The sequence below is a fragment of the Cupriavidus sp. P-10 genome (assembly GCF_003402535.2).
In the GTDB taxonomy this organism is placed as follows: domain Bacteria; phylum Pseudomonadota; class Gammaproteobacteria; order Burkholderiales; family Burkholderiaceae; genus Cupriavidus.
Genome location: NZ_AP025170.1, coordinates 1,580,415 through 1,636,532 on the forward strand (window position 1 = coordinate 1,580,415; position 56,118 = coordinate 1,636,532).

Consider the following 56,118-nt stretch of genomic DNA (forward strand, 5'->3'; position numbering starts at 1 on the left):
TGCTCAGAAAGCCATGTGAGGGCAACATGCGGCATATCAATGTCGGCTCCGAGGCCGGATAGCGGTTTTAGCTTAGGCTACCCGGCTAAAATCAGGGGCGCGGCACAAGTTCGTGCCGCGTCGACAAAGGCCCCCGAATGCCCATGAACCCGAGAACGATCACGATGGTGCTCTTGCTGGCCGCATGCAGCATCCCGGCCTACGCGAGCCTGGCGTCGGACGCGCGCGCGTTCAAGCAAAACGTCAAGGCGGCGGGCAAGCAAGGCGGCCACGCGGTGCGCGATGCGGCGCATGCCGTCGGCCGCGGTGCCAAGGAAGCCGGCCATGCCGTCGGCGGTGCGACGAAGCAGGGCTGGCATGCGACGAAAAAGGCAGTAAAGGGCAGCGACTAACCAGTGCAGGCCGTCCCTTTACGCCCCGGCATGAACGCTGCCCTTGCCCAGGACTGGCTGGTCTTCAGTGCGCCAGTGGCCGCCGCGCGGGCCGCGGGCCGTCCCGTGGTCGCGCTTGAATCGACCATCATCGCGCACGGCATGCCTTACCCGGAGAACGTGCGCACCGCCCGCGAGGTGGAGGCGTTGATCCGCGGCCTCGGCGCCGAGCCGGCGACGGTCGCGGTAATCGGCGGGCGCATCCGCATCGGCCTGTCCGACGACGAGCTGGAACTGCTGGGCCGCTCCGGGCAGGCGCACAAGGTCAGCCGGCGCGACCTGCCGGCGGTGCTGGCCAGCGGCGAACTCGGCGCCACCACCGTGGCGGGGACGATGATCTGCGCCGCGCTCGCGGGTATCGAGGTCTTCGTCACCGGCGGCATCGGCGGCGTGCACCGCGGCGCGCAGGAAACCTTCGACATTTCGGCCGACCTGCAGGAACTGGCCAGGACCTCGGTGGCGGTGGTCTGCGCCGGCGCGAAATCGGTGCTGGATATCGGCCTGACGCTGGAATACCTGGAGACGCATGGCGTGCCGGTGCTCAGCTGCGGGCAGGACAACGTCGCGGCGTTCTACAAGCGCGACAGTGGCTTCCGCGCGGATTACCGGCTGGACGACCCGGCGCAGCAGGCGCGCTTTATCCGCGCCAAGTGGGACCTGGGCCTGGCGGGCGGCGTGGTGCTGAGCACGCCGGTGCCCGAAGCGGCCGCCATGGCCTCGGCGGAGATCGATGACCTGACCACACAGGCGCTCGCCGAAGCCGCCGCGCAGGGCATCGCCGGCAAGGCCGTGACGCCGTTCCTGCTGGCCCGCATCAAGGCGCTGACGGGCGGCCGCAGCCTGGCGACAAATATCGCGCTGGTCAAACACAACGCCGAAGTGGGCGCGCGGCTGGCCCTGGCGCTGGCGGCTACCGGAGCGCTGGCCGGTCCGGACACCTCGCCGGGCACGCCATGAACACCAATGCCCCCGCACCGCTGAATTCCGACGACCTGGCCTGCTTTGTCTGCGTGGCCGGCACGGGCAGCATCTCGCGCGCGGCGCTGGAGCAGGGCGCGGACCAGTCCACGGTCAGCCGGCAGATCGCGCGCCTGGAAGCCAGCCTGGATACCCGGCTGTTCCATCGCACCGGGCGCGGCATGATCCTGACCGAGGCGGGCCAGACCCTGCTCGGTTATGCGCGGCAGGTCTCGGCCACGCTGGCCGACGCGCGCGAGGCGATCCGGGCCTCGACCGCGCAAGGTCCGGCGCAGCTGATCATCGCGGCGCAGCCGACCATCGCCAACACCGCGTTCGCCAGCATCGGCACGGCCGTCAGGCAGCGCTTCCCGGCGACCCGGCTGCGCTTTGTCGAAGGGCTGGCCAGCCCGTTGCTGGCCTGGCTGGCGGAAGGCGAAGTCGATGTCGCGCTGCTCTACCTGCCCGACCAGCATGGCGCGCTCAAGGTGGACGTGCTGCTGGAAGAAGACCTGACACTGGTCACGCCGACCTCGTGGAGCCATATCGGGCCGACTTTCCCTTGCGGCAGCCTGGACGAGGTGCCGCTGATCCTGCCCAGCACCGGCCACGGGCTGCGCGTGCTGGCAGAGAACCTGGTGGCGCGCGCCGGCAAGCCGCTGCAGCTGGCGATGGAGTGCGATGCGTCGAATACCGTGTCGATGCGGCTGGTGGAGGATGGCTGCGGTGCCACGCTGCTGCCGTTCGCCGCGGTGGCGGACCGCGTGGCGCAGGGGCGGCTGCGCTGCGCCCGGCTGGTCGAGCCGGTGGTGACGCGGCAGGTCGCGCTGGCCACCGCGCGCAACCGGCCGCCGGTGCCGGAGCTGTGGGACATCATGCAGGCCGTGCGCCAGTCGGTGCGCAATACCGTGATGTCGGGCGCGTGGCCGGGCGCCCGGCTGGTCTGATCACCTCATTCCACCTCAGCCCGCGCCCGCTACCCTCAGTCGGCAAAGCGGTCGCGCAGCGCCTGCGTGGCCTGGCGCAGCAGCACGTGGTCCAGTCCCACCGCAACGAAGCTGGCGCCCATGTCGAGGTAGCGGCGCGCGTCGGCCTCGACCGGCGTCAGCGTGCCGACGGCCTTGCCGGCCTGCCGGGCCGCCCGGAAGATGCGCTCGACCTCGGCCTGCACCTCGGGGTGGTTGGGGTTGCCGAGATGGCCGCAAGCGGCCGCCAGGTCATTGGGGCCGATGAAGATGCCGTCGACGCCTTCCACCGCGCAGATCTCCTCCGCAGCATCCACGCCTTTCCGGCTCTCGATCTGCACCAGCACGCACAGGTTGTCGTTGATCTGCTCGAAATAGCCCGGCATGGTGCCGTAGCGGTTGCTACGCTGCGTCATCGCCACGCCGCGCGTGCCCAGCGGCGGATAGCGGGTTGCCGAAACCGCCTGGCGCGCCTGCTCGGCGCTTTCCACGAACGGGATCAGGAAGTTGTGGAAGCCCAGGTCGAGCAGGCGCTTGAGCAGGATCGGGTCGTTCCACGCGGGCCGCACCACGGGGGCGCTGACGCTGTCCTTCAGCGCCATCAGCTGCGGCAGCAGTGTCAGCGGGTCGTTGGGAGCATGCTCGGTATCGAGCAGCAGCCAGTCGAAACCGGCCACGCCGACGATCTCGGTGGTCACCGGGCTGGCCAGCGAGCACCAGCAGCCGATCTGGCGCTGCTGGCCGAGCACGGCGGCACGGAAGGTGTTGGGCAGCGGCGAATACGGGGCGCGGGTTTGGTTAGCCGAGGGCATGCGGTCTGCTTCCTTGTTGTCGGGGGGGTGAAGTAATGCTCAGGCCGCCAGCCGCGACAGCGGCCCGGGCGAAATGCCGCGGACCGACTGCACGCGCGCGGCGGCGTCGTCAAGCTGGGCCAGCGTGCCGCTGTCCACCGGGATGGCTTCGGCGCGTTCGCGCCGGCGTTGCCGTTCGGGTTCGCCGGGCAGGGCGATGCCGGCATGCCCGGCCTGATGGCGCGACGAGCGGACCCAGTCGGCGAAGGCCTGGACTTCGCCGCCGAAGCTGGTGCTGGTGCCCAGCCGCTGCGGGTCGAATACGATCGCCAGCATGTTGTTCCATACCGCGTGGCGGTGCGTCAGTGTCTCGGGCCGGATGGTGTGGCCGCCGGTCACCGCGGCGCCCAGCAGTTCGCACATCACCGCCAGCACATAGCCCTTGTGCTCGCCGAATGCCTGCAGCGCGCCCTGTGCGGCGCCGTCAGTGGGGAACATCACCTCGGGCCGCGTGGTCGGCACGCCGTCCGCATCGATCAGGCAGCCGGCCGGCACCTCGACCCCCTTGTTGTGGGCCACGCGCACCTTGCCGAGCGCGATCGCGCTGGTGGCGAAGTCGAGCACCAGCGGCTCCGCGCCCGCCACCGGCAGGCCGATCGTGAAGGGATTGGTGCCGAAGCGCGCTTCGCTGCCGCCGTGCGGGGCGACGAGCGGCTTGGACAGCACGTTGACGAAGTGGATCGAGATCATGCCCGCCGCGCACGCCTGCTCGGCCCAGTGCCCGACGCGGCCGAGATGGTGCGACTGGCGCAGTCCCATCACGCAGACGCCATGCTCCCTGGCGCGGCCGATTGCCAGCGCCATGGCTTCCTCGGTCACCGCCTGCCCCATGCCGCGGTTGCCGTCCAGGCTCAGCATGCTGCCGCCGTCGTGCAGCACGCTGACGTTGCGGTTGAGCTGCAGCTCGTCGGCCTGCCACGACAGCACGTACTTGGGAATCATGCCGACGCCGTGCGAATCGTGCCCGCTCAGGTTGGCGCCGACCAGGTGGTCCGCGGTGAGGCGCGCCTCGCGCGTGTCGGAGCCCGCCGCCAGCCAGAGATCGGTGACCCATTGGTGCAGGGCAGGCGTGGAAATTTGGTGTTCGCTCATGTCTGTCTCGAATTGTTCTTGGATGGGGCGCCTTCCCGTTGGCAAGGCGCGGGCCCGGCGAGCGGACATTCTGGCAGCAATCTACCTGCCGGCGGCCACCCCGGCCTTGCATTTTCTGCATAGCAGGCATGCAGGAAGACGCGTGCGGATGTGGCAGGCCCGAGGCAACAATCGACGCCGTGCCTTCCCCGAACCCTGATGAGACGCCATGCCTGCCGATTCCGCCCTGACTGATGCCCGAGAGACCGACGCTGCCAGGATTGCCGCGCCAGGCCGCCGCACCGGTGGCCGCGCGCTGGTCGACGCCTTGCGCCTGCACGGCGCGGACCGCGTCTTCTGCGTGCCGGGCGAAAGCTTTCTCGACGTGCTGGATGCGCTGCACGACCAGCCCGCCATCGAACTGGTGGTTTGCAAGCATGAGGGTGCCGCGGCGAACATGGCCGAGGCCGACGGCAAGCTGACCGGCCGCCCGGGCATCTGCTTCGTGACGCGCGGGCCGGGCGCCACCCATGCCAGCATTGGCGTGCATATCGCGGCGCAGGATTCGACGCCGATGATCCTGTTCATCGGCCAGATCGCGCGCGAGCACATGGGGCGCGAGGCGTTCCAGGAAGTCGACTACACCGCGATGTTCGGCGGCATGGCCAAGTGGGTGGCACAGATCGACGCTCCCGAGCGCATCCCGGAACTGGTCGCGCGGGCGTTCCAGTGCGCAACCTCCGGGCGGCCCGGCCCGGTGGTGCTTGCGCTGCCGGAGGACGTGCTGGACGGCCTGTGCGAGTGCGCCGATGCCGCGCCGTACCGCCCGGTCGTGGCCGCGCCGTCGCAGGACGATGCCGAGGCGCTGCGTGCCGCGCTGGGCGCCGCCGAGCGCCCGCTGGTGATCGCCGGCGGCGCCAACTGGAGCGCCGCTGCCGCGGCGGACTTCGCCGCCTTCGTCAAGGCCTGGGACCTGCCGGTGGCGTGCGCCTTCCGTCGCCAGGACGTCATTGACAACCGCGATGCGCACTATGCCGGCCACCTGAGCCTGGGCATGAACCCGCGCCTGGCGCAGCGCGTGCGCGACGCCGACCTGATCCTGGCCTTCGGCACCCGCCTGGGCGATATCGCCACCGACAGTTACCAGCTATTGACGCCGCCGCGGCCGCGCCAGCGGCTGGTGCACGTGCATGCCGACAGCGCCGAACTGGGACGCGTCTACCAGGCGGAACTGGCGATCCAGGCCGGCATCGGGCCGGGGGCACGCATGCTGGCTGCACTGGCCCCGCCGTCCTCATCGTCCTCGCTGCGCTGGTCGGAATGGACCTGCGCCGCGCGCGCCGACCACGTCGCCTTCTCGGCCCCGGTGGCGCCGAACGCGCAGGCGCGTGGCGTCGACCTGTGCCAGGTGATGCAGCACCTCGACCAGGCACTGCCGGACGACGCCATCCTGAGCAATGGCGCCGGCAACTACACGGTCTGGCTGCACCGCTTCTTTGCCTACCGGCAGCCGCGCACCGAACTGGCTCCCACCTGCGGCGCCATGGGCTACGGCCTGCCGGCGGCCATCGCGGCCAAGCTGCGCGCGCCGCAGCGGACCGTGGTCTGCTTTGCCGGCGACGGCTGCTTCCAGATGTATCCGCAGGAACTGGCCACCGCGGCGGAGGCGGGCGCCAACGTGATCGTCGTGCTGGTCAACAACGGCATGTACGGGACCATCCGCATGCACCAGGCCAGGCGCTATCCGGGGCGCGTCAGCGGCACCGGCATCCGCAACCCGGACTTTGTCGCCTTGGCGCGCGCCTGTGGCGCGTGGGCCGAGCGGGTCGAGCATGCCGACGGGTTTGCCGCTGCCTTCGAACGCGCCCGCGCCGCCGGCACGCCGGCCGTGATCGAGCTGATGACCGATCCGCGCCAGATCACCCCGGCAATGTGGGTGGAGGAATGAGATGCGGCGAAACAGGCGGTGAAACAGGTGCGGTGAAGCGCGGTGCCGTCAGCGGAAATAGTCGGTGAAGCGCCCGCGGATCTCGTCGATATTGGCCAGCGTGCCCGACAGGTGGGCGCGCAGCGCGCCTTCGGCACGCGCCGGATCGCCGGCCGCGATCGCGTCGACAATGGCGTCATGGTCGCGCAGCACCGCCGTCGCCTTGCCGGGAATCGGCAGGTGCAGGCGGCGCAGCCGGTCGAGGTGGCCGCTTTGCCGGCGCACCAGCGTCCACAGGTCGGGCACCCGGGCCGCTTCGTAGAGTTCGCGATGGAAGGCCTGGTCGTTGACGTTGAATTCGTCGAAGTCCTGCAGCTCAAGCATCAGGCGCTGCCGCGCGACCGTGGCGCGCAGGCGCTCGACCAGCACGGGATCGGCCTGCAGCGCCAGCGTGCGCACGATTTCCAGCTCGACCGAGCGGCGCAGGAAGTGCGCCTGCGTCACCAGGGCGACGTCGATCGGGCTGACCACGGTGGCGTGCTGCGGAAAGATGTCGACCAGGCCTTCTTCGCCCAGCCGGATCAGGGCGTCGCGCACCGGGGTCTGGCTGATGCCATACAGGTCGGCCAGCTCGGGGCGCGACAGCACGGTGCCCGGGGGCAGGGCCATCGAGATGATCTGGTCGCGCATGTGCTCGAACACCTGCGGCGCTGCGTGGCGCGTGCGGTCGAACTGGAACTTGGCGGCGGTAGGAACGGTTGCGGATGGCATGGGAAGGCTCGGCGCATGCCTGGAGCGCCACACCGGTGGCGCCGAGGCGTTGCTGATGCGCTGGATTCTAAGGGATTTCACCCGGATTCTCTTACATTGACGTACTAATATATTAGTGCTTTAATGTTTTCGAACGACGCCAGGCGGCACGATCGCCTGGCACCAGACAACAAGGTGGAAGAGACACATGACGGCTCGCAAGAAAACGCCGGACGCGCTGCGCAGCGCGCGCTGGTTCGCACCCGATGACCTGCGTTCGTCGGGCCATCGGTCCCGGATCATGCAGATGGGCTACTCGCCGGGCGAGTGGATGGGCAAGCCGGTCATCGCCATCATCAATACGTGGTCGGACATCAATCCCTGCCACGCCCACTTCAAGCAGCGCGTCGACGACGTCAAGCGCGGCATCCTGCAGGCCGGCGGCTTCCCGATCGAACTGCCGGCGATCTCGCTGTCGGAAAGCTCGGTCAAGCCGACCACCATGCTCTATCGCAATTTCCTCGCGATGGAGGCGGAAGAGCTGATCCGCTCGCACCCGATCGACGGCGCCGTGCTGATGGGCGGCTGCGACAAGACCACGCCGGGCCTGCTGATGGGCGCCACCAGCGCCGGCGTACCGGCGATCTTCGTTCCCGCCGGACCGATGCTGCGTGGCAACTACAAGGGCAACGTGCTGGGTTCCGGCTCGGACGCGTGGAAATACTGGGACGAGCGCCGCGCCGGCAATATCACCGACGCGCAGTGGACCGGCATCGAGGCCGGCATCGCCCGCAGCCACGGCACCTGCATGACCATGGGCACGGCCAGCACGATGACGGCCATCGCCGAAGCCATCGGCATGACGCTGCCCGGCGCTTCGTCGATCCCGGCGGCCGACGCCAACCATATCCGCATGTGCTCCGAGGCCGGCCGCCGCATCGTCGACATGGTGTGGGAAGACCTGACGCCGCAGCGCATCCAGACGCACCAGGCCTATGAAAACGCAATCGCGGTGGCGATGGCGATGGGTTGCTCGACCAACGCGATCATCCACCTCATCGCCATGGCCCGGCGCGCCGGCCATGACATCGGCCTCGAAGACTTCGATGCTGCCAGCCGGCGCGTGCCGGTGATCGCCAATATCCGGCCCAGCGGCGACAAATACCTGATGGAGGATTTCTTCTACGCGGGCGGGCTGCCTGCGCTGATGCAGCGCATCAGCGACCGCCTGCACCTGGACGCGCTCACCATTACCGGCCGCCCGCTGGGCGAAACCATCGCCCATGCCGAGGTCTACAACGACGACGTGATCCGCACGCCGGAGAACGCGCTGTACCAGGAGGGTGCGCTGGCGGTGCTGAAGGGCAACATCGCGCCGGACGGCTGCGTGATCAAGCCCAGCGCGTGCGAGAAACGGTTCTTCCGCCACACCGGCCCGGCGCTGGTGTTCGACGACTATCCGTCGATGAAGGAGGCGGTGGAGCGCGATGACCTCGACGTCACCGCCGACCACGTGCTGATCCTGCGCAACGCCGGCCCGCAGGGCGGCCCCGGCATGCCGGAGTGGGGCATGCTGCCGATCCCGAAGAAGCTGGTGAAGCAGGGCGTGCGCGACATGCTGCGCATGTCAGACGCGCGCATGAGCGGCACCAGCTACGGCGCCTGCATCCTCCATGTCTCGCCCGAATCGTATGTCGGCGGACCGTTCGCACTGGTGCGCACCGGCGACCTGATCTCGGTCGATATCGAACGGCGCAGCATCCACCTGGAAGTCTCCGATGAAGAACTGGCGCGCCGCCGTGCGGAGTGGACGCCGCCGCCGCCGCGTTTCGAGCGCGGCTATGGCTGGATGTTCTCCCGGCATATCCGCCAGGCCAACGAAGGCTGCGACTTCGATTTCCTGCAAACCGACTTCGGCGCGCCGACCGGCGAACCGAGCATCTACTGACGCCACCACACCGGCAAGGATCACCATGACCCGACTCAGCCCCGCGGTACGGGACCAGCTCAAGACCGTCAGCACCGCCACGCTGTGCACCGCGCTGTTCAAGCGCGGCCTGCGCAACCAGTTCATCCAGGATGTACGCCCGCTGAACCCGGAAGGCGGCACCATGGTGGGCGAGGCCTTCACGCTGCGCTATATCCCGGCGCGCGAAGACCTCAACCCCATCACCGTGTTCCAGGACCCCGCGCATCCGCAGCGGCAGGCGATCGAGCAATGTCCGCCGGGCGCGGTGCTGGTGATCGACAGCCGCAAGGATGCGCGCGCGGCCTCGGCCGGCTCGATCCTGGTCACGCGGCTGATGCAGCGCGGCGGCGCCGGCATCGTCACCGACGGCGGCTTCCGCGATTCGCCCGAGATCGCGCGGATGGCGATGCCGGCCTACCATCACCGGCCTTCTGCGCCGACCAACCTGACGCTGCACCAGGCGCTGGAGTTCAACGTGCCGATCGGCTGCGGCGATGTCGCGGTGTTTCCGGGCGACGTGATGGTCGGCGACGGCGAGGGCGTGATCGTGATCCCGGCGCACCTGGCCGAAGAGATCGCCGCCGAGGCCGTGGAGATGACTGCGTTCGAGGACTTTGTCACCGAGGAAGTGAGCAAGGGCCGCTCGATCATCGGGCTCTACCCGCCGACGAGCGAGCAGGCACGCGAGGACTTCGCGGCCTGGCGCAAGGCCAACGGCCGCTAGCCGCCTGGCCCCGCCGAACACGCCAACGACGAAAAACACAGGCCGGCGCGACCGGCCAAGGCAGGAGACAACATGCAGCAAGGCATTGCAGCCGCAAGGCGCGGCGCCCGCACGCTGGCCGCGTGCGTGGCTTTTGGCATCGGCGCGCTGAGCGCGCCGGTGCAGGCGCAGGACAAATGGCCGTCGCGGCCGATCACGTGGGTGGTGCCCTTTGCGGCCGGCGGCTCGACCGATATCGTCGCGCGCACCATTGGCCAGGAAGTGTCGCGTGCCCTCGGCCAGCCGGTGGTGGTGGAGAACCGGCCCGGCGCCGCGGGCGCGGTCGGTGCGGGCTATGTGGCGCGCGCCAAGGCGGACGGCTACACGCTGTTCGGCGGCACCATCAGCACCCACGCCATCAACGCCAGCCTGTACAAGAACCTGTCGTATGACCCGGTCAAGGACTTCGAGCCGGTCAGCCTGGTCGGCTATGTGCCGAACGTGCTGATGGTGAACGCGGAGCTGCCCGTCAGCAACGTGCAGGAACTGATCGCCTACGCGAAAAAGAAAAACGGCCTCAGTTTCGCCTCGTCCGGCGCGGGCACGTCGACCCATCTCGCCGGCGAGCTGTTCGCCGACCTGGTCCACGTGCCGATGACCCACGTGCCATACAAGGGCAGCCCGCAGGCCGTGCAGGACGTGGCGGCGGGGCTGGTGCCGTTCCTGTTCGACCAGCTTACCGCGGGCGAGGCCATGATCAAGGCCGGCAAGCTGCGCGCGCTGGCCGTGACTTCGCCGAAGCGCTCGGCGCTGCTGCCCAAGGTGCCGACCATGGCCGAGGCTGGCGTCAGCGGGTTTGAGATGGTGTCGTGGCAGGCGCTGTATGCCCCGCGTGGCACGCCGACGGAAATCGTCCAGCGCCTCAACGCCGAAGTCGTTCGTGCGCTGAAGCAGCCCGCGGTGCAGCAGCGGCTGAACCAGCAGCTGGGCATGGAGATCGTGGGCAGCACGCCCGCGGAGCTGGCCGGGCTGATGGACAAGGAGATTCCGCGCTGGGCGGCGTTGGTGAAGAAGTCGGGGGCGAGGGCGGAATAAGCGGCCGTCGCCACATCAAACGCTGAATCGCAGCGCGAGCCGTCGTGGACGCGTCCCTCTCCCGCAAGCGGCAGAGGGGAGAAACCGACAGCTCCGATTCATGAACAATCAGGCAGGAGACACCATGAACTTCAAGCCCCGCTTCCCCCGTTCCCCCCGCATCGCCGCCGCACTCGCCGCGGCAGCGCTCTGCATCGCCTTCGCCCCCACCAGCGCCCGCGCCCAGAGTTATCCCACCAAGCCCATCACCATCGTCGTGCCGGCATCGCCCGGCGGCGCCATCGACCTTGTCGCGCGCCTGGTCGGCCAGAAGCTGACCGAGGCCTGGGGCCAGTCGGTCGTGGTCGACAACCGCAGCGGCGCCACCGGCATCGTCGGCACCGACCTGGTGGCAAAGGCCGCCCCGGACGGCTACACGCTGGCATTGGTGGCAAGCAGCCACGCCATCAATCCAAGCATGGTGCGCAAGCTGCCGTTCGACACCGTCAAGAGCTTCGAGCCGGTCGCGCTGACGCATGTGGTGCCGCTGATGCTGGTGGTGTCGCCCTCGATCCCGGCGAAGTCGGTCAAGGAACTGATCGCCTACGGCAAGGCGCATCCCGGCCAGCTGTCGTTTGCATCGAGCGGCTCGGGCGGCGCCCCGCATTTTTCCGGCGAACTGTTCAAGAGCATGGCTGGCCTCGACATGGTCCACATCCCGTACAAGGGCAGCACGCTGGCGCATCCCGACCTGACCAGCGGGCGCGTCTCGCTGATGTTTGACACCGTGGCCGCGATCAACCCGCAGGTCAAGGCCGGCAAGGTGAGGGCGCTGGCAGTCACCACCACCAAGCACGCGGCCATCGCGCCGCAACTGCCGACCATGGCCGAAGCCGGCTTGCCGGGCTACGACACCAGCACCTGGGGCGGCGTGCTCGCGCCCGCCGGCACGCCCAAGGCGGTGATCGACAAGCTCAACGCCGGCATCAACCAGGCGCTGGCCGCGCCGGACGTGCGCGAACGCCTGCTCGCGGCAGGCATCGAGCCCGCCGGCGGCAGCCCCGCGCAGTTCTCGGGCTTTATCCAGACCGAGATGGTCAAGTGGGCCAAGGTGGCCAGGAACGCCGGCATCCAGCCGGAATGACACGACGCGCACGACGACGCGCATCCCGACAACGCTCATCCCGACAACGCTCATCCCGACCACGCCAATCGAACGAGACAGCCATGCCTGACCGCACTCCCTCCACCGGCCGGCGCCGCGCGCTGCTGGCCCTGTGCCTCGCCGCCGCACCGCTGCTGGCACCGGCCGCCCATGCGCAAGCCAACTGGCCGACACGGCCGGTCACGATCATCCTGCCGTTCACGCCCGGCGGCGGCACCGACATTGCCACGCGGCTGGTAGCACAGCGCCTGTCGCAGCTGTGGGGCCAGTCGGTGCTGGTGGACAACCGGCCCGGCGCCGCTGGCAACGTCGGCCTGGAACTGGCGTCGCGCGCCAAGCCGGACGGCTATACGCTGGTGGCGGGCAATGTCGGTACGCAGTCGATCAATCCCACGCTGTACAACAAGCTGTCTTACGATCCCAACCGCCTGGTCCCCATCACCGAGATGGCCGAACTGCCGTTCGTGCTGGTGGTGACGCCCAAGCTGTCCGCCAGGACTGCAAAGGATCTGGTCGCGCTGGCCAAGGCACAGCCGGGCAAGCTGTCGTTCGCCAGTTCCGGCACGGGCGGCTCGCCGCACCTGTCCGGCGAGATCTTCAAGGCCGCTACCGGCACCGACATGCTGCACGTGCCCTACAAGGGCGGCGGCGCTGCCATGAGCGACCTGATGGCGGGCAACGTCGACATGCTGTTTGCTTCGGTGCTGGAGACTGCCTCGCACGTCAAGGCGGGCAAGCTGCGCGCGCTGGCGGTCACCGGCACGGTGCGCTCGCCCGCGCTGCCGGATGTGCCCACGCTGGCGCAGGCCGGCATCGCCGGCGCCGAGTCCGGCTCATGGGTGGGCTTGCTGGCGCCGGCCGGCACGCCCAAGGACATCGTCGACAAGATCGCCGCCGGCGTGAAGCAGGTGGTGGCGCTGCCCGAAGTGCGCCAGCAGCTGGTGGAGCAGGGCGCGATTCCCGTCGGCAGCACGCCGCAGCAGTTCAGCGAGCTGATCGCCACCGACCGCAAGCGCTACGCCAAGGTCATCGTCGACAACAAACTGCGCGCCGACTGACGCGCGCGCCTCTCCTCAAAGGACCCCTTGCGCATGAAACCCCGCCTGTTGCAGCACGGCCGCCTGCCTGAAGCCACCGAAGCACGCCTGGCCGAGCACTTCGATGTCCACCCGTTCTGGACCGAAACCGATCCCGCCGCCTTCCTGGCCCGCCACGGCAGCGAGTTCGTCGCGCTGACAACGCGCGCCGCGATCGGCGCAGATGCCGCGCTGCTGGCCGCGTTGCCGTCCCTGCGCGTGATCTCCAGCTTCGGCGTCGGCCTGGACAAGCTCGATCTCGACAGCGCGCGCCGCCGCGGCATCGCCGTGGGCTATACGCCGGACGTGCTCAACGACTGCGTGGCCGATACCGCGTTCGCGCTGCTGCTGGACGTCTCGCGCAAGGTCAGCGCCGCGGACCGCTTCGTGCGCCGCGGCGAATGGCCGAAGGGGCAGCCGTTCCCGCTGGCGACGCGCGTCAGCGGCAAGCGGCTCGGCATCATCGGCATGGGCCGCATCGGCCGCGTCATAGCGCACCGCTCCGTGGGTTTCGACATGGAAGTGCGTTATCACAGCCGCAACCCGGCCGATGACGCGCCTTATCCTTACGAAGCGTCGCTGGAAGCGCTGGCGCGCTGGGCGGACTACCTTGTCGTCGCCACCGCCGGCGGACCCTCCACGCGTCACCTGGTATCGGCGGCCGTGCTTGATGCACTGGGTCCCCAAGGCTTCCTGATCAATATCGCGCGCGGTACGGTGGTGGACGAGGCGGCGCTGGTCGATGCGCTGGCGCAGCAGCGCATCGCAGGTGCCGGCCTTGACGTGTTCGAGGACGAGCCGAACGTGCCCGAGGCGCTGTTCGGGCTGGACAACGTCGTGGTGCTGCCGCATATCGCCAGCGCCACCCATGAAACGCGCCAGGCGATGGCGGAACTGGTGTTCGAGAACCTGCAGCGGTTCTTTGCAACCGGCGCGGTGAAGAAGTCGGCGATCTGATGCATGGCCACGGGCCGATGATGATGGCTATCAACCCGGACCACTGTTGCATTGCCCCGATTGGGATCACACTAGCTGCCTTGGCCTCGCGCCGCCATCAGGCGGACGCCAGAGAGGTACATCAACCAACAAGGAGAACAAAGTGATTACTAGTGCGCGCAACCAGTTTTCGGGTGAGGTTTCGTCGGCCGCGCATGGTGCCGTCAACGACGAAGTCATCCTGCGCCTCTCAGGCGGCCAGGAAATCGTTGCCACCGTTACCAGCGAAAGCGCCGCGCGCCTCGGGCTTGCCCAGGGCAAGAAGGCCGTCGCCATGATCAAGGCGACTTCGGTGATCGTCATGGTCGACGTCGACGCAAGCAAGGTGTCGGCGCGCAATGCGATCAGCGGCAAGGTGACCGACCTGAAGAAGGGCGCTGTCAACACCGACGTCACCATTACCGATGATGCCGGCCTGGCGATCGCGGCCATCATCACCAACAGCAGCGCCGACCGCCTCGGCCTTGCCGTCGGCAAGCCGGCTGCGGCGGTCTTCAAGGCATCGAGCGTGATCGTGGGCGTGGAGAGCTGAGGCAGCGGCGGCCGGCATCAGGCCCGCTGCTTCACCTCGGCGTTCGGTGCGCCGCCTGCGCCGCCCTCGGCAGCGCGACCCGCGCGGCAGCAGGCGCTATCCAACCGAGGTATTGCGGGCTTTTTCAGAAATCCCCGGCTGTTCGGCCGGCAGCACCGGTTTGTCGACGCATCCAACCGGAGCGACCGGCGCAATCGGCGCAATCGGCGAGATGGCGTCGGTGGATGGCATGGCACGGGAGCAATCAATACGCTGGATGATGTCGCCGTTCTTGTCATGCACATAGAGCATCGCCTGTCGCTCCACGGCGAGCGATGTGGCGAGGGCAATGGCGCTGGTCATGTCGAGGCCGACCTGGAGGCGTCCTTCCCCCTCGGCCGCGATTGCCCAGTGCCCATCGAAAACAACATGCACATTGCAGTTCTGAACAGGCATTGGCTGCTTCCTCCGTGGCGGGCCCAATGGACCCTTCGAGACATTGTAAACACAAGCTACCATGGGATTGCCCCGAACGGGTGCGCCCGGAACTCGCGGGATTCGGACGCATTGGGTCTGGTGATTTGACTTACTGGCGCCCGGAACATTCCTTGCAAGTGCCGTACCGGGGCGCGATTGCCGCGCCATCCTGCAGGCAGGCAAGGCCCCGCCACGCATACAGCGACGGGCGCAATACCCGAGGGCGGACGCTTTTGAAAAACATGCATGGATTGCCCTGGCGCGTGTAGATTTCGCTGCGAGCGATTCCGCTCCGGGCTAACGCGTGTGTGCGGCAGAAAGCATACTGAAACCACCGCCGGCACCACTTCTGCGCAATCCGCAGCATGCACTTTGCCGTTCCGCCGTTGTCGTTCTACAACTGGAGAATGGCCCGGAAAGGCACCGCGCCGCACTTGTCGAGGAGACACATCATGTGCCGCTGGCTGGCGTACTCGGGCAGGTCCGTTCCGCTGGAAGCGGTGCTGTTCCAGCCGGAACACTCGTTGATCGACCAGAGCCTGAATTCCAGGCTCGGCCATACCACCACCAATGGCGACGGCTTTGGCGTCGGCTGGTACGGACGCCACTCCGAGGTGCCGTTCCGCTACCGCTGCCTGCATCCGGCCTGGAGCGATACCAACCTGCGCGAGACGGCGCGCGCGGTGCGGGCGCCGCTGTTCGTGGCCCATGTGCGCGCTGCCACCGGCACGCCCACGCAGGAGACAAACTGCCATCCGTTCCGGTTCGGCCGCTGGCTGTTTGTCCACAACGGCCTGATACGCGAATACCCGCTGCTGCGGCGCGACCTGATGATGGCCGTGGCACCGCACCTGTTCCGCTGGATCGAGGGATCGACGGACTCCGAGGTGATGTTCTTCCTGGCGCTGACCTTCGGCCTGGAGCGCGATCCGCGTGGCGCGCTGGAGCAGATGGCGGGGCTGATCGAGGAGGTCGGCCACCGCAATGACGTGCAGTTCCCGCTCAACATGACGGTGTGCGTGACCGATGGCCAGCAGGTCGTGGCGGCGCGCTATTCCAGCGAGACCGACTCGCGCTCGCTGTTCCACAGCACCTCGTTCCGGCAACTGCGCGAGCTCTATCCGGACGACCCGCGCATCATCGCCGCAGGCGACGATGCCTTCCTGGTGTTGTCAGAGCCGCTGATCGACGTGCAGGGGGTCTGGGAGGAAATCCAGGAGGCGACCATCCTGGTGGCCAAGAGCGGCCAGATCGAGTACAAGCGCTTCGTGCCGCGGCTGCCGGAGCCCGCAGCCTAGGCGCTTGCGTGCCTGAACTGGGAATAATCAGGCGGGGTTTCCGGGCGTCGACGGTTCCGCGGATTGTGCCGGCTGTGCCTGTGCCAGTTCTGCCGATTGCGTCGGTTCTGCCGATTGCACCGTTTGCGCCGTCTGCTTGGGTTGCGGGCGTCCCGTGGCGGGGCGGCTGCGCTGCAGGTGTCGCGCGCGCCGGGCATCGGCTTCGGTGACCTGTCCGACGGCCTCGCCGGCAAGGTCCAGGCGCGCCGCGCCTTCCACCATGCAGTTCCAGTAGCGTGCGCCGCGGCACCAGGTCCGGATCGCGTCGCGCAGCTCGGCCTCGGTCAGCTTGAGTTCCTGCGCGTGCTGGACCATGTCCTGGAAAATACCGACCTTGAGCGGCACCTTCGGAGCCGGGCTCTTCGGGAAGACGGTGGGGAAGCGCTTTTGCAGCCTGGCGATGGCGAGGACCACCGGATCGACCGGTTTTTCCGGTGCGGCCGGGGCGGCATTGCGTGCGCGCGGCGGCTTGCTGCCCCTGTTGCCCTTGGTGCCCTTGGTGGCGTTAGTACCCTTGGCACCCTTGGTGCCGTTGGCGCCGTTAGTATCCTTGGTGCCGTTGGTGCTCTTGGTTCGTTTTGCAGACTCGGCCGCCTTTTCGGCCTTTGCCTGTTCCACGAGTTTTGCCTTCAGCGCCGCCAGTTGTTCGAAGCCCATTGTGTCAACACATGTAAACGTGGCGGCATTGTATCAGGGTGCCGTCATACTCACCGATCAGCGCTCGCGCGACAGGTTTTCAAGCCACAGGCTCATCAACCCGGCCCGGCCCCTGACGCCGAATTTGCGGAAGATCGTGGTGACGTAGGAATGGGTGGTGGAGACGGCGAGGCCCAGGCGCTGGGCAATCTGCTTCTCCGAAGCGTCGGTCAGCAGCAACTGCAGGACCTTCTGCTCATGGGGCGCGAGCGGCACCGGGGAAAACGCCAGGCCCAGCTCGACCACGCTTTTCTTCCTCAACGCCGTGACATCGCGCGCGACCCCGACGCGCATCCGTTCCGACTGCAGCCATCCGGCCGACCACATGATATGGACCGCGTTGCCGTCCTTGTGCCGGTAGCGGTTCTCGAAGCCGATCCGCTTCTTGCCGGCCATGACTTCCTTGGCCTCGATGATGGTGCGGTCGCGGTCGTCCTGCACCACCAGGTCGATGATGGACTGGCCGGTGATTTCCCTTGGCGTGTAGCCGAAGATGCCCTCGCAGGCCGCGCTGACGTACTGGATGCGGCCGCTGGTGTCGACCAGGAACATGGCATCCAGCATATGATCCGCGACTTCGCTGCGGTCCTTCCCGATCTCGTTCCCCATGGCAGTCTGGAAAAAATACCGCAGCTGGTGCGCTGCGCCGACCCGCGTGCCGCCGGGTTCCCATGCAGGTGAAGACTAGTCGACGCTATCGCACCTGTAAATAACGCCAAGGGGGGTGCGCCAGATCCCTTCAGATCCCACCAGATCACTTCACATCGCTTCAGCGGCCCTTGAATACCGGGTGCCGTGCGCACACCGACAGCACGATGCGCTCGGATTGTGTCAGGTAATCGTTCAGCGCCGCCGCGCATTCAGCCAGCTTGCCGGCCTCGAACAACTGCAGGATGTGCTGGTTCATTTCGACGTATGGACCATGCAGGAATTCCGGATCCTGCAGCATGCCGAACGCCAGGCGCAGTTCCGCGAGCAGGTGGGAGAACATCACGTTCAGGCGCTCGCTGTCGGCCAGTTCAACGATCGCCATGTGGAATTCCATGTTGGCGGTGCCCGCACCCTGCCAGTCGCCGCTGTCGCGGCAGCGCAGGCCCATCTGCACCGCTGCGCGCAGGTGCTTTCGTGAAGGATGGCTTGGGTAGGCCTGGGCAATGGCCTGGCATTCGATCAGCCGGCGCACGCGATAGATGTCGATGATCGACGCGATGCTGGGGATCGCCACCGACACGCCGCGGTTAGGCTCATGCTTGAGCAGGCCCTCCTTGGTCAGCACGCGGAAGGTCTCGCGCAGGGTGTTGCGGGAAATCTGCAGGCTCTCGCTCAGCGCCGCTTCCGACAGGCGCTGCCCGGGCTCGAACTCGCCATGCACGATGCGCTGGCGGATCTGTTCCGTGACCCGCTCGGCCAAATTCTTGACGTCAGGTGTGGAGGACATGGTGGCTGATTCGGGCACCGGTTCATTCCGGTGGCGCCCGTGACCGGATGTTAGCGCACTTTGTTCAACAATAAGCACTGGATTGGTGCTGGTGACGGGCCATTACAGTGCTTTAGGTGTATACCATGATCGATCAACGCCAAAGATTGTTCAACAATATCAGTGCGGTGGTTGAGTGATACGTGCCGATAGGTCAACATGGCATGCGATTTGCTAAACAACGCCGGTGAAACCGAACATCGTCGTGAGATAACGCGACGAGCTTTCTCCCACGCTTTGTCCATCTCTTAGTGAGCGCAACCATGTGGCTTAAAGAAACTACCGGAGAAGAGCGCAAGACGCTCTTTGCCGCTTTTGTCGGCTATGGCGTCGATGCCTTCGACTACATGATCTACACCTTCATGATCCCCACGTTCATTCTCGTGTGGGGCATGACCAAGGCCGAAGCCGGCTATATCGCGACCGGCGCGCTGATCAGCTCGGCCGTCGGCGGCTGGCTGGCCGGCATCCTGGCCGACAAGTACGGCCGCGTGCGGATCCTGCAGCTGACCGTGCTCTGGTTCAGCTTCTTCACCTTCCTGAGCGGCTTCACCAATTCACCCGAGCAGTTGTTCGTCACGCGCATGCTGCAAGGCCTGGGCTTCGGCGGCGAATGGTCGGTCGGCTCCTTGCTGATCGCCGAGATGATCCGCGCCCGCCACCGCGGCAAGGCCGTCGGCCTGGTGCAGAGCAGCTGGGCGGTCGGCTGGGGGCTTTCGGCGGTCGCGTTCTGGGCGGTCTATGCCCTGGTCGATCAGCAATACGCCTGGCGCGTGCTGTTCTGGACCGGCGTGCTGCCCGCGGTCTTTATCCTCTACATCCGCCGCAATATCAGCGAGCCCAAGGTGTACCGCGAAACCCAGGCAAAGCTGGCCCGCACCGGCGAAAGCAACAACTTCATGCTGATCTTCAAGCCCGGCGTGCTGCGCGTCACGGTGCTGGCCAGCCTGCTCGCGACCGGCATGCAGGGTGCCTACTATTCGGTGACCACGTGGCTGCCCACCTACCTGAAGATGGAGCGCAACCTGTCGGTGCTCAACACCAGCGGCTACCTGATGGTGCTGATCGCAGGCTCATTCGCCGGCTACCTGACCAGCGCCTGGCTGTCCGACCACCTGGGACGCCGCCGTTGCTTCATGCTGTTCGCGGTAAGCGCGGCCATCCTCGTGGTCTGCTACACGCAGCTGCCCATCACCGACGCGGCGATGCTGGTGCTGGGCTTCCCGTTGGGCTTCTTCCTGTCGGGCATCTTCTCGGGCATGGGGGCTTACCTGACCGAGCTGTACCCCAGCCATATCCGCGGTTCGGGGCAGGGCTTCTGCTACAACTTCGGCCGCGCGGTCGGTTCGATCTTCCCGGCCATGATCGGGCACATGAGCGCATCGATGTCGCTGGGCGTGGCGATCGGCTACCTGGCCGCCGGCGCCTATGCGCTGGTGGTGGTCGCCTGCCTGATGCTGCCGGAAACCCGTGGGCGCGAACTGCTCGGCGAGGCCGAGGCAGCGCACTGAAGTACTAAAGCACCGAAGCCCTGAAGCACCGAACCACACTATGCATATCGATCTGAACAGCGACCTCGGCGAGAGCTTCGGCGCCTGGAGCATGGGCAACGATGCCGCCATGCTGGATATCGTCAGCAGCGCCAACGTGGCCTGCGGCTTCCATGCCGGCGATCCGGCAGGCATCCTGCAGACGCTGAAGGCCGCGGCGGAGCGCGGCGTCGTCGTGGGCGCGCACGTTTCGTATCCTGACCTGCAGGGCTTTGGCCGCCGCAACATGGACGTGGCCAGCGCCGACCTGGTGGCTGACGTGATCTACCAGATCAGCGCACTGTCGGGCATGGCCGCCACCGTCGGCACCTCCGTGCGCTATGTGAAGCCGCACGGCGCGCTCTACAACACCATCGCCAGCGACGAACGCCAGGCGCGCGACGTGATCGCCGCCATCCGCGCGGTGAACCCGGAACTGGCGCTGGTGGCGCTGGCCGGCTCGCCGCTGGTGGGCTGGGCGCGCGAGGCCGGCCTGCGCGTGATCGCCGAAGCGTTCGCCGACCGCGCCTACACGCCGCAGGGCACGCTGGTGTCCCGCCGCGAGAAGGGCGCGGTGCTGCACGATGCCGCCGACGTGGCGCAGCGCATGCTGCGCCTGGTGCGCGAAGGCACGGTGCTCGCCATCGACGGCAGCGTGGCGCGCGTGGAAGCGCAATCGATCTGCGTGCACGGCGACAGCGACGGCGCGCTCGAGATGGCGCGCGCCGTGCGCGCCGCGCTGGAGCGCGACGGTATCGCGATTCGTGCCTTCGCCTGAGCCCCCTGGCCCTGAACACACTGGAGAAACACCCATGCAAGCATCCGCACTGGAACGCGCCCGCATTGCCGCGGTGAACGCCGCCCGCGAAGCGCGCGCGAGCTATCGTGCCGGCACCGTGCAGCCGACCGCCGGCATTGCGCCGGGCATGACGCAGGCCAACATGATCGCCTTGCCGCGCGACTGGGCCTGGGATTTCCTGCTGTACGCGCAGCGCAATCCCAAGGCCTGTCCCGTGCTCGACGTGATCGAGGCGGGCGCGCACCAGACCACGCTGGCCGAAGGCGCGGACGTGCGCACCGACATTCCGTTGTACCGCGTCTGGCGCGACGGCAAGCTGGTGGAAGAGGTGGCCGATGCCACGCCGCTGTGGGCCGAGCATCCGGACCTGGTCACCTTCCTGATCGGCTGCAGCTTCACCTTCGAAACGCCGCTGCAAGAGGCCGGCATCGAGGTGCGCCATATCGCCGACGGCTCCAACGTGCCGATGTACCGCACCAGCCGCCAGTGCCGTCCCGCCGGCCGCCTGCATGGCGAGTTGGTGGTGTCGATGCGGCCCATCCCCGCGCACCGCGTTGCCGATGCCGTCTCCATCAGCGGGCGTTTCCCGTCGGTGCATGGCGCGCCGGTCCACGTGGGCGACCCGGCCGCGCTGGGCATCGCCGATATCGGCAAGCCTGACTTCGGCGACGCCGTGCGCATCGAACCGGGCGAGATCCCCGTGTTCTGGGCCTGCGGCGTCACGCCCCAGGCGGCCGTGATGGCGTCCGGCGTGCCGTTCGCCGTGACCCACGCGCCGGGCCATATGTTCATTACCGACGTGCCGGACAGCACGTACCACGTCTGAGACCGCCGGGTCCATTGCGGAGCTAGTCTTGCGTTTCCTGCCCGTCACCTCGAATGCCCTGCTGGTAGAGCTGGCCGACCTCGGCCAGACACTGGCCCTGCTGGCCTCGCTGCAGCGCGATCCGCTGCATGGCGTGGTCGAGCTGGTGCCCGCCGCGCGCACCATCCTCGTTCACTTCCGCCCCGCGGCCACCAGCGCCGCGGCGCTGGTGCGGGCCATCGCCGCGCGCGACCTGTCGCAGCGCGTCGAGCGCAGCGACATCCTGGTCGAAATCCCCGTGCGCTATGACGGCGAGGACCTGGCCGAGGTCGCCGGGCTGCTCGGCATCACGCCGGAGGAAGTCGTGCGCCGCCACACCGGCAGCGAATACACCGTGGCCTTTACCGGCTTTGCCCCGGGCTTTGCCTACCTGAGCGGCGGCCATCCCAGCTTAGACGTGCCGCGCCGCAGCACGCCGCGCACGCGCATTCCCGCCGGCGCCGTCGGCCTGGCGGGTACCTTCAGCGGCGTGTATCCGCAAGCCAGCCCCGGCGGCTGGCAGATCCTCGGCGTGACGCCGGTGGCGATGTGGGACCTGGATCGCGACCAGCCCGCGCTGCTGCAGCCTGGCTATCGCGTGCGCTTTGTCGATATCGCGACACTCAATGGCATGGCGGATCCCACCGGCGCCATTGCCTCCGTCGCGCCGGTGCGCGCGGCATTGCCGGCGGACAAGGCACCTGCCGCCGCGGCGCTGAAGGTGAAGGGCACCGGCCTGCAGACCGTGTTCCAGGACCTGGGCCGGCACGGCCAGGCGGGGCAGGGCGTGTCCGCCTCGGGCGCGATGGACCAGGCGGCGCTCAAGGCCGCCAACCGGCTGGTGGGCAATGGCAGCGATGCCGCGGCGCTCGAGACCATCGGCGGCGGCCTGCAGCTGCAGAGCGTCGGCGAGAGCGTGCTGGCAGTCACCGGCGCCGATGCGCCGCTGACGGTGCGCACCGTCGATGGACGGCAATGGGAAGTCCCGAACCACCAGGCCGTGGCGCTCGCCGATGGCGACACGCTGGCCATTGGCCAGCCGCTGGCCGGCGCGCGCTGCTACGTGGCCGCGCGCGGCGGGTTTGCGGTGGCACCGGTGCTGGGCAGCTGCGCCACCGACACGCTGGCCAGGGTCGGCCCCGCGCCGCTGGCGGTGGGCGATGTGATCGACCTGCGGCCGGCTCCGGCCGGCGCCATCGTGGGCACCCCCGAAATGCCTGCCGAGAACCTGCCCACGGTGGAGCAGGAGGTCGTGCTGGACGTGGTGCTTGGCCCCCGCACCGACTGGTTCACCGCCGAATCCGCAGAGCGTCTGGCCGCGCAGCGCTGGCAGGTTACGCCGCAATCCAACCGCGTGGGCCTGCGCCTGGCCGGCGAAGTGCCGCTGGCGCGCGCCATCTCCGGCGAGCTGCCCAGCGAAGGCACCGCGCTCGGGGCGCTGCAAGTGCCGCCGAGCGGCCAACCCGTATTGTTCCTGGCCGACCATCCGCTGACTGGCGGCTATCCCGTGATCGGTGCCGTGGCGCCTTATCACCTCGACCGCGCCGGACAAATCCCGGTCGGTGCCTGGCTGCGCTTCAATCCCGTCGGCGCCTTCGAAGAACTGCAACCGTAACTGCCATGAAGAAAGTCCTGATTGCCAACCGTGGCGAGATCGCCGTTCGCATCATCCGCGCCTGCGCCGACTATGGCGTGGCCTCCGTCGCCGTCTATGCCAACGCCGATATCGACGCGATCCACGCGCGCCTGGCCGACGAAGCCTACGGCCTCGACGGCGACCGCCCGGCGGACACCTACCTGAATATCCCCAAGCTGCTGGAGATCGCGCGCCGCAGCGGTGCCGACGCGGTGCACCCGGGTTATGGCTTCCTGTCGGAAAGCGAAGCCTTCGCCCGCGCGGTGATCGATGCCGGGCTGACCTGGATCGGACCGTCGCCGGAAACCATCGCCCGGCTGGGCGACAAGGTGGAAGCGCGCAAGATCGCGCTGCAGGTGGGCGCGCCGCTGGTGGCCGGCACTGCTGATCCGGTGACCGACGCCAACGAAGTGCTGGCCTTTGCCGAGCGCCACGGCCTGCCCATCATCATCAAGGCGGCGTTCGGCGGCGGCGGCCGCGGCATGAAGATCGCCTGGCGCATGGATGAGGTCGAAGAGCTGTACGCGTCGGCCGTGCGCGAGGCGGTCACCGCCTTTGGCCGGGGCGAATGCTTCGTCGAGCAGTTCCTCGACAAGCCGCGCCATATCGAAGCCCAGGTGCTCGCTGACCAGCATGGCAACGTGGTGGTGCTCGGCACGCGCGACTGCTCGCTGCAGCGGCGCAACCAGAAGCTGGTGGAAGAGGCCCCGGCGCCGTTCCTGAGCGACGAACAGCGTGCCCGCATCCACGCCGCCGCGCGCGATATCTGCGCCGCCGCGGGCTACACCAGCGCCGGCACCGTCGAATTCCTGCTCAGCACCGGCGGCGCGATCTCGTTCCTGGAGGTCAACACCCGCCTGCAGGTCGAGCACCCGGTGACCGAGCAGACCACCGGCGTCGACCTGGTCGTCGAGCAGCTGCGCGTGGCCGACGGCCTGCCGCTGTCGATCACCGAAACGCCGGCGCCGCTGGGCCATTCGATCGAGTTCCGCATCAACGCCGAAGATGTCGGCCGCGGCTTCCTGCCCACGCCGGGCCCGGTGCAGCGCTTCGAGGCCCCGTCGGGCCCGGGTGTGCGCGTCGATTCGGGCGTGCAGACCGGCTCGGTGGTGCCCGGCACCTTCGACTCGCTGATGGCCAAGCTGATCGTGACCGGCGCCACGCGCGAGCAGGCGCTGGCGCGGGCGCGCCGCGCGCTGCGCGAGTTCAGGATCGAGGGCGTGGCCTCGGTGCTGCCGTTCCACCGCGCCGTGATCGACCACGCCGATTTCCTTGGCGCCGACGGCTTCAGGGTCCATACGCGCTGGATCGAGTCCGACTTCACCGAGCCGCTGGCCGCCGCCGTACGCGCCGAGCCGCAGCCGGATGGCAGCCTGCTGCGCACCGCGATCGAGATCGACGGCCGCCGCATGGTGCTGGGCCTGCCGGCGCAGCTGCTGCGCGGCCTGGCCGACGCGCCGGTGCAGGGCGGTGCCGCTGTTCCCGCGCCGGCTGCCACCACCAATGCCGCCGACCTGCCTTCGCCGATTGCCGGCACGGTGCAGGCCTGGAAGGTCAACGTGGGGGATGAGGTCAAGGAAGGCGACCTGATCGCCGTGATGGAAGCGATGAAGATGGAGATGCAGGTCCATGCCCATCGCAACGGCCGCGTCACGTGGCAGTCGGAAACGGGCGTGTTCCTCGCGGCAGGGGCACGGCTGGCCAGCGTGGAGTAAGCCGCAAGGGCGGCAGGCAGCGGACGCGCATTGCCGCCCATGCCGCAGCGCCGTGACGGACGTCGCGGCGCCATGCCTCAGCTGTCGGGCGAGATCCTGGCGTCCTCGACGATGCGCCCGAACTTCACCGACTCCTGCTGGATAAACGCCCTGAACTGCCCCGGCGACGTCGGGGCGGGGTTGCCGCCCAGTTCCCGGAGCCTGGCGATCTTTTGCCAGGGGACTTGCCAGCGCTTATTCGTCGGCACCGCCCATCTTGCGCAGGCCTTTGAATACGAAGGGTGCCGCCAGCGCGGCGGCGGCCAGTGCCAGCAGCGTCGCCGAGCCGGGATGCGATACGAACACCAGCGGGTCGCCCAGGCTCATCTGCATCGCGCGGCGGAACTGGCTTTCGGCCATCGGCCCCAGGATCAGCCCGACGATCATCGGCGCGACCGGGTAGTCGTGGCAGCGCATGGCAAAGCCGACCAGCCCGAACACGACCAGCATGCCCAGCTCGACGATGGACGGGTTGGCCGCCAGCGTGCCCATCGCGGCGAACACCAGGATGCCGGCGTACAGCCAGGGCTGCGGCAGCTTGAGCAGGCGCACCCAGATGCCGATCAGCGGCAGGTTCAGCACCAGCAGCATCACGTTGCCGATAAACAGGCTGGCCACCAGCCCCCAGACCAGATCGGGCTTGTCGGCGAACAGCAGCGGCCCCGGCACCAGCCCGTATTGCTGGAAGCCGGCCAGCATCATCGCGGCGGTGGCGGAGGTGGGCAGGCCCAGCGTCAGCAGCGGCACCAGCGTGCCGGTGGCGGCGGCGTTGTTGGCCGCCTCCGGGCCCGCCACGCCTTCGATCGCGCCGCGGCCAAACTCGTCCTGGTGGTCGGTCAGCTTGCGCTCGAGGGTGTACGACAGCAGCGTCGGCACCTCGGCGCCGCCGGCCGGCAGCGCACCGATCGGGAAGCCGAGGGCGGTGCCGCGCAGCCAGGCTTTCCACGAGCGCTTCCAGTCCATGGCGGTCATGCGCAGGCCGCCTTTGACGGCCTCGATGGTGTCGTGCACGCCCTTGAACTTCGCCGCGGAAAAGAACGTCTCGCCCATCGCGAACAGGCCCACCGCCAGCGTCGTGACCTGGATGCCGTCGAGCATCTCCGGCACGCCGAAGGTCAGCCGCGCCTGCCCGGTGAGCTTGTCGATGCCGATCAGCCCCAGGCCGATGCCCAGCGCCAGGCTGGTCAGCCCGCGCAGCGTGGAATCGCCGAAGGTGGCCGACACCGTGACAAAGGCCAGCACCATCAGCGCAAAGTAATCCCACGGCCCGAACTTCACCGCCAGGTCGACCAGCACCGGCGCCAGCAGCGCCAGGCCCACGGTGGCCAGCGTGCCGGCCACGAAGGAGCCTATCGCCGCGGTGGCAAGCGCCTGGCCGGCACGGCCGGCGCGGGCCATGCGGTGGCCTTCGATGGCGGTGGCGATCGAGGCCACTTCGCCCGGCGTGTTGATCAGGATCGCCGTGGTCGAACTGCCGTACATGCCGCCGAAGTAGATGCCGGCGAACATGATCAGCGAGCCGGTCGGGTCGAGCTTGAACGTGACCGGCAGCAGCAGCGCCACGGTCAGCGACGGGCTGATGCCCGGCAGGATCCCGACCAGCGTGCCGAGCAGCACGCCGATGCCGGCAAAGAGCAGGTTGCCCGGCTGCGCCGCAACGGCGAGGCCCTGGGCAAGGTAGGTAAAGACATCCATTTGCAACTCCCTTCTTTGCCGGCTTAACCGAATACCAGGCGTTCCAGCGGCCCGGCGGGCAGCGCCAGCGACAAGGCCTTGGCAAAGAACGCATACACCACCAGGTTCAGCACCACGCCGATCGCGGCCGACCGGATCACGCGGCGCTCGCCGAAGCCCAGCGCGGTGGCGATGAACAGCAGCGTGGCGCCGGCGATAAAGCCGGACTGCAGTTGCAGCACCGCCATCAGCGCCAGCAGCCCGGCCAGCACCCAGCCGACCGCCTTCCAGTTCATCGGCTCGCGCGCCGGCGTTTCCGTTGTTTCCGTTGTTTCCGTTGCTTCCGTTACGCCGGCGCGGCGCGCCGCGGTGACCAGGTGCAAGGCGCCGAGCACGCCGAGCAGCCCGGCCACGAACAGCATGCCGACGGCGGGGCCGATGCCTGCGGCGGGCGCCGGCGGCAGCTGGCTGGCATCGGCGAATACCACTAGCGCCAGCAGCAACAGCCCGGCGCCGACGATGGCCCTGGGTTTATCGAAGCGCGCCGCGGCGCTGCGTGGTGTGGGTTGGGCGTGGGTCGTCATCGCTTTCATTTCGCCAGTCCGATCGATGCCAGGATGTCGCGCACGCGCGCCTGTTCAGACTTCAGGTAGGCGCCGAACTTGTCGGCGGGCAGGTAGGCATCGTCCCAGCCGCGGGCCTTCAGGATCTTCTGCCATTCCGGCGACTTGACCGCCTTGTCGACCGCGGCGGCCAGCGCCGCGGCCTGTTGCGGTGAAACATTGGGCGGCGCCACGATGCCGCGCCAGTTCAGCAGCTCGACGTCCAGCCCTTGCTCCTTCAGCGTCGGCACCGCGATGCCGGGCATGCGCTGCGCCGACGACATCGCCAGCGCGCGCAGCTTGCCGGTCTTGATCTGGCTTTCGAATTCGTTGTAGCCCGAGACCCCGGCGGTGACGCGGCCGCCCAGCATTTCCGCCAGCGCCTCGCCGCCGCCGGAGAACGGCACGTAGTTCAGCCGCGCGGTGTTGCCGCCCGCGGCCTTGACCACCAGCGCCGCCAGCATGTGGTCGGCGCCGCCGGCGGAGCCGCCGGCCCACACCACCTTGCCGGCATCGGCCTTGATCGCTGCCGCCAGGTCCTGGATGCTCTTGTGCGGCGAGTTCGCCGGCACCACCACGACCAGCGCATCGGCGGTCAGGCGCGCGATCGGCGTGACCTTGTCGAGGCTGACCGGCGCCTTGTTGGTGACCACCGCGCCGAGCATGGTGATGCCCATGGTCATCAGCTGGTTGCCGTCGCCCTTGGCGTTGTTGACGAACTGCGCCAGGCCCACGGTGCCGCCGGCGCCGGGGATGTTGTTGACCTGCACGCTTTTGGCCGCGCCGCTGGCGACCATGGCCTGCTGCAGCGAGCGCGAAGCGCCGTCCCAGCCGCCGCCGGGTGCGGCGGGGGCGGTGATCTTCAGTTCCAGTGGCGCGGCCTGCGCGTGGGCGTGGTGCAGCGGCACGGCGGTGCCCAGCAGGGCCAGCGCGGTGGTGGCGGCGAACCGGTTCAGTTTGGCAAGCATGGTGTCTCCTGTTGTCATGTCCTGGCGGCCTGCGCGGTGAGGTGCGATGGCGGCGGCGCAGGCGGGGGTAAAACGTAAGGGAATTGAAGAAATCAGGCGGCAGCCTCGGCGGGCGCGACCGATGCCCCCGCGATCTGGTGCCGGGCCAGCGCCTGCGCGACCAGGCCGCTCGCCTTCATCTCCTCAACAAAGGCATGCAGGTACGCTGCGGCGGCGCTGCCGCGGCTTTGCGGCAGGCCCATGGCCTGGCGGATCACCATGAAGCGCTCGTCCAGCAGGCGCAGGCCGGGGTGCTTCGCGGCATCGGCTTCCAGTTGCTGGCGCACGCCGGCGGCCACTTCCAGTCCTTGCTCCAGGAAGGCCTGGACCACCGTGGGCGAAGTCGGCGCGCGCACGATCTGCGCCGCCTTCAGTTCGCGCGTCAGGAACAGGTCATAGGCGCTGCCCTTGCCGACCGCCACGCGGTTGCCGGCGATGTCGACCTCGGCGTTGGAGCGGACCGGCGAGGCATCGCGCACCAGGTACCAGCCTTCGATCAGCACGTACGGCGCGGTGAAATGGATGGTCGCGGCACGCTTGGGATCGATGGCGAAGAAGCCGACGTCGGCCTCCTCGCTGGAAACCACTTCAACCGATTTGCCGGCGGCGTCGACCACCACCAGCTGCAGCGGCAGGTCCAGCCGCTGAGCCAGCGCGTTGGCAAGGTCGACGGACACGCCGAAAGGCTGGCCATCCTCGCCGCGGTTGGCGAGGATCGGATTGCCGAGGTTGATCGACGCACGCAGCACGCCGGTCGGGGCGAAGGCTGCAATCAGGTCTGGGTCAGGGCGCATGGCGAAATCAGGGCTTGGGGGCAGGCCGGGCAAGTGCAGGCCCGCGAGTTCGGGAAAGCTCGCGACAGCGCATGGCGAGCGGCGGGACAGCACGCGTCAGGCGGCGGGCTGCGACAGCGTCTTGTGCAGGATCAGCGGGATGACGCCGCCGCGCCGCAGCAGTTCGACTTCGAGCTGCGTCTCGACCGCGGCGGTGGCATCGATCACATCGACAGCGCCGCTGGCGCGCTCGATGCGGATTGGGACGCGGCAGCGTGGCGCGATGGCATGCGCGGGCGCCTCCACGTGGATCTTGTCTCCCGGCCTGATGTCGAGTGTGTGCGGCCCGGTGCCGCGCGGCAGCCGGACCGGCAGGATGCCCATGCCGATCAGGTTGGAACGATGAATGCGCTCGAAGCTCGGTGCGATCACCGCGCGGATGCCGAGCAGCCGCTGGCCCTTGGCGGCCCAGTCGCGCGACGAGCCGGTGCCGTAGCGTTCGCCGGCAACCAGCACCACCGGATCGCCGGCGGCACGGTAGCGCTCGGCGACTTCGAAGATCGGCTGCACTGCATTGCTGGGCACGTGCAGCGTATGGCCCACCGGCGCGGCCGGATGCAGCAGGTTGGCCAGCGTCTTGTTGTAGAACGCGGCGCGCATCATCACTTCCCAGTTGCCGCGGCGCGAGGCGAACACGTTCAGGTCGTTGCGGTCCTCGCCGCGCGCGACCAGGAAGTCGGCAATGAAACTGTCCTTCGGGATCGCGCTGGCAGGCGAGATATGGTCGGTGGTGATGTCGTCGCCCAGCACCAGCAGCGGATAAGCCGTGTAGCTGCCAAGCTGGCTGCCCTGGTCGGCCGAGGCAAACGGCGGGCGGCGAAGCGCGGTCGAGGCCGGGCTCCACGGGTAGCGCGGCGTGTCGGCCGAGGGCAGGGCGTGCCACAGCGGGTTGGCGGTGGCGACGCGGAAGGCCTCGCGGTAGTCGGCGGGCGCGGCGCCGCGCGCCACCAGTGCGTCGATCTCTTCGCGGGTCGGCCACAGGTCCTTCAAATAAACCCGCGTGCCGTCCGCGGCGGTCTGCACCGGGTCGCGGCTCAGGTCGGCCTCGGCATTGCCGGCCAGCGCAAACGCGACCACCAGCGGCGGCGACATGATGAAGCCCAGGCTCAGGTCCGGGTGGACGCGCCCCGGGAAATTGCGGTTGCCCGACAGGATCGCCACCGGCTGCGCGCTGCCATCGGCGATGGCCTCGGCAATCGGCTGCGTCAGCGGGCCGGGGTTGCCGATGCAGGTGGTGCAGCCGTAGCCGACGATATCGAAACCGACCGCGGCGAGATCATCGATCAGGCCCGCGCGCTCCAGGTAGCGCGCCGCCGCCGGCGATCCCGGCGCCAGCGATGTCTTGATCCACGCCGGCACCCGCAGGCCGAGCGAGCGCGCCTTGCGCGCGACCAGTGCGGCAGCGACCAGCAGCGCCGGATCGGTGGTATTGGTGCAGCTGGTGATCGCCGCCAGCGCGACCGGATGCCTGGGCATGCCGGGATGCGCATGCGACGGCGTGAAGCCGAACTTTTCCAGCGCGCGCGCCGTTTCGGCATAGCCAAGCAGGTCCTGCGGACGGCGCGGGCCGGCCACGTGCATGCCCACGGTTTCGAGATCCAGTTCCAGCACGGTGGTGTAGCGCGGCCGCGCGGCGCCGTCGAACCACAGGCCGACGCGGCGCGTATATGCCTCGACCAGCGCGATCGCGGTCTCGTCGCGGCCGGTGCTGCGCAGGTATTGCAGCGTGCGGTCGTCGACCGGGAAGAACCCCGTGGTGGCGCCGTACTCGGGCGCCATGTTGGCGACCACGGCGCGCTCGTTCGCCGACAGCGTCGACACGCCCGGCCCGAAGAACTCCACGAATTCGCCGGAAACGCCCAGGTCGCGCAGCCGCTTGGTCACCGTCAGCGCAAGGTCCGTGGCCAGCACGCCCGCGCGCAGCGCGCCGGTCAGGCGCACGCCGATGACGTCGGGAATGCGCTGCATCACCGGCATGCCGAACATCACCGTCTGCGCCTCCAGCCCGCCCACGCCCCAGCCCAGCACGCCGATGCCGTTGACCATGGGTGTATGGCTGTCGGTGCCGATCATCATGTCCGGCACGGCCCAGGCTTCGCCGCCGCGCTGTTCGCACGTGACCACGGTGGCGAGCTGCTCGAGGTTGATGGTGTGCATGATGCCGGTGCCCGGCGGATGGATGCGCACGCCGTGCAGCGCCTTCGAGGCCCAGCGCAGGAAGCCGTAGCGCTCGGCATTGCGGCGCGTTTCGGTTTCCAGGTTGAGCGGCACGGCGTCGGGGCGGGCGTAGTACTCGACCGCCAGCGAGTGGTCCACCGACGAATCCACCGGCAGCACCGGATTGAGCAGGTCGGGATCGCGGCCGGCCTCGGCCACGGCATCGCGCATCGCGGCCACGTCGACCAGCGCGGGGGTGCTGGTGGTGTCGTGCATCAGCACGCGGCCGGGCTGGTAGGCGATCTCGGCTTCGCTGGTGGCGTGCTCCAGCCACGCCAGGATGCCGCCGACGGCGTCGTCGCGCTCGGCGCCTTCGGCATTGCGGATCACATTCTCCAGCAGCAGGCGGAGGACGACAGGCAGGCGCCAGAGCTTGTCGCCGGCGACGGCAGGCAGGTCGACGATGCGGTAAGTGGCGTTACCGACGCTCAACGCTGCCGTTGGGGTGGGGTTGGTGTTTTTCATGACTGTATATTTGCATGTTTATGCGTAAAAATGCAATCAAGTGAAAACCCGAAGACAGCCAGATGCAATCCCCGAAAGTGTCAGATCCCTCTCATTGGCCGAACGCCACGCGCCGGCACCTGCTGCAAGGCGCCGCTTCCGCCGTTGTGCTGGCGGGGCTGGGCGCCATCGCCGACCCCGCCCACGCTGCCCGGAGCGCTAGCCCGAGCCACCAATCCAGACCATCGAAAGGAAAGTTCATGTACGCCTATGTCGGCTCCCGGACCACCCGTGAGCGCAACGCCCGCGGTGAGGGCATCAGCGTGTTTCGCGTGGAGGCCGGCAGTGGCGCACTGGAACCGGTGCAAGTCGTCGGCGATCTCGTCAACCCGTCGTTCCTGGCGCTGAACCGCCGCGGCGACCGCCTGTACAGCGTGCATGGCGACGTGAGCGACATCAGCGCCTTCGCGGTCGACCGTGCCAGCGGGCGGCTGGAATTCATCAACCGCCAGAGCACCCACGGCAAGAACCCCGTTCACCTGGCGCTGGACCCGAGCGAGCGGTTTGTGGTGGTGTCCAATCACATTGGCGCCAGCCTCGCGGTATTGCCGCTGGACGGCGAGGGCGCGCTGGGCGAGATGACGCAGCTGGTCAAGCTGGATGGCCCAGTCGGCCCGCACCGGATCGAGCAGAAGCAGGCCAAGCCCCATTTCAACCCGTTCGATCCGTCCGGCAACTTCGTCATCGTTCCGGACAAGGGACTGGACCGCACCTTCGCCTTCCGCTTTGCCGACGGCAGGCTGGCGCCGGCGTCGCCCGGCTTTGTCGAGTCGCGCGAGTCGTCCGGGCCGCGGCATGTTGCCTTCCATCCCAACGGCCGCTATGCGTATGTCGTCAACGAGCTGGACTCGACCGTGACGACGTATTCGTACAACCGCAACACGGCGCAGCTCACACCGCTGCAGATCCTGTCGACGCTGCCCGAAACCCTCACCGGCAACAGCCGCGCGGCCGGGATCGAAGTGGACCACGGCGGGCGCTTCGTCTATGCGTCCAACCGCGGCCACGACAGCATCGCGGTGTTTGTGGTGGACCCGCGCACCAGCCTGCTGCGCTTTGCCGGCGCCGACCTGTCGCTCGGGCGCACGCCGCGCTTCTTCACCACGGACCCCACGGGGCGCCTCCTGTACGCGCTCAACGAAGACAGCGACACCATCGTCGCCTTCCACATCAATCCCGACTCAGGCCGGCTCTATCCCACCGGCTTCAGCGCGCGCACCGGCAGCCCCGTGTGCATGGTGTTCTCGCCGCCGCAGGCCTCACCCGCTTTTATGAAATCCGCCGAGGAACCCGGCGTCGCCGACGCCGGGCAGACAGCATGCAATCTAGCCAGCCCCGGCCCGCTGCACGCCCGGGCGCCGGTTCTCCACCACAAACGCCGCCTGCGTGCCGACCGGGCTGTCCACGCGGGCCACGTCTTCCACCGCGCGCAGCGTGGCGGCCCACCGTGCGGGCGTGGCCTCCACCACGGTGTAGCCGCGCTGGTCCGGCCGCGCCTGCACGATATGCGGATTCTGGGCCACGATTTTTGCGACGCTCTGCACGCTGCTGCCCGAGGCCGAGGCGATGGAGGTCGTGCAGAACTCGCTGGCGATCACGCGGGATGACGGGTCGCTGAAGTCCGCCAGCACATTGCAGGCGTAGTTCTGGTGGATATCGCCGCCGATGAACACGGTGTTGCGTGGCGCCGCCGCCGCGATGCTGTCGAGCAGGCGCTGGCGCGCGGCGGGATAGCCGTCCCAGGTGTCGCTGTGGAAGGCTTCCTCCGGCGGCGCCTTGTAGTTGCGCCGCGAGAAGATGGTCTGCTGGGCGATCGCGCTCCAGCGCGTCTGGTCGCGCCGGTCCTGCGCCAGGCCCTGTGCCAGCCATTGCTCCTGCGCGCCGCCCAGCATGGTGCGGCGTGGGTCATAGAGCGCGCTGCATTCGCCGGGGGACACCGAGCCCTTGCGGGGCGGGCCAGGTTCGCGGCAGGGCTGGATATCGCGGTACTGGCGGTCGTCCAGCACATGGAAATCGACCAGCCGGCCCCAGCGGTGGCGTGCCTGGATGCTCAGCGCATCCGGCGAGCCAAGGCCCGCCGTGCCCCGCACCAGCGTGCTCGCGCGGATCGGCATGTTTTCGTAGAACGCCTGGTAGCCGGCTGTGCGCCGGGCGAGAAACGCTGCCGCGGGCTCGCTGCCCGCGCGTCCCGCGTAGTCGTTCTGGACTTCATGGTCGTCCCAGGTGACCAGCCACGGGCACGCGGCATGCATGGCCTGCAGCAGCGGGTCGCTCTTGTACAGCGCGTAGCGGTCGCGGAAGTCCTGCAGGCTGGTCGCGGTGGGCAGGCTGTGCGTGCGCGGCAGGTGCGCGCGCGCGTTGGCGGGCACCGCGGTCTCGTAGATGTAATCGCCCAGGAACACCACCAGGTCCAGGTCTTCCTGCCGCATCTGCCGGTACGCGGCGTAGTGGCCCTGTTCCCAGCGCTGGCAGGAGGCAAAGGCAAAGCGCACGCGCGGGGCCAGCGTGTCGGCCGCCGGCGCGGTGCGGGTGCGGGCAGGGGCGGTGGCTGCGTCGCCGTGCATGAACCTGTAGAAGTACCAGCGGTCCGGGCGCAGCCCGTCGACTTCCACATGAACCGAATGGCCCAGTTCGGGCCGCGCCTGCGCCTGGCCGCGGCGGACGATGCGACGGAACGCTTCATCCTCGGCGACTTCCCACTGGACGGTCAGCGGACCTTGCAGCGGCGTGATGCCCTGGGCATCGGCCTGGGGCGTACCCGGGACGGCGCCGTCGAGCAGGCGCGTCCACAGCACGAATCCGTCCGGCGTGGGGGCGCCGCTCGCCACGCCCAGTTTGAACAGGTCGCGCCCGCGCAGCGTGGCGGAGAGGGCCCAGCGGGGCAGCTGGGTGGCAAGGGCGGAGGCCGCCGCCAGCTTCAGGAAAGTTCTCTTTTGCATGCCGGTTCCGGGAGGTCGGTGGTTCGTCCAGCGCTGTCGATGTGCAGAACTATAGCGAAACGGGTTTACCGGTTCGGGAGATCCGAAAGTCGTCCCGGATGCACCTCGCTGGCCGCGGGCCGGAGATATCCGGCGTGCCGTCAAAGGCCTTCCATGGCAATGCAGCCGCCTTTCTGGCGACCGCCCAGCGTTTCGTGAGCGCCTGTTTTCCGCTTTCCGTAAGGATCGGCCCGACCGCTTAATTGATGGCCGCGCCCCGGCGCCATATCGTTCAGCCAAACCAACAAGACGACACGGGCGCAGCCTCGGGCCCGTTCGGTGCCGTTCCAGGCGGCCTCACAAACAAGGAGACAAGACATCATGGCCTATCCCTTCCATACGTTGCCGTAGCGGCAGATCCGAATCTCCGGCCGGGCACCCGCGCTGCCGGATTCCCCTGACTTCCTTGCCAGGCGGTGTGCGCAGACGCGCGCACGCCGCCACGGAGCCGTTATGTCCCCTCACGTCATTTCCATCTCGGTGCTCGGGCTGATGTTCGTCATCGCCACGGTCCTGCCGATCAACATGGGCGCACTAGCCTTTGTCGGCGCCTTCCTGGTCGGTACGCTGGTCGCGGCCATGCCGGCCAAGGCGATCCTTGCCGGCTTTCCTGCCGACCTGTTCCTCACGCTGGTCGGCATCACCTACCTGTTCGCCGTGGCGCAGAACAACGGCACCATCGACTGGCTGGTGCGGCTCGCGGTGCGCGCCGTGGGCGGCAGGATCGCCGCCATTCCGTGGATCATGTTCATGATCGCGGCGCTGCTGACGTCGGTCGGCGCGGTCAGTCCGGCGGCGGTGGCCATCATCGCGCCGATTGCGCTGGGCTTTGCCGCGCGCTACGGCATCAATCCGCTGCTGATGGGCCTGATGGTGATCCACGGCGCGCAGGGTGGGGGCTTCTCGCCGATCAGCATCTATGGCGGCATCACCAACAAGATCGTGCAGAAGGCCGGGCTGCCGCTCAACGAGATGGCAACCGCATTCGCCAGCCTGGGCGTGAACCTGGCCGTGGCCGCCGGCCTCTTCGTTGCGCTGGGCGGGCTGCGCCTGATGCGCCAATCGGCGCCGGCGGCGCCCGCACCGCAACCGGTCGCCGGCGGCGTGCTGGCCATGGGTGCGCCGTTTGGCGCGCGCACCGTGCCGGCACAGGGGGCGCAGATCTATGGCGATGCGGAGGCCGAGGCCGGCATGGAAGAGCAGAAGACGATGGCGCGCGACCCCGCTTCGGTGCTCGGCGGCGAAGCCGAAGGCACCAGCCAGGCGCCGGCCGGCCTTTACCAGTACCTGACCGTGGCGGGCCTGGTCGCGCTGGCGGTGCTGACGCTCTATTTCAAGCTCGATATCGGCTTTGTCTCGCTGACCATCGCGCTGCTGCTCACGCTGATGGCGCCGGAGCTGCAAAAGCGCGCGCTGAGCCAGGTGTCGTGGCCCGAGATCATGCTGATCGTCGGCGTCAGCACCTTCGTCGGGGTGATGGACAAGATGGGCACCATCGACTTTGTCGGCCACAGCGTGGCCGGCCTGACGTCCCCGCTGATGGCCGCGCTGCTGCTGTGCGTGGTCGGCGCGGTGGTGTCGGCGTTCGCTTCGTCGACCGCCGTGCTGGGTTCGCTGATCCCGCTGGCCGTGCCGTTCCTGCAGCAGGGCTCGGACGTGAGCGCGATCGGCTTTATCGCCGCGATGGCCGTGTCCTCCACCATCGTCGACGTCAGCCCGTTCTCGACCAACGGCGCGCTGGTGCTCGCCAACGCGCAGGGCGTGGACCGGCAGGCCTTCTTCCGCACGCTGCTGATCTATGGCGCGCTGGTCACCGTGATCGCTCCAGTCGTGCTGTGGTTCGTCTTCGTCGTGCTCTGATTCCTGTTGCCGCTACCTGACTCCTGACCATGAAACTGCTTGAATCCGTCATGCACGCCCAGCAGGCCATCCGGCCCGCGCGGGCCCCGGCCCGGCCGGCCGCCATTCCCGACCTCGCCGCCTACCAGGCGCTGTGCGAGGAAGCCGAACGCGACTACGAAGGCTTCTGGGCGCGCCACGCCCGCGAGCTGCTGCACTGGAACAAGCCCTTCACCAAGGTGCTGGACGAGAGCAACGCGCCGTTTTACAAGTGGTTCGAGGACGGCCAGCTCAACGCGTCCTACAACTGCCTGGACCGCAACCTTGAAAACGGCAACGCCGACAAGGTCGCGATCGTGTTCGAGGCCGACGATGGCACCGTGACGCGCGTCACCTACCGCGAACTGCATGCGAAGGTGTGCCGCCTGGCCAATGGCCTGAAGACGCTCGGCATCAGGAAGGGCGACCGCGTCGTGATCTACATGCCGATGTCGGTCGAAGGCGTGGCCGCGATGCAGGCCTGCGCGCGCCTGGGTGCCACGCATTCGGTGGTGTTCGGCGGCTTCTCCGCCAAGTCGCTGCAGGAGCGGCTGGTCGACGTGGGCGCGGTGGCGCTGATCACTGCCGACGAGCAGATGCGCGGCGGCAAGGCGCTGCCGCTGAAGGCCATCGCCGACGACGCGCTGGCGCTGGGCGGCTGCGAGGCGGTCAAGAGCGTGATCGTCTACCGCCGCACCGGCGGCAACGTCGGCTGGACCGAGGGCCGCGACCGCTGGCTCGACGACGTCTGCGCCAACCAGCCCGATACCTGCGAGGCCGAGCCCGTCGGCGCCGAGCACCCGCTGTTCGTGCTCTATACCTCGGGCTCCACCGGCAAGCCCAAGGGCGTGCAGCACAGCACCGGCGGCTACCTGCTGTGGGCGCTGATGACGATGAAGTGGACCTTCGACCTCAAGCCCGACGACCTGTTCTGGTGTACCGCCGACATCGGCTGGGTCACCGGCCATACCTACATCGCCTACGGCCCGCTGGCCGCCGGCGCCACGCAGGTAGTGTTCGAAGGCGTGCCCACGTACCCGAACGCCGGCCGCTTCTGGGACATGATTGCGCGCCACAAGGTCAGCATCTTCTACACCGCGCCGACCGCGATCCGCTCGCTGATCAAGGCCGCCGAGGCCGACGAGAAAATCCATCCGAAGCAATACGACCTGTCGAGCCTGCGCCTGCTTGGCACCGTGGGCGAGCCGATCAACCCGGAAGCGTGGATGTGGTACTACAAGAACATCGGCAACGAGAACTGCCCGGTGGTCGATACCTTCTGGCAGACCGAGACCGGCGGCCACATGATCACGCCGCTGCCGGGCGCGACGCCGCTGGTGCCGGGTTCGTGCACGCTGCCGCTGCCGGGCATCATGGCCGCCATCGTCGACGAGACCGGCCATGACGTGCCTGACGGCAATGGCGGCATCCTGGTGGTCAAGCGCCCGTGGCCGTCGATGATCCGCACCATCTGGGGCGACCCGGAGCGCTTCAGGAAGAGCTATTTCCCGGAAGAACTGGGCGGCAAGCTCTACCTGGCCGGCGACGGTTCGATCCGCGACAAGGACACCGGCTACTTCACCATCATGGGCCGCATCGACGACGTGCTGAACGTGTCGGGCCACCGCATGGGCACGATGGAGATCGAGTCGGCGCTGGTGTCCAATCCGCTGGTGGCCGAGGCCGCGGTGGTCGGCCGTCCCGACGACATGACCGGCGAGGCGATCTGCGCCTTCGTCGTGCTCAAGCGCTCGCGGCCGAGCGGAGACGAGGCGGCCAAGCTTGCTGCCGAGCTGCGCAACTGGGTCGGCAAGGAAATCGGCCCGATCGCCAAGCCCAGGGACATCCGCTTCGGCGACAACCTGCCCAAGACGCGCTCGGGCAAGATCATGCGCCGGCTGCTGCGATCGCTGGCCAAGGGCGAGGAGATTACGCAGGACACCTCGACGCTGGAGAACCCTGCGATCCTCACGCAACTCGGCCAGTCCAGTTAGCGGTGCGCATTGCCCGCCACGCGGCTAAGATAGGAGCCTGCCCCCAACCTGCACCCGAGCACCCCCGACCCCATGAGAATCCGCATTGGCGAAGAGATCACCTTCCGCAAGCTCGAAGCGTTGCTGGCGTTCATGGAATCGGGCAACCTGGCCAAGGCGGCCGAGATCCTGGATACCAGCACGGTCAGCGTGCACCGTGCGCTGCACTCGCTGGAAGAGGGCACCAGCTGCGCGCTGTTCCGCCACGAGGGCCGCAACCTGATCCCGACCGACGCCGCCCATGTGCTGGCGGATACGGCAAGGGAAGTGCTCAAGGCCATGGCCGACGGCATCCGCGCCACGCGCGAGGCCGCCGGCTTTTCGGCCGACCACCTCAAGATCGGGTCGCTCTATTCGCTGACGGTCCAGACCGTGCCGAAGATCGTGATCGGCCTGAAGCTGCGGCGCCCGGAACTGCAGACCGAACTGGTGCTGGGATCGAATGCGGACCTCCTGCAGAAGCTAAAGCAAGGCTCGATCGACGCTGCGCTGATGGCGGTGCCCGACCCCGACCCGGAGATCGAGTCGATCCCGCTGTTCGAGGACGATATCTTCTTTGCGGCGCCGGCCGATTCGCCCTATGCCTCGATGCCCGCGGTGGACCTGCGCGCCTGCCGGGACGAGCCCTTCGTCACCCTGAGCGAAGGTTTCGTCACGTACAGCGGCTTTGTCGAGGCGTTCCGCATCGCCGAATTCACGCCTAATGTGGTGATGAAGGTCGGCGATATCTTTTCGCTGATGAACCTGGTGGGCGGCGGCATCGGCTACACGTTGCTGCCGGGCCGGGTGAAAGGCGTGTATTCGCGCAATGTGGCGTTCGTGCCGCTGGCCGGCGAATACGACATCAAGCAGACCATCGCCCTGAACTTCCAGCGCCGCCGCGAACGGGACCCCAACCTGCTGGCGCTGGCCGCGGTTTGTCGCATGGCGATGCGCGAGGCTGACCAGTAGGGCAGGGGGCGGTTTTTCGCCCACACCCTGGTCTCGCTTCCGGCCAGCGTAACGGTTCATTTCCTGGCGTGATTGTTTGCTGGACGCCGCCTGTTTAAGGTGTAGCCATCAGACAGACGCCAGCCGGAGACGCGATGACCAACACCAGCACGGGCCGCCAGTGGAATACCCGCAGGGAAGCCAAGGCGCGCCGCAAGCAGAACGCCGCCGCCATTGCCGACGGCAAGGTGGTGCCGACCAGCGACATCGTCGCGTTCCTGGAGGCCGTGCTGGCCTGCGGCGACCGCGTCGTGCTGGAGGGCAACAACCAGAAGCAGGCTGACTTCCTGTCGCGCTCGCTGGCGCAGGTCGATCCCGGGCGCGTGAATGCGCTCCACATGATCATTCCCAGCGTCAGCCGGGTCGAGCACCTTGACCTGTTCGAACGCGGCATCGCGCGCAAGCTGGATTTCTCGTACGCGGGGGCGCAGAGCATCCGCATCTCGCAGTTCCTGGAGGATGGGCAGCTCGAAGTGGGCGCGATCCATACCTATATCGAGCTGTATTCGCGGCTGTACGTGGACCTGGTGCCCAATGTGGTGCTGATCGCCGGCTTTAAGGCGGATCGCCAGGGCAACCTCTACACCGGCCCGAGCACTGAAGATACGCCGGCGCTGGTCGAGGCCGCGGCATTCCGCGACGGGCTGGTGATCGCGCAGGTCAACGAGATCGTCGACGATCCCGCGGGCCTGCCGCGCGTCGACGTGCCGGGTTCCTGGATCGACTACGTGGTGCAGGCAGACAAGCCATTCTTCTGCGAACCGCTGTTCACGCGCGACCCGCGGCTGATCAAGCCGGTCCACGTGCTGATGGCGATGATGGCGATCCGTGGCATCTACGAGCGCCACCAGGTGCAGTCGCTCAACCATGGCATCGGCTTCAATACCGCGGCGATCGAGCTGATCCTGCCGACCTACGGCGAGTCGCTCGGGCTGAAAGGCAAGATCTGCAAGTACTGGACGCTCAACCCGCACCCGACGCTGATCCCCGCGATCGAAACCGGCTGGGTCGAGAGCGTGCACAGCTTCGGCAGCGAACTGGGCATGGAAAGCTACGTCGCCGCGCGGCCGGACGTCTTCTTTACCGGTGCGGACGGCTCGATGCGCTCGAACCGGGCCTTCTGCCAGCTCGCCGGCCAATATGCGGTGGACCTGTTTATCGGCTCGACGCTGCAGATCGACGGCGACGGCCATTCGTCCACGGTGACGCGCGGGCGCCTGTCCGGCTTTGGCGGCGCGCCCAACATGGGGCACCAGCCAGGCGGGCGCCGGCACCCGACGCCGGCCTGGCTCGACCTGATCGAGACCGACGATCCGCTCGCGCGCGGCCGCAAGCTGGTGGTGCAGATGGTCGAGACCTTCCAGGCGGGCGGCAAGCCGACCTTCGTTGAATCGATGGATGCGGTCGAGGTGGCGCGCGAAAGCGGCATGCCGCTGGCTCCGGTGATGATCTACGGCGACGATGTCACGCACGTGCTGACGGAAGAGGGCATCGCCTACCTGTACAAGGCGCAATCGCTGGAAGAGCGGCGGCGGATGATTGCCGCCGTGGCCGGCGTCACGCCCATCGGCATGAAGCACGATCCCGCCACCACGCGCCGCATGCGCAGCGACGGCCTGATCGCATTGCCGGAAGACCTGGGCGTGCAGCGCAGCCAGGCCACGCGCAGCCTGCTGGCGGCCAAGAGCATGGCCGACCTGGTGGACTGGTCCGGCGGGCTGTATGAGCCTCCGGCACGCTTCCGGAGCTGGTGATGGCAGGCGCCGCAGCAAGGATCCTGCACGCCCGGCCAGCGGCCTCCGCCCATGCCGAGGCGCTGGCGGGACTGGCCGTCAGCGCCATCGCCGAAGAGGCGCGGCTCTCGCCCAAGCCCGGCCTGGTCGACAGCCGCGGCAGCGGGGCGCATGCCGACCTGACCTTGCCGTTGATGCTGCGCTCGGCGCACGCGCTGGGGCCGTCGTTCGCGGCCATGGCCGATGCCGGCCTGCAGGCGCCGCGCCTCGGCTATGGCCTGCGCGAACAACTGGGCGCGCTCGGGCGCGAGGCCGAGGCCGTGATGCTGGCCGCCACCGGTGGCGTCAACACGCACCGCGGCGCGATCTGGTGCATCGGCCTGCTGGTAGGAGCCGCCGCGAACGCCAGCGCGGCGGGGCTGGCCGCCAGTGCCGGAGCGATCAGCGCCAGGGCCGGCGCCATTGCCTCGCTGGCAGACCGGCACCGGCCGGTTCTTACCGGCAACAAGGGCGAACTCGCCTGCCTGGCCTACGGCGTTGGTGGCGCGCGCGCGCAGGCGCGCGCGGGCTTCCCGCACGTGACGCGGCTGGCGCTGCCGGCGCTGCAGCGCAGCCGCGCGCGCGGCGATACCGAATCGACGGCACGGCTGAACGCGCTGCTCGCGCTGATGAGCGAGCTGGACGATACCTGCGTGCTGGCCAGGTCGGGACGGCCCGGGCTGGACTACATGCAGGCGGGCGCCAGGGCGGTGCTGTTGGCAGGCGGCGCGGGCACGGTGGCCGGGCGGCGCCAGCTGCGCAGCCTCGATGCGGGCATGCTGGCCCGGCGGGCCTCGCCGGGCGGCGCGGCGGACCTGCTGGCTGCGACGATCTTCCTCGACGGGCTGTCACGAGACGGGACTGCCGATGTGACGGCCGCGAGAACGGCCGCTAGAACTGCCGCGAATAACGACTTCAGGGGGCTTTGATGGAACAACTGCGATTTGAATTCCCGGCGGGACAGCCGGCCACCGGGCGCGTACTGGTAGGCGTGGTGGGATCGGGCGACCTGGAGGTGGTGGTCGAACCCGGCCAGGGCGGCAAGACCACGGTGGAGGTCACCACCTCGGTCAATGGCTACGGCCGCGTCTGGGATGCGCAGCTCTCGCGTGTCTTTGCCGCCGAGCCGCGCGCCTCGATGCAGATCCGCATCCACGATTTCGGCGCGACGCCGGGCGTGGTCGGCATGCGCCTGGCGGAAGCCTTTGAAGCGCTGGGCGACCCGCAACAAGGAGACGGTGCATGAACACGGCAGAACTGCTGGCGCGCAACAGCTTTATCGAACTGGGCGCACGCGAGCGCGCGCGTGCATTGCTGGACCCGGGCACCTTCCGCGAACTGGCGGGCCCGTTCGATGGCCTGCAGTCGCCATGGCTGCCGCCGCAGGGCGTGGTGCCACAGAGCGATGACGGCGTGGTGGTGGCCAAGGGCCGCATCGACCAGATGCCGGTGGTGGTGCTGGCCATCGAAGGCGCCTTCCAGGGCGGCAGCATGGGCGAGGTCGGCGGCGCCAAGATCGCGGGGGCGCTGGAACTCGCCGCAGAAGACAACCGCCGTGGCGAACCGACGCGCGCGGTGCTGCTGCTGGAGACCGGCGGCGTGCGCCTGCAGGAGGCCAACCTTGGTTTGGCCGCGATTGCCGAGATCCATGCCGCGATCGTTGATCTGCGCCGGTACCAGCCGGTGGTCGGCGTGATCGCGGGACAGGTGGGCTGCTTTGGCGGCATGTCGATCGCAGCCGGCCTGTGCAGCGCGCTGGTGATGACGCAGGAAGGCCGCCTGGGGCTGAATGGCCCGGCCGTGATCGAGCAAGAGGCGGGCATCGCCGAGTACGACTCGCGCGACCGGCCCTTTATCTGGAGCTTTACCGGCGGTACGCAGCGCGTCGCCACCGGTTTCGCCGATGCGTATGTCGACGATGACAGCGACGCGATGCGCGCGCAGGTCGCCGCGCTGTTGCGCGAGCCGGGCGCCGCCAGCCATCGCAGCGAGCAGTACACGCAATACCTGGCCGCGCTGCAGGCGTACGACGCCAGTGCCCAACCCACGCCCGCGCAGGTGCAGGCGCTGTTTCAACGGGGGACCGACGCATGAACGCACCACTTCATCCCGCTGCCGCGCGCGAAGCCAGCCGCGGCGAACGCTGGCTGCAGGCGCTGGCGCCAACGGCGTCGCGCCAGCCGGGCTACCCGGACTCCGTGCAGGTGGCCGACGGCGAACTGGCCGGCACCGCGGTGCGCTGGATCGCGCTCGTGCCCGATGCCGGCAGCCGCTTCCCGCGCGCGCGCAATGGCGAGGCCGGGCTGCTGGAGGGCTGGTCGCTGGCGCGCGCGGTGCGCGAAGCGATCGAGGCGGATCGTGCCGCGCCGGCCAGGCGCGCCATCGTGGCGATTGTCGATACACCAAGCCAGGCGTACGGCCGGCGTGAAGAGGCCCTTGGCATCCACCAGTCGCTGGCGGGGGCGGTGGCCGCCTATGCCGAGGCACGCCTCGCCGGACACCCGGTGGTCGCGCTGATCGTCGGGCGCGCCATGTCGGGCGCCTTCCTCGCGCACGGCTACCAGGCCAATCGCATCATCGCGCTCAATGACCGTGGCGTGCTGGTGCATGCGATGGGCAAGGAAGCCGCCGCCCGCATCACCATGCGCACGGTCGAGGACCTGGAAGCGCTGGCGTCGACGGTGCCGCCGATGGCCTACGACATCGAGAACTTCGCCACGCTGGGCATCCTGTGGCGGCTGATCGATGTCGAGTCGGCCAGCGCACCGGAGGCGGCCGACGCGCACCTGGCCCGCGACACCATCCTGTCCGCGCTGGCCGACATCCGCCGCGACCCGACGCAGGGCCTGCAAGGCCGTCTCGGCGGGGCCAACCGGCAAGCGTCGGCCGCGGTCCGCGCGTGCCTGTCGCGGCAATGGCAAGCCTGAGCCCCCTTATGCCTGCCACGCCCGCGCCGCACGACCTGGTCTGGCTGGACGACCCGGCCAGTGCCCTGGAGCGCGATGCGCTGCCGGCGTGGGTCTCGCTGCCGGCACTGCACGACACCCCGCTAGTCGTGCGGCGCGACGGCCGCCGGCCGGGTGAGATCCCGGTCGGCCTGCGCGGCAGCACGCGCGCCGAGCGCTTCGGCACCTGGATCGCGCCATCGGCGATCCGCAAGCTCGTCACGCCGATGGACCTCGCCGCCCAACGCGCCTGGCGCCTGCGCCCGGCGCTGGCGGCCTTGGCCCCCATCCGCGCGCTGGAGGCCATCGCCGACCCGCTCGATGCCGCCGGCATCCGCTGGGGCGTGACCGGCAGCGCCGGCTTCTCGCTCGCCTGCGCGCACAACGTGCTGCATGCCGACAGCGACCTCGACCTGGTCGTGCAGGCAGAGCAGCCGCTGCCGCCCGGCCATCTCCAACTGCTTGCCGAATTGCTGCGCGCCGCACCGGCCCGCGTCGACATCCAGGTCGCGACCCCGCACGGCGGGTTCGCGCTGCTGGAACGCCTGCGCGGCGGCGGCAGGGTGCTGCTGAAGACCGGCCAAGGCCCGCGCCTGTGCGACGATCCCTGGCAACCGGCGCCATGCAAGTCCTGATCACCTTTCCCGGCCAGGGGACGCAACGCCCCGGCATGCTGAAGGACCTGCCGTCGGACCCGGCAGTAACGGCGGTGCTGGCCGAGGCCGAGGAGATCCTGCAGGTGCCGGTGGCAGGGATGGATACGCCCGAGCGCCTGCAATCCACGGTTTGGACGCAGCTGTGCCTGCTGACGTCAGGCGTGGCGATGGCACGGTGCCTGGCCGCGCACGACGCCCGCGCCGACGCCGTGGCCGGGCTGTCCATCGGCGCGTATGCCGCCGCGGTGACTGCTGGTGTGCTTGCCTTTGCCGATGCCCTGCGCCTGGTGCGCCTGCGCGGGGAGCTGATGGCGCAGGCCTATCCCGGCGGCTACGGCATGACCGCCATCCTGGGGCTCGACCAGAACCGGCTCGCACCGCTGGTGGCACAGGTCTGCTTGCCGCAACGGCCGGTGTACCTGGCAAACTTCAACGCCCCCACGCAGATCGTGATCGCCGGCAGCGAGGCTGCGATGGCCGAGGTGTCAGCGCTGGCATTGGCCGCCGGCGCGCAGGCGGCAAAACCGGTCGCCATCCATGTGCCATCGCATTGCCCGCTGCTCGATGCCGCGTCGCTTGCACTGCAAGAGGCCATGCAGGCCGTGGTGCTGTCCGCACCTTCGCTGCGCTATTTCAGCGCCAGCAAGGCGCGCGAACTGCGCGACCCACGCAAGATCGCCGACGACCTGGCGCTGAACATGGCCACGCCGGTGCGCTGGCACGACACCATGGTGCTGGCCCATGCCAACGGCGCAAGGCTGGTGGTGGAAGCACCGCCGGGCGATGTGCTGACGCGCCTGGCGCAGCCCGTCTTCGCCGACGGCATGCCGTTGGCGTGCGACAGGACGCGGCTGGACTCGATCGTGGCGATGATGCGGCGCCGGTAGGGTGCCGGTAGGGCGCCGCCGCAGCAAGCCGGCCAGCTTCGCCGCGGATGGACGGCACAAGGCACGAACCGCAGCGGCATCGCGATCACTGACAGGGCGTGTCAGATTTTTCTCTATTTGCTTCGACATCGCTTCCCGGCATATCCCATCGCTATAGTCGGTCCTGCTGCGCCTTCGCGGCGTCACTGACAAGGCAGGAGGAAGAGATGGTTGTCACGCCGACCGCTTCGCGCGCGGAAGCTTCACGGAAAGCACAGCAGGAACAGGCGCCACGCGAGACCATCGGCCGCGGTATTGCCGAGTTGTTGCTGGGCGTCGTGCTGGACACAACATGCGGTGTCGCCAGCCCGGTCATGCTGACCGTGCATACCGGCGGGCCATTGCGAGATGGCCCATTCGGCCTCGATGCGCGCCTGTCGCATGCGCAGGGCCACCAGCAACGATGGTTGGCAGAGCTCACGCAAGCGGGGCTTCCCGTGAGCCGCGCGCACGTTGTCGTGGCAGCCGAACTGCCTTCCTCCAGTTATGTGCCCTGGCATGGCGCGACCCGGCCCGCAGCGTACCGCCATGACGACGGCATTGCGCATTGCCTGCGAGTGGCACGGCTGCTCGATACGGCGATCCGGTTGCGTGCTGACGCAAACGCGCAGTTTCCGCTGTGGTTCACCGTCCGTTATTTCGGCGACGCCGCGCAGTTCGCACGCTTGCGGGAACCGTTGACGGTGTCGGCGATGGGCGAGCAGCTTCTTGGCACGCTCCAGCAATACGAAGTGAAAGTGTGCCAGGGGAGCGAACGGGTCGCGACGCTGACCGCCGTCTGTCAACACAACCATGCCTAGACGAGAGAGCCGCTCGGCGCGTCCCGCCGTCGTCGCCGCAGTGATCGGGCTGGCTCGCCGTGGCGGGCTCCACAGCTCATTCCCGTTCGCGCAATGCCAGCAACTCGCGCCTGGCCGCGGCCAGCACCGCATCGGACCGCTTGCCATCGGCAAGCACCCGTGACACCACCAGCGCGCCGATCATCGCGCTGACGGCGAACATGGCCTTGTCGGGATCGTCACCGCCCAGTGTCTCGTCCATCCGCGCGATAAACCGTTCGATATGGGCCGACATGGCTTCGCGCGCGGGCTCGTCGGCACGCGCCACGTCGCCCGCCAGCGCGGCGATCGCGCAACCGGTGGTGCGCGCCTCCCGATGCGTGCGGCTCAGGTAGCCGCGCACCGTGGCGCCATAGTCAGGCGTCCCTTTGCCGCTCTTGGCCTCGAATGCGGCCTTGCCGTCATCCAGCGCGCGTTCCAGCGCGTGCACCAGCAATTCCGAGCGCGAGGCGAAGTGACCATAGAAGCCGCCATGGGTCAGGTTGGCGCTGCGCATCAGCTTGCCGACGCTGACGGATTCCAGCCCGCCATCCCGGATCTGTTCCGCTGCCTGCTCCAGAATGCGCTCCCTGCTGCGCGCCTTGTCCGCCTGAGAGTGGCCCATCTGTCATTCCCATCATGTCACCTTGACATTCTGCATTGTGATCGTCATTCTCCTGAATGACAACCATCATGCAGATTGCGGACCGCTGCCATGGCCGAAACGGACGAACTCGACGTTGACCTGGATGATTACGAGGTGCCCTTCAAGGGCATCGTCGAACAATCCATCGCCGGCATCTACATCCTGCAGGATGGCCGTTTCCGCTACGTCAACGAGACTTTCGCGCGCATGTGCGGGCTAAGGCGCGAGCAACTGCTCGGCGCCCGCCTGCGCGACGTGGCCCACCCATCGCAACGCGCCGAGCTGATGGACCAGTACGCGCGCAGGATCAAGGGCGCCGCGCCCGCCGACCTGTTCGTCATTCGCCGGACATCGTCCCACAACCCGGGTTGCTTCGAGATCCATGGCACGCGCGTGATCATTCACGGGCGCCCGGCGATCGTTGGCGTCGGCATCGACATTACCGAGCGCGAGCGGCAGCGTGACCGGCTGGTCGAGGCCAGCGAGCGCCTGCAGGAACTGGTGGCAAGCGCCAACAGCGTGCGCGAGAACGAGCGCAACCGCGTGGCGCGCGAGCTGCACGACGTCATCGGCGGCATGCTGACGGCGATCAAGTTCGACCTGTCGCGGCTGTCGCGCGGCATCGAGGCGCTGGACCGCGCCCGCGCGCCGCGCGCCAGGCGCAGCCAGACGGAGGCGCCGGCCCTTGCGTCCCTGGCGCTGACCGCGGCCCAGACCCTGCAGCTCACGCAGGAGACCATCGAGGCCGTGCGCACCATTTCCGAAGGGCTGCGGCCGGGCGCCCTCGATCACCTGGGCTTGTGCGACACGTTGTGCCTGGACCTCGGCCGTTTCGAGAGACGCTACGGCATTGCCACCCGCATGCGCACTGCCGGCGACGCGCGCGCCATGGACCGCTGCCGGGAAATGGGCATCTACCGGATCTTCCAGGAAGCGCTGACCAACGTCGCGCGTCATTCGATGGCCACGGAAGTCATGGTCAGCCTCGACTGGGCAGAGGACCGGCTGGACGTGGAAATCTCGGACAACGGCCTCGGATTTGATTTCGGCTCTGCTACGGCCGAAGGGCACCTAGGCTTGCTCGGCATGCAGGAACGGGCGCGCGAACTCGACGGCATGCTGGCCCTGGACACCGGACCGCGCTCCGGCGCGCGCGTGCGCCTGAGCGTGCCGGTCCCATCCTGCACCCGTCGGCAAGCCAATGCACAAGCGACCGGATGCACCAGCACCGGCGCGGATGAAGACGGAGAGAGACATGATTCGCCTGCTGCTGATCGACGATCACACCATATTCCGCCAGGGGCTAAAGCGCCTGCTGGCCGAGCACGATGAATTCGACGTCGTAGCCGAAGCCGGCGACGCCTCCGAGGCGCTGGGCCGCCTGCGCGAGCAGCCGTTCGACGTGGCGCTGCTCGACGTCAACCTGCCGGGCCGCAGCGGCCTGGAGATGCTGCCTTCGCTGCGCGCCGAGCGGCCCGCGATGCCGGTGGTCGTGCTGAGCATGTACCCGGCCGAGCAGTATGCGCTGCGGGCCTTCCAGGCGGGCGCATCCGGCTATGTCACCAAGGACATGGACGCGATGGAGCTGGTCGATTCCATCCGCAACGTGGCGAAGGGCAAGCGCTATATGACGCCCGCGGTGGCCAACTGCCTGCTGGATGGCTTCGACCGTGTCGCCGACAGTGCGCCGCACCGGCAACTGTCGTCGCGGGAGTACGAGATCATGCTGCTGATCGTGCGCGGCATCCGCCTGACCGAGATCGGCCGCCAGATGTTCCTCAGCGTGAAGACCGTGAGCACCTATCGCTCGCGCATCCTGAAGAAGCTCGGTGTCGCCAGCAACGCCGAACTCGCACGCTATGCCGTCGAGCATCGCCTGATCGACTGAAGTCCGGACCGCTACCTGCGCCGGCGGCAGCTTCAGAAAACGCTGACACGGCGCAGAGTGAGTTCCGACAGCGAGATTCGCGCCCGGCATCCAAACTCTCCTCAACGACACGACTCCACCGGAGTCGGAACCGAAGGAGAGAAAGATGACCACGGACGTGCTGCTGCACCTGGACGACGGCGTGCTGGTCGTGACGATCAACCGGCCGGCAAAGAAGAACGCGATCACCGCGCAGATGTATCAGGCGCTCGCCGACGCCGTCGTGGCAGCCGATCGCCGCGACGACGTCCGCGCCGTGCTGCTGCAGGGCGAGGGCGGCAACTTCAGCAGCGGCAATGACATCGGGCTGTTCGTGAATGGGCAGGCCGCCGAACACAAGACGTCGCCCGCCGCGCCGTTCCTGCGCGCAGTCATCGCGCTGCGCAAGCCGATGGTGGCCTGCGTGTGCGGACATGCGGTAGGCATTGGCGCCACCGTCCTGCTGCATTGCGACTATGTCGTCGCCTCCGACGACGCGCGCATCCGCTTCCCGTTTGTCGATCTCGGCCTGTGCCCCGAATTTGCATCCACGCTGCTGCTGCAGCATGTGGTCGGCCGCAACAAGGCGGCTGAATGGCTGCTGCTCGGCGCCACCATTCCCGCCGCCGAGGCGCATCGGGCGGGGTTGGTCAATCGCGTCATGCCCCAGCACGCCGTCAGCGATGAGGCTTTGTCGGTCGCGAAGTGCCTTGCCGCCAAGCCGCGCCAGGCCCTGATGGCAACGCGCGGACTGGTGCGCGACGCCACCCGTGCGCTGGTCGAGAGCAGTCTCGAGCGCGAGACCGTCGTCTTCGACACCCTGCGCCAGTCACCGGAGGCACAGGAGATCTTCAGCCGCTTCCTGCAGCGCACGCAGGCCCCGGCGCCGGTCGGCGCCTGAGCGGCGGCCGCACTCAGCGCAGTTCCCCCAACCTGAGCCGGGCAGAAATCCCCCGATACGCAAAAGACGCAATAGACGCGAAAGACGCGAAAGACGCAAAGGACCTCCCATGAGCACCGAGTACACAGTCATCGACGACATCGCGGTCATCACGATCGCCAATCCGCCGGTCAACGGCCTGGGCCATGCCGTGCGCGTCGGCATTGTCGACGGCATCGACCGCGCCGCGGCCGATGCAAGCGTCAAGGCCATTGTGCTGAGCGGCGCCGGCAAGGCCTTTTCCGGCGGCGCCGACATGCGCGAATTCAATTCGCCGAAGACCGGCCGCGAGCCGGGCCTCAACACCGTGCTCGCGGCCATCGAAGACAGCGCCAAGCCGGTGGTTGCCGCCGTGCACTCGGTGGCAATGGGCGGTGGCCTGGAACTGGCGCTGGCGTGCCATTACCGCGTGGCCGTGCCCAGGGCGCGCATCGCCTTGTCCGAAGTAACGATGGGACTGCTGCCCGGTGCCGGCGGCACCCAGCGGCTGCCGCGCCTGATCGGCCTGGAGGCGGCCACCAACATGATCGTCCACGGCACTTCGATCCCGTCCGAGGCGCTGGCCGGGTCCGGGCTGTTCGACCGGCTGGTGGACGGCGACATCCTGCCCGCCGCGCTCGCCTTTGCGCGCGAGGTCTCCGCGCGTCCCGGGCCGCATCCGCGCGTGCGCGACCTGTCGGTCAGCCATCCGAATCCCGAGGGCTACCTGGCGGTGGCGCGTCCCGCCATTGCCGCGCGCTACCAGAACCTGCCAGCGCCGCGGCGTTGCCTGGACGCCATCGAGGCCAGCTTCAAGCTGCCTTTCGATGAGGGCCTGGCGCTCGAACGCCGCTTCTTCCTCGAACTGATGAACGGTCCTGTGTCGAAGTCGCTGCGCCATGCGTTCTTTGCGGAAAGGGCGGCGGCCAAGCTGGCGGACGTGCCCGAATCGGTGGCGGAACGGACCATCGACAAGGTGGCCGTCGTTGGCGCGGGGCTGATGGGCAGCGGCATCGCAATGAATTTCCTCAGCGCCGGCATGCACGTGGTGCTGCTGGACGTCTCGGAAGCCGCGGTGCAGAAGGGGGTTGCCGCCATCCGGCGCAACTACGAGGCCAGCGTGAAGAAGGGCAAATTGTCCGTCGAAGGCGTCGAGACGCGGATGGCGCTGCTGCAGCCGACCGTGGAACTCGGCCGCGTTGCCGATTGCGACCTCGTGATCGAGGCGGTCTATGAAGACATGGACGTCAAGCTGCGCACCTTCCGGGCGCTCGACGAGGTGGCGCGCCCCGGTGCGATCCTGGCCACCAATACCTCGACGCTCGACGTCGACCGCATCGCCGCAGAGACCGGGCGCCCGCAGGATGTGGTGGGCCTGCATTTCTTCAGTCCCGCCAACGTGATGCGCCTGCTGGAAGTGGTGCGAGGCGCGCAGACCGCGCCCGACGTGCTGCAAACCGCGATGCGGCTGGCGCGCCGGATCGGCAAGGTGGCGGTGGTGTCCGGCGTCTGCGACGGCTTTATCGGCAACCGCATGCTGGCCAGATACACCCGGCGCGCCGGCGAACTGCTGGAGCAGGGCGCCCTGCCGGAACAGGTCGACCGCGCCATCGAGGCCTTCGGCTTCGCGATGGGGCCGTTCCGCATGGCCGACCTGGCCGGCAATGATATCGGCTGGGCCATCCGCAAGCGCCGCTATGCCGAGGATCCGGCCTTGCCCCGCTTCGAACTGGGCGACCGCCTGTGCGAAGCCGGCCACTTCGGCCAGAAGACCGGCGCAGGCTGGTACGACTACGCGGCCGGCCAACGCAAGGCGTTGCCGTCGGCACGCACGCGCGCCATGCTGGAAGGGTACTGGCAGCAGCACGGCGTGACGCCCCGGCGCTTCCGCGACGAGGAGATCGTCGAGCGGCTGGTCTACGCGCTGGTGAACGAAGGCGCCGCCATCCTGCAGGAAGGCATAGCCGCCCGCGGCTCCGATATCGATGCGGTCTACCTGCACGGGTATGGCTTCCCGAGCTGGCGGGGCGGACCCATGTTCTACGCCGATACGGTTGGCGTGACCAACGTCCGGCGCACGCTGCGCGCGCTGTCCGCCGAGGATCCCGGCTGGATCCCGGTAGCGCTCATCGAACAGCTTGCCGACGAAGGCAACGCCTTCAACGCCTGAATTCCCCAACCCAACGGAAAACCATCATGAATGAGGCCGTCATCGTATCGACCGCCCGTACCGGCCTGGCCAGGAGCTGGAAGGGCGCCTTCAACATGACCCATGGCGCCACGCTCGGCGCGCATGCGGTGCAGCATGCCGTGGCTCGCTCGGGTCTCGACCCGGCCGAGATCGAGGACTGCATCATCGGCGGGACCTTTGGCGAAGGCACCACGGGCGGCAATATCGCCCGAGCCATCGCGCTGCGCGCTGGCCTGCCGGTCACCACGGGCGGCGTCAGCGTCAACCGCTTCTGTTCGTCCGGCCTGCAGACCATTGCCATGGCGGCGCAGCGCGTGATGCTGGAGGGCGCGCCGGCCATTGTCGCCGGTGGCGTCGAGTCGATCTCGTGCGTCCAGAACCAGGCGAACACGCACATGCGGCGCGATCCGTGGCTGGCCGAGCACAAGCCGGAGCTGTACTGGAACATGCTGCAGACCGCCGAGCAGGTTGCCAGGCGCTATGGCATCGGCAAGGACGTTCAGGATGCCTATGGCGTGCGCAGCCAGCAGCGCGCCGCCGCGGCACAGGCCGCCGGCAAGTTCGACGACGAAATCGTACCGATGACCACCACCATGGGCGTGGTAGAGGCTGACGGTCGCGTCATCACCCGTGAAGTCACGATCTCGCACGACGAAGGCATCCGCGCCGACACCACGCTGGAGGCGGTCTCGCGCATTCGTCCCGCGCTGCCGGGCGGCGTGGTCACCGCCGGCAACGCGAGCCAGTTCTCCGATGGCTCGTCGGCCTGCGTGGTGATGAGCGCGAAGCTCGCGGAGCAGCGGGGCATCGAGCCGATGGGGCTGTTCCGCGGCTTCGCCATTGCCGGCTGCGAGCCGGACGAAATGGGCATCGGTCCGGTCTTTGCCGTGCCGCGCCTGCTGGAGCGCGCCGGCGTCCGGCTGGAAGACATTGGCCTGTGGGAGCTGAACGAGGCGTTCGCCTGCCAGGTGCTCTATTGCCGCGACCGGCTCGGCATTCCCGACGACCGGCTCAACGTCAACGGCGGCGCGATCGCGGTCGGCCATCCCTACGGCGTCAGCGGCTCGCGGCTCACCGGCCATGCGCTGATCGAAGGCAAGCGCCGCGGCGCGAAGTATGTCGTGGTGACCATGTGCATCGGCGGCGGCCAGGGCGCCGCCGGCCTGTTTGAAGTGCTTTGACAGTGCTTTGACAGCATCCATCCCTCAGCAAGGAGACAGCAATGACAGTAGTGGCAAATCTTTTCGACCTGAAGGGCCGCACGGCCCTCGTCACCGGCGGATCCAGCGGCCTGGGGCTGCAGATTGCCGAAGCGCTCGGCACGCAGGGCGCGCGCGTGGTGATCTCGGCGCGCAAGGCGGACGCGCTGCAATCGGCGCAGGCGCACCTGGCCAGCCTGGGTGTTGACGCGAGCTGGATCGCCGCCGACAACGCGGCCGAGGACGATGTCGAGCGGCTCGCCAATGAAGCGATGGAACGCCTTGGCAAGGTCGACATCCTGGTCAACAACGCGGGCGCAACGTGGGGCGCGGCCACGGCCGACCATCCGCTGGCCGCCTGGGACAAGGTCATGAACCTGAACGTGCGCGCGATCTTCCTGCTGACGCAGAAGATCGGGAAGCTGTCGATGCTCCCGAACCGCTACGGCCGCGTGATCAACCTGGCCTCGATTGCCGGCCTGAAGGGCAATGGTCCCAAGGGCCAGCCGACGCTTGCCTACAACACCAGCAAGGGCGCGGTCGTGAACCTCACGCGCGCGCTCGCCGGCGAATGGGGGCCGTACGGCATCACCGTCAACGCGCTCGCACCGGGCTTCTTCCCATCGAAGATGACCAGGGGAACGATCGAGAAGGTCGGCGTCGAGAAGCTGTCGGAACGCGCGCCGCTGCAGCGCATCGGCGACGACGACGACCTGAAGGGCGCTGCGTTGCTGTTTGCCAGCGACGCGGGCAAGCACATCACCGGCCAGATCCTCGCCGTCGACGGCGGCCTGACCGCGGTCTGAGTCCATCCACCCCATCCACCCTTGTCCCTTGTCTCTTATCCCGATCCACCTCAAGCACAGGAAGCCATCATGAGCACCGCAGCAGGAACGCCCGAAGTCCGCATGACGATCGAGGACCATATCGCCATCATCTCGCTCGACAACGCAGCCAAGAAGAACGCCATCACCCCGGAACTGATGCAGCAGCTGTCACAGCGGCTGACCGAGTTCGACAACGACGACAACCTGTGGGTGGCAGTGCTGGACCCGGCCGGCGAGCACACCACGGCGGGCCTCGACATGCCGAAGTTCTTCGGCCCGACCGCCACGGCAAAGCCGATTCCCGACGACCAGGTCGATCCGTTCGGCCTGCGCAAGCGCTGCCGCAAGCCCGTGATCTCGGTGGTGCACGGCATCACCTACACCATCGGCATCGAGCAGATGCTGGCTTCGGACATCGTGATCGCGGCCGATACCGCGCGCTTCTGCCAGCTGGAATCGAAGCGCGGGATTGCCCCGCTTGGTGGCGCGCATTTCCGCTACCTGACGCGCACGGGCTGGGGCAATGCCATGTATCACCTGTTCCTGTGCGACGAATTCTCCGCGCAAGAGGCATACCGCTGCGGCTTTGTGCAGGAGGTCCATCCGTACGGGCGCCACCGCGAGCGCGCGATGGAAATTGCCCGCGCGATCGCCAGGGTGGCGCCGATCGGCCTGCGCGCCACCAAGGCGGCGGCGCTGACCTATATCGAGCATGGCGAGCAGGCGGCCATCGCGGTGATCCCGCAGGTGCGCGAAGAGGTCTTTGCGTCGGAGGATTTCAAGGAAGGCATCCAGTCCTTCGTTGAACGTCGCGAAGCCCGGTTCACGGGGCGTTGAGAATCGGCTGGCCCAGGGGAGCACCCATGCAGACCTTCACGTCAATCGAAGCCCTGAAGGCATTCCAGGGCAAGGAGGCCGGGCCCGGCGACTGGCATCAGGTCACGCAGCAGGCGGTCGACCTGTTTGCGCAAGCCACGGGCGACGACCAGTGGATCCACGTCGATCCGGAGCGCGCCAGGCGCGAGTCGCCGTTCGGCGGGCCGGTCGCGCATGGGTTGCTGACACTGTCGCTGCTGCCGATGCTGATGGCGCAAGTGACGCAGTTCGAGGGCGTGCGGGCGCGGATCAACTACGGCCTGAACCGCGTTCGCTTTACCGCACCAGTACATGTCGGCGCAAGGGTGCGCGTCCGCGCTGTCCTGCAAGACGTGGATGACGCAGGCGAGGGCGGCGTGAAGGTGACCTGGGCCGTCACGTTCGAGCTGGAAGGCGCGCCCAAGCCCGTCTGCGTCGCGGAATCGCTGGCCAGGCTGCATTTCTAGGCCAGCGCCCTCGTCGGGAACCCGGATATCAGGCGGTGCCGCGCGATGCCTTGCGTCGCGCGGAAGGCGACCTGCGCCCTGCGCATGGCGCCGGGCCCGGGAATGATAAAGAAAACTGGAGACAACAAGATGGCATTTCTCGCATGGAGGTGTCGCTGCGCGAGGCTCGCGGCGGCGTCGCTGCTGATCCTCGGCACGGGAGCCGGCAACTGCGCGCTGGCGCAGTCGCCGGGCCGCACGCCCGCCTCACTGATCGTTCCTTACCCGGCCGGCAGTTCGT

The 56,118-nt window shown here is 68.3% G+C and carries 51 protein-coding genes and 2 pseudogenes (1 of these 53 cut by a window edge); 38 read left to right on the forward strand and 15 right to left on the reverse strand.

What is annotated here, in order from left to right:
• The first annotated feature begins 143 nt into the window (after window positions 1–143).
• From CTP10_RS07305 to CTP10_RS07315, 3 genes are read left to right on the forward strand one after another with little or no spacing between them, the layout of a single operon-like run.
• Window positions 144–392, forward strand: coding sequence for a hypothetical protein (locus tag CTP10_RS07305; protein WP_116323378.1), 249 nt, complete (start codon window positions 144–146; stop codon window positions 390–392).
• Between the two features lie 30 nt (window positions 393–422).
• The gene (locus CTP10_RS07310) at window positions 423–1,388 is read left to right on the forward strand and encodes a pseudouridine-5'-phosphate glycosidase (protein ID WP_116323369.1); all 966 of its coding nucleotides are present in this window, start codon (window positions 423–425) and stop codon (window positions 1,386–1,388) included.
• Window positions 1,385–2,335, forward strand: coding sequence for a LysR family transcriptional regulator (locus tag CTP10_RS07315; protein WP_116323368.1), 951 nt, complete (start codon window positions 1,385–1,387; stop codon window positions 2,333–2,335). The genes CTP10_RS07310 and CTP10_RS07315 overlap by 4 nt, the downstream gene beginning before the upstream one ends.
• Window positions 2,336–2,370: 35 nt before the next feature.
• Here CTP10_RS07315 and garL read toward each other — a convergent pair whose 3' ends face one another.
• Together garL and CTP10_RS07325 are read right to left on the reverse strand one after the other, a co-directional pair.
• Window positions 2,371–3,165, reverse strand: coding sequence for a 2-dehydro-3-deoxyglucarate aldolase (gene garL, locus CTP10_RS07320; RefSeq protein ID WP_116323367.1), 795 nt, complete (start codon window positions 3,163–3,165; stop codon window positions 2,371–2,373).
• Between the two features lie 39 nt (window positions 3,166–3,204).
• Window positions 3,205–4,296 carry a malate/lactate/ureidoglycolate dehydrogenase gene (locus CTP10_RS07325; protein WP_116323366.1) on the reverse strand — a complete coding sequence of 364 codons (1,092 nt, stop codon included), beginning with the start codon at window positions 4,294–4,296 and terminating at the stop codon, window positions 3,205–3,207.
• A 208-nt stretch (window positions 4,297–4,504) separates the two neighbouring features.
• Between CTP10_RS07325 and CTP10_RS07330 the strand changes: the two genes are divergently transcribed.
• Window positions 4,505–6,223, forward strand: a complete 1,719-nt coding sequence (locus CTP10_RS07330; protein WP_116323365.1) for a thiamine pyrophosphate-binding protein — start codon at window positions 4,505–4,507, stop codon at window positions 6,221–6,223.
• Between the two features lie 48 nt (window positions 6,224–6,271).
• Here CTP10_RS07330 and CTP10_RS07335 read toward each other — a convergent pair whose 3' ends face one another.
• On the reverse strand, window positions 6,272–6,973 hold the full coding sequence (locus tag CTP10_RS07335; protein WP_116323364.1) for a GntR family transcriptional regulator: 702 nt from the start codon (window positions 6,971–6,973) through the stop codon (window positions 6,272–6,274).
• 187 nt (window positions 6,974–7,160) lie between these two features.
• Here CTP10_RS07335 and araD point away from each other — a divergent pair, with 187 nt between their 5' ends.
• From araD to CTP10_RS07370, 7 genes are all read left to right on the forward strand, one after another.
• Complete coding sequence (araD, locus tag CTP10_RS07340; RefSeq protein ID WP_116323363.1) at window positions 7,161–8,900, forward strand: L-arabinonate dehydratase; 1,740 nt, start codon at window positions 7,161–7,163, stop codon at window positions 8,898–8,900.
• Between the two features lie 25 nt (window positions 8,901–8,925).
• Window positions 8,926–9,645: a ribonuclease activity regulator RraA gene (locus CTP10_RS07345; RefSeq protein ID WP_116323362.1), complete on the forward strand. Its 720-nt coding sequence runs from the start codon at window positions 8,926–8,928 to the stop codon at window positions 9,643–9,645.
• A 72-nt stretch (window positions 9,646–9,717) separates the two neighbouring features.
• Complete coding sequence (locus CTP10_RS07350; RefSeq protein WP_116323361.1) at window positions 9,718–10,719, forward strand: Bug family tripartite tricarboxylate transporter substrate binding protein; 1,002 nt, start codon at window positions 9,718–9,720, stop codon at window positions 10,717–10,719.
• Window positions 10,720–10,843: 124 nt separating this feature from the next.
• Window positions 10,844–11,842: a tripartite tricarboxylate transporter substrate binding protein gene (locus tag CTP10_RS07355; protein WP_116323360.1), complete on the forward strand. Its 999-nt coding sequence runs from the start codon at window positions 10,844–10,846 to the stop codon at window positions 11,840–11,842.
• An 83-nt stretch (window positions 11,843–11,925) separates the two neighbouring features.
• Window positions 11,926–12,921, forward strand: a complete 996-nt coding sequence (locus CTP10_RS07360) for a Bug family tripartite tricarboxylate transporter substrate binding protein (RefSeq protein WP_116323359.1) — start codon at window positions 11,926–11,928, stop codon at window positions 12,919–12,921.
• A 33-nt stretch (window positions 12,922–12,954) separates the two neighbouring features.
• Window positions 12,955–13,896, forward strand: a complete 942-nt coding sequence (locus tag CTP10_RS07365; RefSeq protein ID WP_116323358.1) for a 2-hydroxyacid dehydrogenase — start codon at window positions 12,955–12,957, stop codon at window positions 13,894–13,896.
• A gap of 142 nt (window positions 13,897–14,038) precedes the next feature.
• Window positions 14,039–14,467 (forward strand): TOBE domain-containing protein, encoded by a 429-nt coding sequence (locus CTP10_RS07370; protein WP_116323357.1) that lies wholly within the window; start codon window positions 14,039–14,041, stop codon window positions 14,465–14,467.
• Between the two features lie 96 nt (window positions 14,468–14,563).
• Here the strand turns inward: CTP10_RS07370 and CTP10_RS07375 are convergent, their stop codons facing one another.
• Window positions 14,564–14,902, reverse strand: coding sequence for a DUF2188 domain-containing protein (locus tag CTP10_RS07375; RefSeq protein ID WP_158577752.1), 339 nt, complete (start codon window positions 14,900–14,902; stop codon window positions 14,564–14,566).
• A gap of 473 nt (window positions 14,903–15,375) precedes the next feature.
• On the opposite strand from CTP10_RS07375, the gene CTP10_RS07380 reads away from it, so the two are divergent.
• Window positions 15,376–16,221, forward strand: coding sequence for a class II glutamine amidotransferase (locus CTP10_RS07380; protein ID WP_116323355.1), 846 nt, complete (start codon window positions 15,376–15,378; stop codon window positions 16,219–16,221).
• A 27-nt stretch (window positions 16,222–16,248) separates the two neighbouring features.
• Here CTP10_RS07380 and CTP10_RS07385 read toward each other — a convergent pair whose 3' ends face one another.
• The 3 genes from CTP10_RS07385 to CTP10_RS07395 form a co-directional block, all read right to left on the reverse strand.
• A complete protein-coding gene (locus CTP10_RS07385; RefSeq protein WP_116323354.1) occupies window positions 16,249–16,917 on the reverse strand; it encodes a ProQ/FinO family protein in 669 nt (222 codons plus the stop codon).
• A 57-nt stretch (window positions 16,918–16,974) separates the two neighbouring features.
• Window positions 16,975–17,565 (reverse strand): helix-turn-helix transcriptional regulator, encoded by a 591-nt coding sequence (locus CTP10_RS07390; RefSeq protein WP_116323353.1) that lies wholly within the window; start codon window positions 17,563–17,565, stop codon window positions 16,975–16,977.
• 160 nt (window positions 17,566–17,725) lie between these two features.
• A complete protein-coding gene (locus CTP10_RS07395; RefSeq protein ID WP_116323377.1) occupies window positions 17,726–18,394 on the reverse strand; it encodes a GntR family transcriptional regulator in 669 nt (222 codons plus the stop codon).
• Window positions 18,395–18,696: 302 nt separating this feature from the next.
• Between CTP10_RS07395 and CTP10_RS07400 the strand changes: the two genes are divergently transcribed.
• The 5 genes from CTP10_RS07400 to CTP10_RS07420 are packed head-to-tail and all read left to right on the forward strand — an operon-like array spanning window position 18,697 to window position 24,956.
• The gene (locus CTP10_RS07400) at window positions 18,697–19,944 is read left to right on the forward strand and encodes an MFS transporter (RefSeq protein ID WP_116323352.1); all 1,248 of its coding nucleotides are present in this window, start codon (window positions 18,697–18,699) and stop codon (window positions 19,942–19,944) included.
• A 40-nt stretch (window positions 19,945–19,984) separates the two neighbouring features.
• Window positions 19,985–20,740 (forward strand): LamB/YcsF family protein, encoded by a 756-nt coding sequence (locus CTP10_RS07405; RefSeq protein ID WP_116323351.1) that lies wholly within the window; start codon window positions 19,985–19,987, stop codon window positions 20,738–20,740.
• Between the two features lie 34 nt (window positions 20,741–20,774).
• Window positions 20,775–21,587, forward strand: a complete 813-nt coding sequence (locus CTP10_RS07410) for a putative hydro-lyase (RefSeq protein ID WP_116323350.1) — start codon at window positions 20,775–20,777, stop codon at window positions 21,585–21,587.
• A gap of 28 nt (window positions 21,588–21,615) precedes the next feature.
• Window positions 21,616–23,220, forward strand: coding sequence for a 5-oxoprolinase subunit PxpB (gene pxpB / locus CTP10_RS07415; RefSeq protein ID WP_116323349.1), 1,605 nt, complete (start codon window positions 21,616–21,618; stop codon window positions 23,218–23,220).
• A 5-nt stretch (window positions 23,221–23,225) separates the two neighbouring features.
• Window positions 23,226–24,956, forward strand: coding sequence for an acetyl/propionyl/methylcrotonyl-CoA carboxylase subunit alpha (locus tag CTP10_RS07420; RefSeq protein WP_116323348.1), 1,731 nt, complete (start codon window positions 23,226–23,228; stop codon window positions 24,954–24,956).
• A gap of 77 nt (window positions 24,957–25,033) precedes the next feature.
• On the opposite strand, the gene CTP10_RS07425 is transcribed toward CTP10_RS07420, so the two are convergent.
• From CTP10_RS07425 to acnA, 6 genes are all read right to left on the reverse strand, one after another.
• The gene (locus CTP10_RS07425) at window positions 25,034–25,204 is read right to left on the reverse strand and encodes a hypothetical protein (RefSeq protein WP_158577751.1); all 171 of its coding nucleotides are present in this window, start codon (window positions 25,202–25,204) and stop codon (window positions 25,034–25,036) included.
• A complete protein-coding gene (locus tag CTP10_RS07430; protein WP_116323347.1) occupies window positions 25,191–26,690 on the reverse strand; it encodes a tripartite tricarboxylate transporter permease in 1,500 nt (499 codons plus the stop codon). Before CTP10_RS07430 ends, CTP10_RS07425 begins: the two co-directional genes overlap by 14 nt.
• 23 nt (window positions 26,691–26,713) lie before the next feature.
• The gene (locus CTP10_RS07435; RefSeq protein WP_116323346.1) at window positions 26,714–27,262 is read right to left on the reverse strand and encodes a tripartite tricarboxylate transporter TctB family protein; all 549 of its coding nucleotides are present in this window, start codon (window positions 27,260–27,262) and stop codon (window positions 26,714–26,716) included.
• The gene (locus CTP10_RS07440; protein ID WP_116323345.1) at window positions 27,259–28,239 is read right to left on the reverse strand and encodes a Bug family tripartite tricarboxylate transporter substrate binding protein; all 981 of its coding nucleotides are present in this window, start codon (window positions 28,237–28,239) and stop codon (window positions 27,259–27,261) included. Before CTP10_RS07440 ends, CTP10_RS07435 begins: the two co-directional genes overlap by 4 nt.
• A gap of 92 nt (window positions 28,240–28,331) precedes the next feature.
• On the reverse strand, window positions 28,332–29,072 hold the full coding sequence (locus tag CTP10_RS07445; RefSeq protein ID WP_116323344.1) for an ABC transporter substrate-binding protein: 741 nt from the start codon (window positions 29,070–29,072) through the stop codon (window positions 28,332–28,334).
• 96 nt (window positions 29,073–29,168) lie between these two features.
• Window positions 29,169–31,793: an aconitate hydratase AcnA gene (acnA, locus tag CTP10_RS07450; protein WP_116323343.1), complete on the reverse strand. Its 2,625-nt coding sequence runs from the start codon at window positions 31,791–31,793 to the stop codon at window positions 29,169–29,171.
• Window positions 31,794–32,032: 239 nt separating this feature from the next.
• Here acnA and CTP10_RS07455 point away from each other — a divergent pair.
• A pseudogene (locus CTP10_RS07455) lies at window positions 32,033–33,091 on the forward strand (lactonase family protein); the annotation flags it as partial.
• Window positions 33,092–33,157: 66 nt separating this feature from the next.
• On the opposite strand, the gene CTP10_RS07460 reads toward CTP10_RS07455, so the two are convergent.
• Complete coding sequence (locus CTP10_RS07460) at window positions 33,158–34,771, reverse strand: alkaline phosphatase D family protein (protein ID WP_116323342.1); 1,614 nt, start codon at window positions 34,769–34,771, stop codon at window positions 33,158–33,160.
• A 492-nt stretch (window positions 34,772–35,263) separates the two neighbouring features.
• Between CTP10_RS07460 and CTP10_RS07465 the strand changes: the two genes are divergently transcribed.
• From CTP10_RS07465 to CTP10_RS07515, 11 genes and pseudogenes are all read left to right on the forward strand, one after another.
• Complete coding sequence (locus tag CTP10_RS07465) at window positions 35,264–36,670, forward strand: SLC13 family permease (RefSeq protein WP_116323341.1); 1,407 nt, start codon at window positions 35,264–35,266, stop codon at window positions 36,668–36,670.
• A gap of 95 nt (window positions 36,671–36,765) precedes the next feature.
• A pseudogene (acs, locus tag CTP10_RS07470) lies at window positions 36,766–38,682 on the forward strand (acetate--CoA ligase); the annotation flags it as partial.
• 72 nt (window positions 38,683–38,754) lie between these two features.
• Complete coding sequence (locus tag CTP10_RS07475; protein ID WP_116322556.1) at window positions 38,755–39,672, forward strand: LysR family transcriptional regulator; 918 nt, start codon at window positions 38,755–38,757, stop codon at window positions 39,670–39,672.
• A 134-nt stretch (window positions 39,673–39,806) separates the two neighbouring features.
• Complete coding sequence (gene mdcA, locus CTP10_RS07480) at window positions 39,807–41,465, forward strand: malonate decarboxylase subunit alpha (protein WP_116322557.1); 1,659 nt, start codon at window positions 39,807–39,809, stop codon at window positions 41,463–41,465.
• Window positions 41,465–42,412, forward strand: a complete 948-nt coding sequence (locus tag CTP10_RS07485; protein ID WP_116322558.1) for a triphosphoribosyl-dephospho-CoA synthase — start codon at window positions 41,465–41,467, stop codon at window positions 42,410–42,412. The genes mdcA and CTP10_RS07485 overlap by 1 nt, the downstream gene beginning before the upstream one ends.
• Window positions 42,412–42,729 carry a malonate decarboxylase subunit delta gene (locus tag CTP10_RS07490; protein ID WP_029044871.1) on the forward strand — a complete coding sequence of 106 codons (318 nt, stop codon included), beginning with the start codon at window positions 42,412–42,414 and terminating at the stop codon, window positions 42,727–42,729. Before CTP10_RS07485 ends, CTP10_RS07490 begins: the two co-directional genes overlap by 1 nt.
• Window positions 42,726–43,577: a biotin-independent malonate decarboxylase subunit beta gene (locus CTP10_RS07495; protein WP_116322559.1), complete on the forward strand. Its 852-nt coding sequence runs from the start codon at window positions 42,726–42,728 to the stop codon at window positions 43,575–43,577. Before CTP10_RS07490 ends, CTP10_RS07495 begins: the two co-directional genes overlap by 4 nt.
• Complete coding sequence (gene mdcE, locus CTP10_RS07500) at window positions 43,574–44,410, forward strand: biotin-independent malonate decarboxylase subunit gamma (protein ID WP_116322560.1); 837 nt, start codon at window positions 43,574–43,576, stop codon at window positions 44,408–44,410. Before CTP10_RS07495 ends, mdcE begins: the two co-directional genes overlap by 4 nt.
• 8 nt (window positions 44,411–44,418) lie before the next feature.
• Complete coding sequence (locus CTP10_RS07505; RefSeq protein WP_317922474.1) at window positions 44,419–45,063, forward strand: malonate decarboxylase holo-ACP synthase; 645 nt, start codon at window positions 44,419–44,421, stop codon at window positions 45,061–45,063.
• The gene (gene mdcH / locus CTP10_RS07510) at window positions 45,051–45,971 is read left to right on the forward strand and encodes a malonate decarboxylase subunit epsilon (protein WP_116322562.1); all 921 of its coding nucleotides are present in this window, start codon (window positions 45,051–45,053) and stop codon (window positions 45,969–45,971) included. The genes CTP10_RS07505 and mdcH overlap by 13 nt, the downstream gene beginning before the upstream one ends.
• Before the next feature lie 206 nt (window positions 45,972–46,177).
• Complete coding sequence (locus CTP10_RS07515; protein WP_116322563.1) at window positions 46,178–46,810, forward strand: hypothetical protein; 633 nt, start codon at window positions 46,178–46,180, stop codon at window positions 46,808–46,810.
• Window positions 46,811–46,886: 76 nt separating this feature from the next.
• Here CTP10_RS07515 and CTP10_RS07520 read toward each other — a convergent pair whose 3' ends face one another.
• Window positions 46,887–47,453 carry a TetR/AcrR family transcriptional regulator gene (locus CTP10_RS07520; RefSeq protein WP_116322564.1) on the reverse strand — a complete coding sequence of 189 codons (567 nt, stop codon included), beginning with the start codon at window positions 47,451–47,453 and terminating at the stop codon, window positions 46,887–46,889.
• Window positions 47,454–47,543: 90 nt separating this feature from the next.
• Between CTP10_RS07520 and CTP10_RS07525 the strand changes: the two genes are divergently transcribed.
• From CTP10_RS07525 to CTP10_RS07565, 9 genes are all read left to right on the forward strand, one after another.
• Window positions 47,544–48,806, forward strand: coding sequence for a PAS domain-containing sensor histidine kinase (locus tag CTP10_RS07525; protein ID WP_116322565.1), 1,263 nt, complete (start codon window positions 47,544–47,546; stop codon window positions 48,804–48,806).
• Entirely contained in the window at window positions 48,730–49,362 is a 633-nt protein-coding gene (locus CTP10_RS07530) for a response regulator (protein WP_116322566.1), read from the forward strand. The genes CTP10_RS07525 and CTP10_RS07530 overlap by 77 nt, the downstream gene beginning before the upstream one ends.
• 157 nt (window positions 49,363–49,519) lie before the next feature.
• On the forward strand, window positions 49,520–50,281 hold the full coding sequence (locus CTP10_RS07535) for an enoyl-CoA hydratase-related protein (protein WP_158577728.1): 762 nt from the start codon (window positions 49,520–49,522) through the stop codon (window positions 50,279–50,281).
• A gap of 109 nt (window positions 50,282–50,390) precedes the next feature.
• A complete protein-coding gene (locus CTP10_RS07540; protein WP_116322568.1) occupies window positions 50,391–52,469 on the forward strand; it encodes a 3-hydroxyacyl-CoA dehydrogenase NAD-binding domain-containing protein in 2,079 nt (692 codons plus the stop codon).
• Window positions 52,470–52,495: 26 nt separating this feature from the next.
• Entirely contained in the window at window positions 52,496–53,671 is a 1,176-nt protein-coding gene (locus CTP10_RS07545; protein WP_116322569.1) for an acetyl-CoA C-acyltransferase, read from the forward strand.
• A gap of 41 nt (window positions 53,672–53,712) precedes the next feature.
• The gene (locus tag CTP10_RS07550; RefSeq protein ID WP_116322570.1) at window positions 53,713–54,495 is read left to right on the forward strand and encodes an SDR family oxidoreductase; all 783 of its coding nucleotides are present in this window, start codon (window positions 53,713–53,715) and stop codon (window positions 54,493–54,495) included.
• Window positions 54,496–54,564: 69 nt separating this feature from the next.
• The gene (locus CTP10_RS07555; RefSeq protein WP_116322571.1) at window positions 54,565–55,353 is read left to right on the forward strand and encodes a crotonase/enoyl-CoA hydratase family protein; all 789 of its coding nucleotides are present in this window, start codon (window positions 54,565–54,567) and stop codon (window positions 55,351–55,353) included.
• Window positions 55,354–55,379: 26 nt separating this feature from the next.
• Window positions 55,380–55,838 carry a MaoC family dehydratase gene (locus CTP10_RS07560; RefSeq protein ID WP_116322572.1) on the forward strand — a complete coding sequence of 153 codons (459 nt, stop codon included), beginning with the start codon at window positions 55,380–55,382 and terminating at the stop codon, window positions 55,836–55,838.
• Between the two features lie 129 nt (window positions 55,839–55,967).
• Window positions 55,968–56,118, forward strand: the 5' portion of a protein-coding gene (locus tag CTP10_RS07565; protein WP_158577729.1) for a Bug family tripartite tricarboxylate transporter substrate binding protein. 854 nt of this gene lie beyond the right edge of the window; the window shows 151 of its 1,005 coding nt (coding positions 1–151); its start codon is at window positions 55,968–55,970; the stop codon falls past the right edge of the window.

What these genes read in the sequence shown, in the direction of transcription:
- CTP10_RS07310 (WP_116323369.1), top strand. Translation starts at nt 423, where the DNA reads ATGAACGCTGCCCTTGCCCAGGACTGGCTGGTCTTCAGTGCGCCAGTG.
- CTP10_RS07475 (WP_116322556.1), top strand. Translation starts at nt 38,755, where the DNA reads ATGAGAATCCGCATTGGCGAAGAGATCACCTTCCGCAAGCTCGAAGCG.
- CTP10_RS07555 (WP_116322571.1), top strand. Translation starts at nt 54,565, where the DNA reads ATGAGCACCGCAGCAGGAACGCCCGAAGTCCGCATGACGATCGAGGAC.
- CTP10_RS07365 (WP_116323358.1), top strand. Translation starts at nt 12,955, where the DNA reads ATGAAACCCCGCCTGTTGCAGCACGGCCGCCTGCCTGAAGCCACCGAA.
- CTP10_RS07405 (WP_116323351.1), top strand. Translation starts at nt 19,985, where the DNA reads ATGCATATCGATCTGAACAGCGACCTCGGCGAGAGCTTCGGCGCCTGG.
- CTP10_RS07410 (WP_116323350.1), top strand. Translation starts at nt 20,775, where the DNA reads ATGCAAGCATCCGCACTGGAACGCGCCCGCATTGCCGCGGTGAACGCC.
- CTP10_RS07305 (WP_116323378.1), top strand. Translation starts at nt 144, where the DNA reads ATGAACCCGAGAACGATCACGATGGTGCTCTTGCTGGCCGCATGCAGC.
- CTP10_RS07465 (WP_116323341.1), top strand. Translation starts at nt 35,264, where the DNA reads ATGTCCCCTCACGTCATTTCCATCTCGGTGCTCGGGCTGATGTTCGTC.
- CTP10_RS07540 (WP_116322568.1), top strand. Translation starts at nt 50,391, where the DNA reads ATGAGCACCGAGTACACAGTCATCGACGACATCGCGGTCATCACGATC.
- CTP10_RS07530 (WP_116322566.1), top strand. Translation starts at nt 48,730, where the DNA reads ATGATTCGCCTGCTGCTGATCGACGATCACACCATATTCCGCCAGGGG.
- CTP10_RS07435 (WP_116323346.1), bottom strand. Translation starts at nt 27,262, where the DNA reads ATGAAAGCGATGACGACCCACGCCCAACCCACACCACGCAGCGCCGCG.
- CTP10_RS07380 (WP_116323355.1), top strand. Translation starts at nt 15,376, where the DNA reads ATGTGCCGCTGGCTGGCGTACTCGGGCAGGTCCGTTCCGCTGGAAGCG.
- CTP10_RS07520 (WP_116322564.1), bottom strand. Translation starts at nt 47,453, where the DNA reads ATGGGCCACTCTCAGGCGGACAAGGCGCGCAGCAGGGAGCGCATTCTG.
- CTP10_RS07560 (WP_116322572.1), top strand. Translation starts at nt 55,380, where the DNA reads ATGCAGACCTTCACGTCAATCGAAGCCCTGAAGGCATTCCAGGGCAAG.
- CTP10_RS07460 (WP_116323342.1), bottom strand. Translation starts at nt 34,771, where the DNA reads ATGCAAAAGAGAACTTTCCTGAAGCTGGCGGCGGCCTCCGCCCTTGCC.
- CTP10_RS07495 (WP_116322559.1), top strand. Translation starts at nt 42,726, where the DNA reads ATGAACACGGCAGAACTGCTGGCGCGCAACAGCTTTATCGAACTGGGC.
- CTP10_RS07485 (WP_116322558.1), top strand. Translation starts at nt 41,465, where the DNA reads ATGGCAGGCGCCGCAGCAAGGATCCTGCACGCCCGGCCAGCGGCCTCC.
- CTP10_RS07330 (WP_116323365.1), top strand. Translation starts at nt 4,505, where the DNA reads ATGCCTGCCGATTCCGCCCTGACTGATGCCCGAGAGACCGACGCTGCC.
- CTP10_RS07550 (WP_116322570.1), top strand. Translation starts at nt 53,713, where the DNA reads ATGACAGTAGTGGCAAATCTTTTCGACCTGAAGGGCCGCACGGCCCTC.
- garL (WP_116323367.1), bottom strand. Translation starts at nt 3,165, where the DNA reads ATGCCCTCGGCTAACCAAACCCGCGCCCCGTATTCGCCGCTGCCCAAC.
- CTP10_RS07395 (WP_116323377.1), bottom strand. Translation starts at nt 18,394, where the DNA reads ATGTCCTCCACACCTGACGTCAAGAATTTGGCCGAGCGGGTCACGGAA.
- CTP10_RS07350 (WP_116323361.1), top strand. Translation starts at nt 9,718, where the DNA reads ATGCAGCAAGGCATTGCAGCCGCAAGGCGCGGCGCCCGCACGCTGGCC.
- acnA (WP_116323343.1), bottom strand. Translation starts at nt 31,793, where the DNA reads ATGAAAAACACCAACCCCACCCCAACGGCAGCGTTGAGCGTCGGTAAC.
- CTP10_RS07400 (WP_116323352.1), top strand. Translation starts at nt 18,697, where the DNA reads ATGTGGCTTAAAGAAACTACCGGAGAAGAGCGCAAGACGCTCTTTGCC.
- CTP10_RS07445 (WP_116323344.1), bottom strand. Translation starts at nt 29,072, where the DNA reads ATGCGCCCTGACCCAGACCTGATTGCAGCCTTCGCCCCGACCGGCGTG.
- mdcH (WP_116322562.1), top strand. Translation starts at nt 45,051, where the DNA reads ATGCAAGTCCTGATCACCTTTCCCGGCCAGGGGACGCAACGCCCCGGC.
- CTP10_RS07385 (WP_116323354.1), bottom strand. Translation starts at nt 16,917, where the DNA reads ATGGGCTTCGAACAACTGGCGGCGCTGAAGGCAAAACTCGTGGAACAG.
- CTP10_RS07440 (WP_116323345.1), bottom strand. Translation starts at nt 28,239, where the DNA reads ATGCTTGCCAAACTGAACCGGTTCGCCGCCACCACCGCGCTGGCCCTG.
- CTP10_RS07490 (WP_029044871.1), top strand. Translation starts at nt 42,412, where the DNA reads ATGGAACAACTGCGATTTGAATTCCCGGCGGGACAGCCGGCCACCGGG.
- CTP10_RS07525 (WP_116322565.1), top strand. Translation starts at nt 47,544, where the DNA reads ATGGCCGAAACGGACGAACTCGACGTTGACCTGGATGATTACGAGGTG.
- CTP10_RS07430 (WP_116323347.1), bottom strand. Translation starts at nt 26,690, where the DNA reads ATGGATGTCTTTACCTACCTTGCCCAGGGCCTCGCCGTTGCGGCGCAG.
- CTP10_RS07375 (WP_158577752.1), bottom strand. Translation starts at nt 14,902, where the DNA reads ATGCCTGTTCAGAACTGCAATGTGCATGTTGTTTTCGATGGGCACTGG.
- CTP10_RS07360 (WP_116323359.1), top strand. Translation starts at nt 11,926, where the DNA reads ATGCCTGACCGCACTCCCTCCACCGGCCGGCGCCGCGCGCTGCTGGCC.
- CTP10_RS07545 (WP_116322569.1), top strand. Translation starts at nt 52,496, where the DNA reads ATGAATGAGGCCGTCATCGTATCGACCGCCCGTACCGGCCTGGCCAGG.
- CTP10_RS07315 (WP_116323368.1), top strand. Translation starts at nt 1,385, where the DNA reads ATGAACACCAATGCCCCCGCACCGCTGAATTCCGACGACCTGGCCTGC.
- mdcA (WP_116322557.1), top strand. Translation starts at nt 39,807, where the DNA reads ATGACCAACACCAGCACGGGCCGCCAGTGGAATACCCGCAGGGAAGCC.
- CTP10_RS07390 (WP_116323353.1), bottom strand. Translation starts at nt 17,565, where the DNA reads ATGGGGAACGAGATCGGGAAGGACCGCAGCGAAGTCGCGGATCATATG.
- CTP10_RS07515 (WP_116322563.1), top strand. Translation starts at nt 46,178, where the DNA reads ATGGTTGTCACGCCGACCGCTTCGCGCGCGGAAGCTTCACGGAAAGCA.
- CTP10_RS07325 (WP_116323366.1), bottom strand. Translation starts at nt 4,296, where the DNA reads ATGAGCGAACACCAAATTTCCACGCCTGCCCTGCACCAATGGGTCACC.
- CTP10_RS07505 (WP_317922474.1), top strand. Translation starts at nt 44,419, where the DNA reads ATGCCTGCCACGCCCGCGCCGCACGACCTGGTCTGGCTGGACGACCCG.
- CTP10_RS07355 (WP_116323360.1), top strand. Translation starts at nt 10,844, where the DNA reads ATGAACTTCAAGCCCCGCTTCCCCCGTTCCCCCCGCATCGCCGCCGCA.
- CTP10_RS07420 (WP_116323348.1), top strand. Translation starts at nt 23,226, where the DNA reads ATGAAGAAAGTCCTGATTGCCAACCGTGGCGAGATCGCCGTTCGCATC.
- mdcE (WP_116322560.1), top strand. Translation starts at nt 43,574, where the DNA reads ATGAACGCACCACTTCATCCCGCTGCCGCGCGCGAAGCCAGCCGCGGC.
- CTP10_RS07345 (WP_116323362.1), top strand. Translation starts at nt 8,926, where the DNA reads ATGACCCGACTCAGCCCCGCGGTACGGGACCAGCTCAAGACCGTCAGC.
- araD (WP_116323363.1), top strand. Translation starts at nt 7,161, where the DNA reads ATGACGGCTCGCAAGAAAACGCCGGACGCGCTGCGCAGCGCGCGCTGG.
- CTP10_RS07335 (WP_116323364.1), bottom strand. Translation starts at nt 6,973, where the DNA reads ATGCCATCCGCAACCGTTCCTACCGCCGCCAAGTTCCAGTTCGACCGC.